Source organism: Roseateles terrae, from assembly GCF_014192155.1.
GTDB lineage: Bacteria > Pseudomonadota > Gammaproteobacteria > Burkholderiales > Burkholderiaceae_C > Roseateles > Roseateles terrae.
In genome coordinates this window covers 1-56,620 of sequence record NZ_JACHXO010000007.1, presented here as the reverse complement: position 1 = coordinate 56,620, position 56,620 = coordinate 1, and the positions used below count along the sequence as shown (strand labels likewise).

The 56,620-nt window shown below is 66.8% G+C and carries 50 protein-coding genes (1 of these 50 cut by a window edge); 29 read left to right on the top strand and 21 right to left on the bottom strand.

The genetic code is table 11. From position 1 onward, the window contains the following. Both FHS28_RS18120 and FHS28_RS18115 read right to left on the bottom strand, forming a co-directional pair. Positions 1-1,206, bottom strand: partial view of a bifunctional diguanylate cyclase/phosphodiesterase gene (locus FHS28_RS18120; RefSeq protein ID WP_088454298.1) — the 5' portion only. Its footprint begins 639 nt before the window's first position; the window shows 1,206 of its 1,845 coding nt (coding positions 1-1,206); the start codon lies at positions 1,204-1,206; its stop codon lies beyond the left edge, outside the window. A 204-nt stretch (positions 1,207-1,410) separates the two neighbouring features. Next, entirely contained in the window at positions 1,411-1,872 is a 462-nt protein-coding gene (locus tag FHS28_RS18115; protein ID WP_088454299.1) for a host attachment protein, read from the bottom strand. A gap of 717 nt (positions 1,873-2,589) precedes the next feature. On the opposite strand from FHS28_RS18115, the gene trxC reads away from it, so the two are divergent. Then, positions 2,590-3,042 (top strand): thioredoxin TrxC, encoded by a 453-nt coding sequence (gene trxC, locus FHS28_RS18110; RefSeq protein WP_088454300.1) that lies wholly within the window; start codon positions 2,590-2,592, stop codon positions 3,040-3,042. Positions 3,043-3,122: 80 nt separating this feature from the next. Here the strand turns inward: trxC and recJ are convergent, their stop codons facing one another. Next, positions 3,123-4,880 (bottom strand): single-stranded-DNA-specific exonuclease RecJ, encoded by a 1,758-nt coding sequence (gene recJ, locus FHS28_RS18105; protein ID WP_088454301.1) that lies wholly within the window; start codon positions 4,878-4,880, stop codon positions 3,123-3,125. Positions 4,881-4,882: 2 nt separating this feature from the next. After that, positions 4,883-5,812, bottom strand: coding sequence for a hypothetical protein (locus tag FHS28_RS18100; RefSeq protein ID WP_088454302.1), 930 nt, complete (start codon positions 5,810-5,812; stop codon positions 4,883-4,885). Positions 5,813-5,876: 64 nt separating this feature from the next. On the opposite strand from FHS28_RS18100, the gene FHS28_RS18095 reads away from it, so the two are divergent. Both FHS28_RS18095 and ppk1 read left to right on the top strand, forming a co-directional pair. Next, complete coding sequence (locus FHS28_RS18095; protein ID WP_088454303.1) at positions 5,877-6,749, top strand: UDP-2,3-diacylglucosamine diphosphatase; 873 nt, start codon at positions 5,877-5,879, stop codon at positions 6,747-6,749. Between the two features lie 175 nt (positions 6,750-6,924). After that, the gene (gene ppk1 / locus FHS28_RS18090; RefSeq protein WP_088454304.1) at positions 6,925-8,982 is read left to right on the top strand and encodes a polyphosphate kinase 1; all 2,058 of its coding nucleotides are present in this window, start codon (positions 6,925-6,927) and stop codon (positions 8,980-8,982) included. A 192-nt stretch (positions 8,983-9,174) separates the two neighbouring features. On the opposite strand, the gene ppx is transcribed toward ppk1, so the two are convergent. Further along, a complete protein-coding gene (gene ppx / locus FHS28_RS18085; protein WP_246410342.1) occupies positions 9,175-10,686 on the bottom strand; it encodes an exopolyphosphatase in 1,512 nt (503 codons plus the stop codon). Between the two features lie 93 nt (positions 10,687-10,779). On the opposite strand from ppx, the gene FHS28_RS18080 reads away from it, so the two are divergent. From FHS28_RS18080 to FHS28_RS18070, 3 genes are all read left to right on the top strand, one after another. Next, positions 10,780-11,649 carry a dienelactone hydrolase family protein gene (locus FHS28_RS18080; protein WP_088454306.1) on the top strand — a complete coding sequence of 290 codons (870 nt, stop codon included), beginning with the start codon at positions 10,780-10,782 and terminating at the stop codon, positions 11,647-11,649. Positions 11,650-11,780: 131 nt separating this feature from the next. Further along, complete coding sequence (locus FHS28_RS18075) at positions 11,781-12,557, top strand: ZIP family metal transporter (protein ID WP_088454307.1); 777 nt, start codon at positions 11,781-11,783, stop codon at positions 12,555-12,557. Positions 12,558-12,699: 142 nt separating this feature from the next. Further along, on the top strand, positions 12,700-13,134 hold the full coding sequence (locus tag FHS28_RS18070) for a universal stress protein (RefSeq protein WP_088454308.1): 435 nt from the start codon (positions 12,700-12,702) through the stop codon (positions 13,132-13,134). Positions 13,135-13,233: 99 nt separating this feature from the next. Here the strand turns inward: FHS28_RS18070 and FHS28_RS18065 are convergent, their stop codons facing one another. The 3 genes from FHS28_RS18065 to FHS28_RS18055 all read right to left on the bottom strand — a co-directional run bounded on the left by FHS28_RS18065 (position 13,234) and on the right by FHS28_RS18055 (position 16,259). Continuing rightward, positions 13,234-14,094 carry a sulfurtransferase gene (locus FHS28_RS18065; protein WP_088454309.1) on the bottom strand — a complete coding sequence of 287 codons (861 nt, stop codon included), beginning with the start codon at positions 14,092-14,094 and terminating at the stop codon, positions 13,234-13,236. A gap of 28 nt (positions 14,095-14,122) precedes the next feature. After that, positions 14,123-15,025, bottom strand: a complete 903-nt coding sequence (locus FHS28_RS18060; RefSeq protein ID WP_184295153.1) for a DMT family transporter — start codon at positions 15,023-15,025, stop codon at positions 14,123-14,125. Between the two features lie 106 nt (positions 15,026-15,131). Then, a complete protein-coding gene (locus FHS28_RS18055; RefSeq protein ID WP_088454310.1) occupies positions 15,132-16,259 on the bottom strand; it encodes an aromatic ring-hydroxylating oxygenase subunit alpha in 1,128 nt (375 codons plus the stop codon). 448 nt (positions 16,260-16,707) lie between these two features. On the opposite strand from FHS28_RS18055, the gene xseB reads away from it, so the two are divergent. From xseB to dxs, 3 genes are read left to right on the top strand one after another with little or no spacing between them, the layout of a single operon-like run. Next, on the top strand, positions 16,708-16,992 hold the full coding sequence (gene xseB / locus FHS28_RS18050; RefSeq protein WP_088454311.1) for an exodeoxyribonuclease VII small subunit: 285 nt from the start codon (positions 16,708-16,710) through the stop codon (positions 16,990-16,992). A gap of 27 nt (positions 16,993-17,019) precedes the next feature. Continuing rightward, entirely contained in the window at positions 17,020-17,880 is an 861-nt protein-coding gene (locus FHS28_RS18045; RefSeq protein ID WP_375140775.1) for a polyprenyl synthetase family protein, read from the top strand. A gap of 12 nt (positions 17,881-17,892) precedes the next feature. Continuing rightward, positions 17,893-19,830, top strand: a complete 1,938-nt coding sequence (dxs, locus tag FHS28_RS18040; protein WP_088454313.1) for a 1-deoxy-D-xylulose-5-phosphate synthase — start codon at positions 17,893-17,895, stop codon at positions 19,828-19,830. Between the two features lie 87 nt (positions 19,831-19,917). Here dxs and FHS28_RS18035 read toward each other — a convergent pair whose 3' ends face one another. Beyond that, complete coding sequence (locus tag FHS28_RS18035) at positions 19,918-20,241, bottom strand: YlcI/YnfO family protein (RefSeq protein ID WP_246410340.1); 324 nt, start codon at positions 20,239-20,241, stop codon at positions 19,918-19,920. Between the two features lie 80 nt (positions 20,242-20,321). Then, complete coding sequence (locus tag FHS28_RS24680; protein WP_310736812.1) at positions 20,322-21,491, bottom strand: LysR substrate-binding domain-containing protein; 1,170 nt, start codon at positions 21,489-21,491, stop codon at positions 20,322-20,324. A 145-nt stretch (positions 21,492-21,636) separates the two neighbouring features. Here FHS28_RS24680 and lysA point away from each other — a divergent pair, with 145 nt between their 5' ends. The 4 genes from lysA to FHS28_RS18010 all read left to right on the top strand — a co-directional run bounded on the left by lysA (position 21,637) and on the right by FHS28_RS18010 (position 26,924). Continuing rightward, positions 21,637-22,899, top strand: a complete 1,263-nt coding sequence (gene lysA / locus FHS28_RS18025) for a diaminopimelate decarboxylase (RefSeq protein ID WP_088454314.1) — start codon at positions 21,637-21,639, stop codon at positions 22,897-22,899. Between the two features lie 224 nt (positions 22,900-23,123). Next, a complete protein-coding gene (gene ahpC, locus FHS28_RS18020; RefSeq protein WP_058934474.1) occupies positions 23,124-23,687 on the top strand; it encodes an alkyl hydroperoxide reductase subunit C in 564 nt (187 codons plus the stop codon). A gap of 211 nt (positions 23,688-23,898) precedes the next feature. Continuing rightward, positions 23,899-25,452: an alkyl hydroperoxide reductase subunit F gene (gene ahpF, locus FHS28_RS18015; protein ID WP_088454315.1), complete on the top strand. Its 1,554-nt coding sequence runs from the start codon at positions 23,899-23,901 to the stop codon at positions 25,450-25,452. A gap of 245 nt (positions 25,453-25,697) precedes the next feature. Continuing rightward, the gene (locus tag FHS28_RS18010) at positions 25,698-26,924 is read left to right on the top strand and encodes a TAXI family TRAP transporter solute-binding subunit (RefSeq protein WP_184295150.1); all 1,227 of its coding nucleotides are present in this window, start codon (positions 25,698-25,700) and stop codon (positions 26,922-26,924) included. Positions 26,925-27,092: 168 nt separating this feature from the next. Here FHS28_RS18010 and FHS28_RS18005 read toward each other — a convergent pair whose 3' ends face one another. The 6 genes from FHS28_RS18005 to rarD all read right to left on the bottom strand — a co-directional run bounded on the left by FHS28_RS18005 (position 27,093) and on the right by rarD (position 32,245). Further along, positions 27,093-27,746, bottom strand: coding sequence for a hypothetical protein (locus FHS28_RS18005; RefSeq protein WP_088454317.1), 654 nt, complete (start codon positions 27,744-27,746; stop codon positions 27,093-27,095). Between the two features lie 97 nt (positions 27,747-27,843). Further along, positions 27,844-29,472, bottom strand: a complete 1,629-nt coding sequence (locus FHS28_RS18000) for a transporter substrate-binding domain-containing protein (protein WP_184295146.1) — start codon at positions 29,470-29,472, stop codon at positions 27,844-27,846. 119 nt (positions 29,473-29,591) lie between these two features. Next, complete coding sequence (locus FHS28_RS17995; RefSeq protein WP_184295143.1) at positions 29,592-30,263, bottom strand: HemK2/MTQ2 family protein methyltransferase; 672 nt, start codon at positions 30,261-30,263, stop codon at positions 29,592-29,594. Between the two features lie 101 nt (positions 30,264-30,364). Further along, a complete protein-coding gene (locus FHS28_RS17990; RefSeq protein ID WP_088454320.1) occupies positions 30,365-30,727 on the bottom strand; it encodes a DUF805 domain-containing protein in 363 nt (120 codons plus the stop codon). Between the two features lie 229 nt (positions 30,728-30,956). Then, entirely contained in the window at positions 30,957-31,139 is a 183-nt protein-coding gene (locus tag FHS28_RS17985) for a CsbD family protein (protein ID WP_088454321.1), read from the bottom strand. Positions 31,140-31,366: 227 nt separating this feature from the next. Beyond that, positions 31,367-32,245, bottom strand: a complete 879-nt coding sequence (gene rarD, locus FHS28_RS17980) for an EamA family transporter RarD (protein WP_088454322.1) — start codon at positions 32,243-32,245, stop codon at positions 31,367-31,369. Between the two features lie 376 nt (positions 32,246-32,621). Between rarD and FHS28_RS17975 the strand changes: the two genes are divergently transcribed. After that, positions 32,622-32,891: a MoaD/ThiS family protein gene (locus FHS28_RS17975; protein ID WP_088454323.1), complete on the top strand. Its 270-nt coding sequence runs from the start codon at positions 32,622-32,624 to the stop codon at positions 32,889-32,891. A gap of 24 nt (positions 32,892-32,915) precedes the next feature. Further along, on the top strand, positions 32,916-33,995 hold the full coding sequence (locus FHS28_RS17970) for a WD40/YVTN/BNR-like repeat-containing protein (protein ID WP_088454324.1): 1,080 nt from the start codon (positions 32,916-32,918) through the stop codon (positions 33,993-33,995). Between the two features lie 66 nt (positions 33,996-34,061). On the opposite strand, the gene FHS28_RS17965 is transcribed toward FHS28_RS17970, so the two are convergent. Next, the gene (locus FHS28_RS17965) at positions 34,062-34,772 is read right to left on the bottom strand and encodes a pseudouridine synthase (RefSeq protein ID WP_310736811.1); all 711 of its coding nucleotides are present in this window, start codon (positions 34,770-34,772) and stop codon (positions 34,062-34,064) included. 369 nt (positions 34,773-35,141) lie between these two features. On the opposite strand from FHS28_RS17965, the gene FHS28_RS17960 reads away from it, so the two are divergent. Next, positions 35,142-35,516, top strand: a complete 375-nt coding sequence (locus FHS28_RS17960; protein ID WP_088454326.1) for a hypothetical protein — start codon at positions 35,142-35,144, stop codon at positions 35,514-35,516. A gap of 62 nt (positions 35,517-35,578) precedes the next feature. On the opposite strand, the gene FHS28_RS17955 is transcribed toward FHS28_RS17960, so the two are convergent. Then, positions 35,579-35,992: a YchJ family protein gene (locus FHS28_RS17955; protein WP_088454327.1), complete on the bottom strand. Its 414-nt coding sequence runs from the start codon at positions 35,990-35,992 to the stop codon at positions 35,579-35,581. A gap of 33 nt (positions 35,993-36,025) precedes the next feature. Between FHS28_RS17955 and FHS28_RS17950 the strand changes: the two genes are divergently transcribed. The 3 genes from FHS28_RS17950 (at position 36,026) to FHS28_RS17940 (ending at position 40,466) form a co-directional block, all read left to right on the top strand. Then, positions 36,026-38,506: a UvrD-helicase domain-containing protein gene (locus FHS28_RS17950; RefSeq protein WP_088454328.1), complete on the top strand. Its 2,481-nt coding sequence runs from the start codon at positions 36,026-36,028 to the stop codon at positions 38,504-38,506. 108 nt (positions 38,507-38,614) lie between these two features. Beyond that, entirely contained in the window at positions 38,615-38,911 is a 297-nt protein-coding gene (locus FHS28_RS17945; RefSeq protein WP_184295140.1) for a helix-turn-helix transcriptional regulator, read from the top strand. Positions 38,912-38,915: 4 nt separating this feature from the next. Further along, complete coding sequence (locus FHS28_RS17940; protein ID WP_088454330.1) at positions 38,916-40,466, top strand: HipA domain-containing protein; 1,551 nt, start codon at positions 38,916-38,918, stop codon at positions 40,464-40,466. A gap of 124 nt (positions 40,467-40,590) precedes the next feature. Here the strand turns inward: FHS28_RS17940 and FHS28_RS17935 are convergent, their stop codons facing one another. From FHS28_RS17935 to FHS28_RS17925, 3 genes are all read right to left on the bottom strand, one after another. After that, positions 40,591-41,772 carry a BPSS1780 family membrane protein gene (locus FHS28_RS17935; RefSeq protein ID WP_088454331.1) on the bottom strand — a complete coding sequence of 394 codons (1,182 nt, stop codon included), beginning with the start codon at positions 41,770-41,772 and terminating at the stop codon, positions 40,591-40,593. Then, a complete protein-coding gene (locus FHS28_RS17930) occupies positions 41,769-42,740 on the bottom strand; it encodes a homoserine kinase (protein WP_088454332.1) in 972 nt (323 codons plus the stop codon). Before FHS28_RS17930 ends, FHS28_RS17935 begins: the two co-directional genes overlap by 4 nt. Before the next feature lie 132 nt (positions 42,741-42,872). Then, on the bottom strand, positions 42,873-43,457 hold the full coding sequence (locus FHS28_RS17925) for a hypothetical protein (RefSeq protein WP_088454333.1): 585 nt from the start codon (positions 43,455-43,457) through the stop codon (positions 42,873-42,875). Between the two features lie 450 nt (positions 43,458-43,907). Between FHS28_RS17925 and polA the strand changes: the two genes are divergently transcribed. The 10 genes from polA to FHS28_RS17875 all read left to right on the top strand — a co-directional run bounded on the left by polA (position 43,908) and on the right by FHS28_RS17875 (position 55,952). After that, entirely contained in the window at positions 43,908-46,685 is a 2,778-nt protein-coding gene (gene polA, locus FHS28_RS17920) for a DNA polymerase I (protein WP_088454334.1), read from the top strand. A gap of 23 nt (positions 46,686-46,708) precedes the next feature. Next, positions 46,709-47,968, top strand: coding sequence for a lipoprotein-releasing ABC transporter permease subunit (locus FHS28_RS17915; RefSeq protein ID WP_088454335.1), 1,260 nt, complete (start codon positions 46,709-46,711; stop codon positions 47,966-47,968). A 7-nt stretch (positions 47,969-47,975) separates the two neighbouring features. Next, entirely contained in the window at positions 47,976-48,677 is a 702-nt protein-coding gene (locus tag FHS28_RS17910; protein WP_088454336.1) for an ABC transporter ATP-binding protein, read from the top strand. Positions 48,678-48,794: 117 nt separating this feature from the next. Then, positions 48,795-49,682 carry a formyltetrahydrofolate deformylase gene (gene purU / locus FHS28_RS17905; RefSeq protein ID WP_088454366.1) on the top strand — a complete coding sequence of 296 codons (888 nt, stop codon included), beginning with the start codon at positions 48,795-48,797 and terminating at the stop codon, positions 49,680-49,682. A 12-nt stretch (positions 49,683-49,694) separates the two neighbouring features. Then, a complete protein-coding gene (locus FHS28_RS17900; protein WP_088454337.1) occupies positions 49,695-50,618 on the top strand; it encodes a TatD family hydrolase in 924 nt (307 codons plus the stop codon). Then, a complete protein-coding gene (locus FHS28_RS17895; RefSeq protein WP_088454338.1) occupies positions 50,618-51,130 on the top strand; it encodes a DNA-deoxyinosine glycosylase in 513 nt (170 codons plus the stop codon). Before FHS28_RS17900 ends, FHS28_RS17895 begins: the two co-directional genes overlap by 1 nt. Before the next feature lie 45 nt (positions 51,131-51,175). Continuing rightward, complete coding sequence (locus tag FHS28_RS17890; RefSeq protein WP_088454339.1) at positions 51,176-51,967, top strand: spermine/spermidine synthase domain-containing protein; 792 nt, start codon at positions 51,176-51,178, stop codon at positions 51,965-51,967. A 3-nt stretch (positions 51,968-51,970) separates the two neighbouring features. Continuing rightward, entirely contained in the window at positions 51,971-53,767 is a 1,797-nt protein-coding gene (tfpB, locus tag FHS28_RS17885) for a type IV pilus assembly ATPase TfpB (protein ID WP_088454340.1), read from the top strand. A 201-nt stretch (positions 53,768-53,968) separates the two neighbouring features. Then, positions 53,969-54,436 (top strand): tripartite tricarboxylate transporter TctB family protein, encoded by a 468-nt coding sequence (locus FHS28_RS17880; protein WP_088454341.1) that lies wholly within the window; start codon positions 53,969-53,971, stop codon positions 54,434-54,436. Positions 54,437-54,446: 10 nt separating this feature from the next. Then, a complete protein-coding gene (locus tag FHS28_RS17875) occupies positions 54,447-55,952 on the top strand; it encodes a tripartite tricarboxylate transporter permease (RefSeq protein WP_088454342.1) in 1,506 nt (501 codons plus the stop codon). Positions 55,953-56,620: the final 668 nt, after the last annotated feature.

The window sequence follows — 56,620 nt, the reverse complement described above, 5'->3', positions numbered from 1 at the left end:
GGTGCTGCGGCCGGTGCCGAAGTATTCGCCGTCGCGGGTGACGATGAAGCCGTCCACCATCAGCCGGTCGTCCAGGCTGGCGATGGCTTCGCTCATGTCACGCAGGGAGGTGCTGGCGTCGAAGATGAGCGGCTGGGCATCCATCAGGGCGGTGCAGCTGCGTTTTTCGTGGATGTCCATGAAGTACCGCTCCGCGCTGCGTTTGAGCACCTGCAGGGAGCGCAACAGGCCGATGGGACGGTTGGCGGCATCAAGCACCGGCATGGAGAAGAGCTGCTCATCGCGCTGGAACATGTCCACCACCGCCTGGCAGGAGAGCTTGGGCGTCACGGTGTGACTCCGGCGCGCCAGCTGCGCGGCGGTGGTGATGGCATCGGGCGGCAGGCGGCGCCAGTCGGCGGAGCGGCGGCGGTGTTCCGGGGCCAGCAGGGCATCGACTTCGGCCCGCAAGGCGTTGCGCGGTGAGGCGCAGGGGCGGGCCAACAGGTAGCCCTGACACACCGGAACACCGAGGCGGCGCAGCACCGTGAGGTCACTGAGCTGTTCCAGGCCTTCCGCGACGACGGTGCAGCCGCTGGTGGCCGCCATCTCCAGGATGGAGCGGACAAACTGCTGCTTGAGCGGGTCCTGGGCAATGCCGTCGATGAAGTGCCGGTCGATCTTGACGAAGTCCGGGCGGATGTCCATCCAGCGCTTGAGGCTGGCGAAGCCTTCGCCGAGGTCGTCCAGGGCCACGACGAATCCCAGTTCACGCAGGCTGCGCATGCTGTCCTGCAGACGCTCAGGCTCAAGGATGGGGCGGGTTTCGGTGAGCTCGATGACGACGCGGGAGGCGGGAATGTCGAGCTGGGCAAATTCGCGGGCGATGAGGGCGCCTTGTTCGCCGGTGGCGAGCAGGGTGTCGGCGGTGAGGTTCAGGAAGAGCTGGCCGGGGAGGTTGAGTTCCTTGAAGCGCCGCAGGGCGCGGCGGACGACCAGCCGCTCGAGCTCGACCAGGCGGCCGAGGCGGGCGGCGGTTTCAAAGAGAACCAGCGGGGAATGGAGGGGACTGTCGGCGGGGCCGCGGGTGAGGGCCTCGAAGCCTAGGATCTGGGCGCGATCGACTTCGACCAGAGGCTGAAAATGGATGTCGAGGCGCGCGTCACGGATGACGGACGACAGGACCACGGCCAGCGGGTCGGGCGGGAGGAGATGGGTGGGCGGCATGACGGTCCAGGCGAGGGGCTGTCCCCATTTTTGGGGAGGCCTGTGTCATGCTGTTGACAAGTCGTTACCTGATGCGTGGGAGTGACATCGAGGTGTCATGGGGCGCCCTCAGACGGGGCTGAGGGGTTTGGGAAGGGCGCTGGCAAGCGCCGCTTCAAGGTGGATCCGTGAGGATCAGCGACGATCAGGTCGGCTTCGCGAGGTTCAGGCCTTGCGCTGGCTGAAGTCGCGCTCCGGGAAGAGGCGGGAGGTCAGGGCGCCCAGGCTTTCGTGCACGACGTCGACATTGGTCTCGTCGATGACGAGCTTGGTGACATTGGGACTCAGCGACTTGCGCAGCAGGCCCAGGAAGCGGGGGGCGGCCACGATGCGAAGCTGGGTGAAGTCGCCGTTGTTGTAGCCGTCATCCAGGGTGCGGGCAACGCGGGTCGAGAAGTCCATCGCTTCCTTGTGAAGCTCATCCACACCGGCGGACGAGGTGGTGCTGGTGCCCCGGCGGCCCTCGGCATCACGGCGCAGGTCGGCCTTGTCCGCGTGGGCGGCGGCGTCGGTCAGGGTGGTGACGTCCTCCAGGTCACCACCTTCTTCCGGCAGGCGCAACAGGCGGGCCACGCCTTCGTCAGCCACGAGCACCCAGAGTTTTCCGTCGTCTTTGTAGTTAGGCATGAGGGAGTCCTTTCCAAGGATTCAGAGATCGAGGGCTTGACGCTCCCCGCGTGCGGGTCGCCGTTGGGGTCTGCGTGCAAGGAGGGGTCAAGTGCTTGCTAACCTTGTGGGCGGCAAGTTGCATTCCTAGTCGGGCTCGGATCGGTGGAGGGAAGACATCGAAGGATTCTGATGGGGGTGGGTGGGCGCGGTGCAGCCGGAAAGCGCCAACCGGGCACCCTTTTCCTCCATGCCAGGGCCAGAGGCCCTGGCCCTCGCTAGGCACAAACAGTCCACTGGACTGTTTGTGTCCGAGCTCAGTCCTCCGTCCCCTTCGGGTCCTCCCCCTTGTATCTTCCCTCAAAACGGCTGGTCAGCTGTTGGTCAGTCTGGGCAGGCAGCCGCAGAATTGCAGGCAGGCTCATCAAGCCCGATTCCTCCTTGAGTTCGCAAGCTAATACTTACGGAAAAGGGCACCCGGTCGGCGCTTTCCTCCGACCGCGGACGTGGTGAAGGTGGGTGGTGTGCGGAGAGCGTGGCGTATCCATGCGGTGGTTCCGGGCACGGTCGTTGAAAGCTGCCTCCACCATCAAGACCGTTTTCGGGGTGGGCGACGGGCACCGCCCTTCTTCAAGGTGAGACCTTTCGGGGGATTCAGCCAAGGCAAACTTTGGGCATCATGGAGGGAATCTGGATTGCTGTGAGGGAGCCCCGCCTTCCCCGCGTGAGGACTTCAATATGGACACCGCCACCGAACCCCTGAGCCTTCATATCGTGTGCCCCGCCTGCGGCGCGAAGAACCGCGTGCCGCGCGACCGGCTGGCAGACGACCCCGATTGCGGCAAATGCAGCACACCATTGATGGCCCAGCGCCCCATGGACGTGTCCGCAGAAGTGTTCGACCGCTATGTGGCCGGCACGGAGCTGCCGGTGGTGGTGGACTGCTGGGCCGCCTGGTGTGGCCCCTGCAAGAGCATGGCGCCCCACTTCGAAAAGGCCGCAGAGATGCTGCCCGAACTGCGCTTCATCAAGCTGGACACCGACCTCGCACCCCGTCAGAGCAGTCAGTACAACATCCGCAGCATTCCCACACTGCTGCTGTTCCTGGACGGCAAGGAAATCGCGCGCCACGCCGGCGCCATTCCCTCCCAGGCCATCGTGGACTGGGTGCGCAGGTCGCTGGGCGCCTGAGCCTCCGCGGCCGGTACGTTCAAGCAGCGTCGAATGCTTATCTCCGCGGCTGCCCTCAGTCCGACAACCTCATGGGAGTGTCAATCGGCCATGGCCTCGACCACCATCTGGACGTTCTGCTGTCCCTGGTATTCATTGAGCGTCAGACGGTAGGCCAAGGTCACCCGCTCGGGCAGGGATTCAGTGCGGCCGAACCAGATGGCGTCACGCAACAGCGCGCCCTGGCGCAAGCGCAGCTTGAGGTGGCGCTCGCCGACAATGCGCTGATGCACCACCTGCACGCTGTCGCAGAACAGCGGTGCCTCAAAGGCTTGACCCCAGACCTGCGCTTCAAGCTCCTGAACGGTCTCGACGCAGAAAGCTTCTGCCGGCAAAGGTCCGTCCGTCCGCAAGGTGCGGGTGAGCGCGGCTTCATCCAGCCATTCAGCGGCCACCTGCTCGAAAGCAGTGCCAAACGCCTCAACGCCGCCCGGCGCCAGCGTGCAGCCCGCCGCCATCGCGTGGCCGCCGAACTTGCGCAGCAGGTCCGGGTGACGCTTGGAGACGAGGTCGAGCGCATCCCGCAGGTGGAATCCCGGAATGGATCGGCCCGAACCCTTGAGCTGGCCGTCCGCACCCCGCGCAAAGACAAACACCGGCCGGTGCAGCCGGTCCTTGATGCGCGACGCGACGATGCCCACCACGCCTTCGTGGAAGTCCTCGTCAAACAGCGCCAGCGCGGGCGGCGGCGCACCGTTCAGGCGCGGATCGTCCATCAGACGGTCCAGCAGCGCCAGCGCCTGCTCCTGCATGCCAGCTTCAATGTCGCGCCGCTCGCGATTGATGCGATCCAGTTCCTTGGCCAGCTCCAGCGCCTGCGCGCTATCTTCCGTCGTCAGGCAGGTGATGCCCATGGTCATGTCAGCCAGGCGACCCGCGGCATTGATGCGGGGCCCCAGCGCGAAGCCAAGGTCAAAGCTGTTGGCCCGCAGCGGGTCGCGTGCCGCCGCAGTGAACAGCGCCGCCACACCCGGCTGCATGCGGCCCGCGCGCATGCGGCGCAGACCCTGCGCCACCAGGCGACGATTGTTGGCGTCCAGCTTGACGACGTCTGCCACGGTGCCCAGCGCCACCAGGTCCAGCAGGCCATCCAGGCGCGGCTGCGCCCCATCCGGATAAGCACCCCGGCGACGCATCTCGCCGCGCAGGGCCAGCAGCACGTAGAAGGCCACGCCCACGCCCGCCATGTTCTTGCTCGGAAAGGTGCAGCCCGGCTGGTTCGGATTGACCAGCGCATCCGCCTCCGGCACCGTTGCCACCCCGTCCGCATCCACCGCCGGCAGGTGGTGGTCGGTGACCAGGACCTTCAAACCCATGGCGCGCGCATGCGCCACGCCAGCATGGCTCGCAATGCCGTTGTCCACCGTGACCAGCAGCTGCGGCTGGTGCTGCAGGGCCAGGTCCACGATGGTCGGCGTCAGGCCATAGCCGTGCACCGCGCGGTCCGGCACCACATAACCAACCGAGCCCGGACGCGCACCCAGCATCGCCAGCCCACGCAGCATGACCGCACAGGCCGTCGCGCCGTCACAGTCATAGTCGGCCACGATGCAGATGCGGTCCCCGGCCAGCAAGGCGTCCGCCAGCAGCGTCGCCGCAGCCTCGATGCCCAGCAGGCCGTCCGGCGGCAGCAGGTGCTTGAGATCAGCGTCCAGCTCGACGGCAGAGACCACCCCCCGCGCCGCCAGCAGCCTTGCCAGCAGCGGCGAGAGACCCGCCTGTTGAAGGGCGAACACCGGGTCGGGCGGCACATCCCGCGTGAGGATGCGAGGGCCAGAGGGGCTGCGTGGTGCATTCATGGTCACAGCCCTTCCATCGCGTCGGACACTCGCACCGTCGGCGGTGTGAAGCGTTCTTTCAGGCGCTGCCAGCCGCCCACTTGTCGGCGCTCCCAGCGTCGCGACGAGCGCTCGCCGCAGAGGGTGAGCTTCAGCTCGCCACCGCCCCTGACGTGATGCAGCGCTTCCGACAGCAGGCCGCTGTCCAGCGCCTTCCAGGCTTCGCTCCAGGCATAGAGATCGCCCGTCATCATCGGCACGCGCAGACGATCATCCACGAGCAGATCCTCCGGCAGCGCATGACCGCGGTCCCGGCCGCAGCCGCTGATCCATGCCGCGTTGACCGGCCGCAGACCGCGCGCTTCCCGCTCGGCATTCAGCGGCAGGCCATGCAGCACCATCTGCAGTTCATTCATGAGGGTGCGCAGTCGCCGACCGCGCGGCATCCAGGTCTCCACCCCGCGGTTCAGGATGCGGTCCGGGCTGGCGGCTTCCTGGCCGTCCAGCGAGGGATGCGACACCGCCCAGGCATCCGCCGCGAGCCAATGGGTCGCCCAACCCTCGTCCGCCGGAAACACCGACGGCGTCAGCGCGGTGAGAAAGGCGCGGGATTCGTTGTCCGTCAGCTGCAGGGTGTCCGCCCCCAGGGCCGTGACCTGATCCGTGCCCACCGCCAGATGCAGCGGCGTGATCAGGGCCCAGACCGCGTCCCCCGGCACCACGCCCGCCGCCTTCAGACGCCAGGCCGCCGTCGGGGGCAGGTCGTCGTCCACCCCCCGCAGGCGGGTCAGCACCCGCTCATGCGGAGGAAGCAAGGCGAGCTCATCGCCCTCCAGCGTGTCGGTGGCGGTCAGCAGACCCAGCAGGGCGCTCAGGGCCGGCAGCTCCAGCTCCCGCAGGGCCGCCTCCACGTGCGGTTCCTGGGCGCTGGCGTAGGGAATCAACAGATGCATGGGCGTGATTATCGGTCTCTGACGGTCATCAAGGTTTCACGCGACCTCTTCAAGCTATGGGGCCATGCTGACCGACACGCTTTTGGCCGCCGCTGTGTCCACCGAGCCGCCCCCTCCGGAGGCGGAAGAGGGCGGTTCCATCCGCGTGCGGACCGTGTGGATTTCCGACCTGCACCTGGGGACCCCCGGCTGCCAGGCCCGCGCCCTGCTCGAATTCCTCCGGGAGGTGGAATGCGAGCAACTGTTCCTGGTGGGCGACATCGTCGACGGCTGGCAGCTGCGCCGCAGCTGGTATTGGCCGCAGGCCCACAACGACGTGGTGCAGAAGCTGCTGCGCAAAGCGCGCAAAGGCTGCCGGGTGATTTATGTGCCGGGCAATCACGACGAATTCGCCCGCAAATACCTGAATCACAGCTTCGGCGGCATTGAGGTGGCCCATGAATGGATTCACGAAACCGCCGACGGCCGCAAGCTGTGGGTCACCCATGGCGACCTGTTCGACGGCGTGATCCAGTGCGCCAAATGGCTGGCCCATGTGGGCGACAGCGCCTATGAGTTCACCCTCAAGCTCAACCGCCATCTCAATTCCTTGCGGGCCCGCATGGGGCTGCCGTACTGGAGCCTGAGCAAATATCTGAAGCTCAAGGTCAAACGGGCGGTGTCCTACCTGAATGACTTCGAGGAAGCGCTCGCCAAGGAGGCCCGCAAGCGCGGTGTGCAGGGCGTTGTCTGCGGTCATATCCACCACGCCGAGCTGCGGGACATCGACGGCATCCTCTACGCCAATGACGGGGACTGGGTGGAGAGTCTCACCGCCCTGGTGGAGCACGCCGACGGCCATCTGGAAATCCTGGACTGGAGCGCGCGGCAGCGGGAGCGGGCCGACGCCGCCCTGAAAGCCGTCGCAGCCGTCGAAGCCCTGCGCACGCCGGCCTGAAGTCACTCTGGAGATTCCGGTCCGGCGCGAGATGGCGAGGCCGATGGCCGGAGTGCCAGGGACGTCGAGGGCGTCGATGGACGTTGAGAGACGTTAAGACACGCCGGGGGGTCGTCGCAGACAGGGGGTTCTTTCGGGTCATCGGGCTGTCACGATAGCTTCATAGAATGAGTTCATGACCTCGTCTGCCGTTTCCTTGCTTAACCGCGAACAAGCCATCCTCGAGTTCAACCGTCGTGTCCTGGCCCAGGCCCAGCGCCGGGACGTTCCGCTCCTGGAGCGGCTGCGCTACATCTGCATCGTGTCGTCCAACCTGGACGAGTTCTTCGAGGTCCGCTTCGCCGACATGCTCGATGCGCAGCGCGACGGTAGCGGTCTGGTCACCTCGCGGGACGTGGAACGCGTCGCCCGCGCCGCCCATGAGCTGATCGATCAGCAGTACGGCATCTTCAATGACCAGGTGATGCCGGAGCTGCGCGAGCACAGCATCCAGATCCTCAACCACGCCGACCGCACGACCGAGCAGCGCGCCTGGGTCGCCCGGTTCTTCGAGCGGGAAGTGCGGCCACTGCTGGTGCCGGTGGGCCTGGACCCGGCGCATCCGTTTCCGCAGGTGGCCAACAAGTCGCTGCACTTTGTGGCGCGGCTGTCGGGCAAGGATGCGCTGGGCCGCGACACCCGCATCGCCATCGTCAAGGTGCCGCGGGTCTTGCCCCGGGTCATCAAGCTGCCGCCGGAGATCAGCAGCGGCCGCCAGAGTTTTGTGCTGCTCACCAGCGTCATCCGCGCCCATCTGGAAGAACTGTTCCCGGGTCGGCAGGTGGAAGCGTTTTCGCAGTTCCGCGTCACCCGCGATTCGGACCTGGAGGTGGACGAGGAAGAAATCGCCAACCTGCGCCACGCGCTGCGCTCGGGACTCACCACCCGTCACTTCGGACGCGCGGTGCGTCTGGAAGTGGTGAACACCTGCCCGGAAGAGCTGTCGCGTTTCCTGCTGGAACAGTTTGCGCTGCCAGAGGCGGCGCTGTATCGCGTCAACGGACCGGTGAATCTGGTGCGGCTCAATGAGCTGATCGACCAGACCGATGCCGACGACCTGCGCTTCCAGCCCTACGAACCCAGCTGGCCCACTCGCCGCCTGCCGCGCGGCAAGTCGATTCTGGACAAGCTGCGCAGCAAGGGCGACATCCTGCTGCACCATCCCTTCGAGAGCTTCGACCCGGTGGTGCAACTGCTGCGCGAGGCGGTGGAAGACCCGGATGTGCTGGCCATCCAGCAGACGATCTACCGCACCGGCAGCCAGTCGGTGTTGGCCGATTTGCTGATCGAAGCGGCCCGCCGCGGCAAGGAAGTGCTGGCCGTGGTGGAGCTGAAGGCCCGCTTCGATGAAGAAGCCAACATCAACTGGGCCGAGCGGCTGGAGGCCGTGGGCGCACAGGTGGTGTATGGCATCGTGGGGCTCAAGACCCATGCGAAGCTGATGCTGATCACCCGGCGCGAAGGCGGGCGACTGCGCCGCTATGGGCATCTGTCCACCGGTAACTACAACCCCAAGACCGCGCGCTTCTACACCGACCTGGGTTACCTGACGGCGGACACCGATCTGACCGCCGACATGGACCTCGTCTTCCGCCAGTTGGCGTCACTGTCGAAGTTCAAGGCGCCGCGCAAACTGCTGCTGGCGCCGTTCAATCTGCATCGCACCATGTGCGAGACGCTGGCCCTGGTGGAGGCCGCTGCACGGCGCGGCGAGCCGGCGCGGGTGGTGCTCAAGATCAATGCGCTGACGGATGCGGAGCTGATCCAGTCCCTGATCAGCGCGGGCCAGGCGGGCGCGCGCATCGACCTGATCGTGCGGGGCGCCTGCATGCTGCCGCCGGGGTTGCCCGGCATCACGGACAACATCCTGGTGCGGTCGGTGGTGGGGCGCTTCCTGGAGCATTCGCGGATCTTCTATTTCCGCTGGGGCAAGACGGAGGCGGAAGAATCGCTATACCTCTCCAGCGCCGACTGGATGAGCCGCAACATGCTGCGCCGCATCGAGGTGGCATGGCCGGTGCTCGATCCCAAGCTGCGGCAGCGGGTGATCGATGAAGGGCTGGTGCCTTACCTGCACGACACGCGGGATGCGTGGCAGCTGCGCTCCGATGGCACCTCGCAGCGCGTCAATGGCGTGGACGGGATCAGTGCGCAGCAGGCACTGATGCAGCTGTTCCACGTCGAAGAGGAATGAGCGGCTGATCTGCGCAGCAGGCGCCGCTCTCCGTGGCCTTCGGTGTCGCGGTTGCATGCCTTGATGCAATCGGGGCGGCTGCTGCGGAGCCGGAGGGGGTGACCGCACCGCGCGCGGGTGGCGCCGAGAGAGTCCGAAGCACCCCGGCCGCGGCAAACAGCACCAGCACCGCCAAGGCGCGAAGCGCGGCGCTCAGCCGACCAGCTCCAGCTGCACCCGCCCGAGCTTCGCCCAGGCTTCCTGCTCCTCACGCAGCAGGTAGTGCGCCCGGGGATGGGCATCCGCCCAGCCCTTGGCCATCCGGATGGTGACGAGCGGCCCCTGCCGGCTCACATGCATCGCCGAGGCATCCACCTGTCCGCGTGCGTGGCACTTGATCGCCGCCAGCCGCAGGGCCAGCAGTTGCCAGGTCAGGCTGTCGTCCCGCAATTGATCGTCCAGCTTGCGCAGGCCGCCGCGCTGGCCCAGCGCCAGATCGCCCAGGCGCCGCAACTGGCTTTGCGAGAACCCCGGCGCATCCACATGGGACAGCAGATAGGCACTGTGCCGGTGAAAGTCATGGTGCGAGACCATCATGCCGATTTCGTGCAGCGCCGCGGCCCAGCCCAGCTCGCGACGCTGTTCTTCATCCGCCTTCGGCAGCAGCTGCTGATGCAGCTTCAAGGCCACCTCCTGCACCCGCTGCGCCTGAGACCGGTCCACCGCAAACCGGCGCTGCAGCTCGGCCACCGACTGATCCCGCATGTCGCGGCCGGTGCCAAGCAGCGCCGGGTCCAGGCGGGCTGCCAGATCGAAGACCACGCCCTGGCGCAGCGCTCCCTTGGCGGGCGCCAGCCGGTCGATGTCGAAGTGGGTCAGCAGGGTGTAGAGGATGCAGAGCCCGCCCGCCACCACCGCGCGGCGGTCGTCCTTGAGGCCGGCCAGCTTGAGCGCGTCGACATGACCCGCCGCCAGGCATTGCTGGATGCACCAGCGCAGGCCGTCCAGCGTGATCGTGCCGTCCGACACCTGATTCGCCGCCAGGATCTGCGCCACCGCCCCCACCGTGCCGGAAGAGCCCAGTGCGGCACGCCAGCGCGGCTGCGCCGTATGGCGCGCAAACTCGGTCAGCGCTTCCTCCAGCTCGGCCCCGGCCGCGACCTGCGCAGCGCGGAAGGCCTCCGCGGTGAAGCGGCCATCCGGGAAAAATCGCATCGACAGGCTGACACTGCCCACCTGGAAGGACTCCGCCTTCAGCGGCTGGGTGCCGCGGCCCAGGATCATCTCGGTGGATCGCCCGCCGATGTCGATCACCAGACGCGGATCTTCCGACGCCTGCAGCCGGCACACGCCCGCATAGATCAGCCGGGCCTCCTCACGGCCGGAGATGACTTCAATGGGGTGTCCCAGCACCTCCTGCGCCCGCTCCAGAAAGGCATTGCGGTTGCGCGCCTCGCGCAGGGTCTGGGTGGCCACCGCCCGGACCTGCCTGGCCGGTACGCCGTCCAGCCGCGCGGCAAAACGCCGCAGGCAGGCCAGGCCCCGTTCGGTGGCCTCTTCGGTCAGCATGCTCTGCGCGTCCAGGCCCGCGCCCAGGCGCACGGTTTCCTTCAGATAGTCCTGGCGCCGGTACTGGCCATGCTGCAGGTGGGCGATCTCCAGTCGGAAACTGTTGGAGCCCATGTCGATGGCGGCCAGGGTGGGGGGGACTTGCGCTTGATTCATGCGGCGCATTGTCGCGAAGAAACGGGATGTTTTCGTGGCAAGCGCATTTGGACACGCCCCCCTAGAATCGCCCAGCCCTTCAAGGAGACCTGCATGACGACCGAAGACTTCGACAGCCTGGTACCCAAGCGTTCTTTCAACCGTCGCGACTTTGTCGGGACGGCCGTGGGCAGCGGCTTTGCTGCCGCCGTGCTGCCGGTGAGCGCGCAGACCATCACCACCGACACACAAGGCCTGGAGGCCGGTCCGGTGACTGTGCCGGTAGGCGACTTTCAGATGCCCGCTTACGCTGCGTGGCCGGCCGGCAAGAAGAATGCGCCGGTGGTGCTGGTCATCAGCGAGATCTTCGGCGTGCATGAACATATTGCGGATGTCGCCCGGCGTTTTGCCAAGCAGGGCTACTTCGCCGTCGCGCCCGACCTGTTCGTGCGGCAGGGCGATGCCAAGGCAGTGACGGACATCGCCCGCCTGATGTCCGAGATCATCAGCAAGGTGCCCGACGAACAGGTCATGCGCGACCTCGACGCCACCGTCGCCTGGGCCAAATCCAAAGGTGGCAACACCGGACACCTGGGCATCACCGGTTTCTGCTGGGGCGGCCGCATCACCTGGCTGTTTGCCGCCCACAATCCCGCCGTCAAAGCCGGCGTGGCCTGGTATGGACGGCTGCAGGGCAGCTCCACGCCGCTGACGCCCAAACATCCGATCGACGTGGTGGGGCAGCTCAAGGCGCCGGTGCTGGGCCTGTATGGCGGGCAGGACGGCGGCATCCCGGTGGCCAGCGTCGCCGCGATGCAGGAAGCGTTGCAGCAAGGCAGCAAGGCGGCCAAGGCCAGTGAATTTGTCGTCTACAAGGACGCCGGCCACGCCTTCCATGCCGACTACCGCCCCAGCTACCGCGCCGACGCAGCCAAGGACGGCTGGGCGAAGTGCCTGGCCTGGTTCAAGCAGCACGGCGTCTGAGGCCTGGCCGTTCCGGCTTTTGACCGTATGGGCGAGGCTCGCACCGCCCGGCAGCGGGAGGGGCTTGACGAGTCTGAGACAATTTTGAGATCCCATACCGGCGCACCCTCCGTGGTGCGCCTTTTTTATCCATGACCCTGTTCTATATCCTGCTGGTCACCCTGGCCGGCGGCGTAGCGTCCGTCTCGATCGCGGCGATGCTGACGGTCGGCCTGCTGAGCCGCATCGTCAAGCACCTGGTGAGCCTGTCCACCGGGGTGCTGCTCTCCACCGCGCTGCTGCATGTGCTGCCGGAGGCCTTCGAGAGCGGTGCGGACCCGCACACCCTGTTCCTGGTGCTGCTGGGCGGGTTGATGTTCTTCTTCCTGCTGGAAAAAGCCGAGCTGTACCGGCATACCCACCACCATGAAGGCGACGGTCACCACCATCACCATCATTTCGACCAGGAGCAGGCCGGGCGGGGGGGACTGTCGGTGCTGGTGGGGGACAGCATCCACAATTTCTGCGACGGCATCATCATCGCGGCCGCCTTCCTCGCCGACCACCATCTGGGTTGGGTCACCGCCATGGCGATCGTGGCCCACGAGATCCCGCAGGAAGTCGGGGACTACATCGTCTTGCTGAATGCCGGCTTCTCGCGACGCAAGGCGCTGCTGTTCAATGCGATCTCGGGCTTGGCCGCGGTGGCCGGTGGCTTGCTGGGCTATTTCATCGTCGGCCCGTGGCAGGCGATGTTCCCCTATCTGCTCGTGGCAGCGTCCAGCAGCTTTGTGTATGTGTCGGTCGCCGATCTGATTCCGCAACTGCAGCGCCGGCTGCCGATGAAGGACACCGCTCTGCAACTGTTCTGGCTGGGCGTGGGGATTGCCTTTGTGGTCATCGTGGTGGGGGGCAAGCACAGCCACTGAGCGTCGCAGCCTCGGAGCCAGGGTCTGCGCGATTGACATTCGTCACCACGGGCGCACCATGACGGCGCCAGACTGGTGGGGTGGTCATGCCTTGACCCCGCCATTCGACTGACCCTGCAGACCCTGTATCAGGAGGCTCGCCATGTTCCAACGCATCCTCGTTCCGACCGATGGTTCCGACATCACCACCAAGGCCGTCGAGACCGCCGTGCAACTGGCCCGCTTTCATGGCGCCCGGCTGTTTGCCGTGAGCGTGAAGGAACCGTTCCCCTACAGCGCGGTGTCGGAAATGCAGCCGACGCCGCCCCAGGAATTCTTCGACGCGCAGGAGCGCATCGCCCAGGAGCGCCTGAGTCAGGTGGCTGCGGCTGCGCAGGCGGCGGGAGTGGAAGTGACGACGGAAAGCGTCGAGGCGCTGCACGCCTGGGAAGCCATCATTGAACATGCCGGCAAGGTCCAGGCGGACCTGCTGGTGATGGGCTCCCATGGCCGCAAGGGCTTCACCGCCTTGCTGCTGGGCAGCGAGACCCAGAAGGTGCTCAGCCACTGCCAGTTTCCGGTGCTGGTGGTGCGGTAAAGACGTCGGCGGAGCCTCAGGGCTGCGCCGCCACCGCATGAAGGGCCGCGACGGCGACGTGGCGTGTGGGTACCCCCGCAGGCGACACCTGCGCCGGCGTCAGCCGCGCGCCAGCGGCAGGCGTGGATCGGCGCTCCACTCGCTCCAGGAGCCGGGGTAGAGGCGACTGCCCGTCAGGCCAGCATGGTGCATCGCCAGCAGGTTGTGGCAGGCCGTCACGCCGGAGCCGCACTGGTGCACCGTCTGGGCGGCCGGGAAAGCGCCCAGCACCTGCTCGAACTCCGCTTTCAGTTCTGCGGCAGGTCGGAAGCGGCCACTGGCATCGAGATTGGTCTTGAAGAAGCGGTGGCTGGCGCCCGGAATGTGGCCGGCCTGCCGGTCCAGCGGCTCGACCTCCCCACGGAAGCGCTCCCCCGCACGGGCGTCGATGAGCCGCACCCGGCCGAGACCGGCCAGCAGTTCCTGTTTGGACCAGGGCTGCTCCAGCGGCGTCCCCGCGGCGAAGCTGCCCGGCCGAGCCGTGGGCATCTCGCGGCTGACACTGCCGCCAGCCGCCTGCCAGGCGGCGAAACCGCCATCCAGTACCGCCACGGCTTCATGGCCCAGCCAGCGCAGCATCCACCACAAGCGCGCGGCATACATGCCGTCCGCCGCGTCATAGGCCACCACCTGCTGGCCGGCTTGCAGCCCCAGGCGACGCATCTGGTTGGCAAAGGCCTCGCGCTCCGGCAACGGATGGCGGCCGAAGAACGTGTCACCCACTTGCCTGGGACCGCTCAGATCCCGGTCCAGATGCAGATAAAACGCCCCGGGAATGTGACCCACCGCATGCAAAGCCTCACCCTGATCGGTGTTGGCCAGGTCGAACCGCACGTCGATCACCAGCGGTGGCGTCGGGCTGTTCAACAGCGCTTGCAAGGCGGGCACATCAATCAGGCTGGTAGAGGCGGCGTGCGTCATGGTCGCAAAGACGTTGAGGGTCCGAGGGTCAGGATTCACTCACGGAGTGTTGCTCATCCTGCGGCGTATTGCGAGCCCGCAGCAGCGTCGCGCCCAGACCGGCCAGCACAATCAGTCCGATGCCGATCCAGGCCGACAGCGGGAGCAGGTCATTGAACAGCAGGACGCTGTAGAGCGCTGAGAACACGATGCCCAGATACTGCAGCGAGGCATTCACCAGGGGTTTGCCGATGCTGTAGGCGCGCGTCATCAGCAACTGCGCACCCGTGGCGAGCACGCCCACGGCCAGCAGCAGGGCGGCGCCCTTCCAGGTATGGCCATGCCAGCCGCCGGGGGTGCTCAGGCTGACCAGCGCCCCGGCCACCGCGCCGCCCATCGAGAAATAAAACACCACCCGGTATTCCGGCTCGCCGACGCGGCCCAGCGCCGTCACCTGCAGGTAGGCCATGGCGGACAACATGCCAGAGGCCAGGCCCGCCAGACCATGCCAGAACTGCTCTTCGCTCATGCTGGGGCGCAGCACCAGCGCGACACCGGCAAAGCCGATCAGCACCGTGGTGATCAGTCGGGGATCCACCCGCGCGCCGCCCATCATGACGGCACCACCGATCAGAAAGAGTGCCATCCAGATGGACGACATGTAGTTCAGCGTCATGGCGGTGGCCAGCGGCAGCTTGCTGATGGCATAGAACCAAAGCGACAGCGCGATCACCCCGGACAGGCTCCGCCAGAAGTGCATCGCCGGCACCTTCGTCCTGAGGCTCAGCCCCTGGGTGCGGGCCAGGGTGAACAGCACCAGCGTGCCAACGAGGCCGCGATACATCACGATCTCACCGGCGCTGTAGTGGAACTCGAGCGACGCCACCTTGACGCAGACGCCCATCGTGGCGAACAGCAGGGTCGCCAGCACCATCAGGAGGGAAGCAGACATGGCGCTGATTCTCTGCCCAAAGTGAAACGCCCCGCGAGGGCGGGGCGTGGTGGGCCTGCCGAAAGCCGGGCAGGGCGGGGCGGTCTGCGGACCGTGCGTTGGGCGCTCAGCGCTTCATCAAACCCCGATACCACTCATGGAAATGCTTCATGCCATCTTCCATGGGGGACTGGTAGGGACCGACTTCGTTGTCGCCGCGCTCCATCAGGGCCCGGCGCCCGGCGTCCATCCGCAGCGCGATCTCGTCGTCTTCCACGCAGGTTTCCATATAGGCGGCCTGCTGGGCCTCGACGAAGTCACGCTCGAAGGCGACGATTTCTTCGGGGTAATAGAACTCGACGATGTTGGTCGTCTTCTGCGGGCCACGCGGGAAGAGGGTGGAGATCACCAGCACGTTCGGATACCACTCCACCATGATGTGAGGGTAGTAGGTCAGCCAGATTGCGCCTTGGGCCGGTGCCTGGCCCTGGTTGAAGCCCAGCACCTGCTGATGCCACTTCTCATACACGGCCGAGCCGGGCTTGGTCAGTGCCTTGTTGACCCCGACGGTCTGCACCGAATAGTCGCGCGTGAATTCCCAGGCGAGGTCTTCGCAGGTCACGAACTGGCCCAGGCCCGGATGGAACGGACCGACGTGGTAGTCCTCCAGGTAGACCTCGATGAAGGTCTTCCAGTTGTAGTCGCACTCATGCACATGAATGCGGTCCAGCTGGTAGCCGGTGAAGTCCAGTGCGCCGCGCGGCCCCAGGCGGGACAGTTCGGCGGCGATGTCCCGGCCGTTGTCCTCGAACAGCAGACCGTTCCATTCCCGCACCCCATAACGGTTCAGATGCAGGCAAGGGTCCTGTTTGAAATGGGGCGCTCCCACCAGCTCACCCTTGAGGTCGTAGGTCCAGCGGTGCAGCGGGCAGACGATGTTGCTGCGGGTATTGCCGCGCCCACGCAGCATCACCGCCTGGCGGTGGCGGCAGATGTTGGAGATGAGTTCCACCCCCTGCGGGCCCTCCGCACGGCGGACGAGGGCACGGCCTTCACCCTCCTGCGGGAGGGCGTAGTAGTCGCCGACCTCGGGCACCGCAAGCGCGTGCCCCAGGTAGCGGGGACCGTGCTGGAAGATCAGTTCCTGTTCCCGGCGGAACAGGTCCTCATCGAAGTAGGAAGTGACAGGCAGCTGGGTGACTGTGGGGGCCGTGCTGCGTTCAAGGGCGCTGAGAGGGATGCTCAGGTCGGACATGATCCAAGAGGGTCTCCAAGAAACCAATGTCAACCGTGACCGGCCACCCCCCAGATCGGGTAAGCCGGAATGTTGGACGTAAAGGACAGAATTCACGGCGCCTGGCCCGAACCGGCTCTTCGAGCGGTGTCAGGCCGTGCGCTGCCCTCAGGGAGGACCACAAAAAATGCGGTCAAGCCAGGGCAACCACGGCCTGAAAAGGCCGCAGATCGAAGGGAGGTGGGCAACGCGCCGCAAGGGGAATCGATCATTGTACCCGGCCCCGTCCGCCCCGTCCCTTCGGTACGGGCTTTGCGCGTCCTTCCGTGATCAGGCGCGGTATTTGCCCTCTCTCGCCCCTTTCGTCCCACCTTTCAGAGTGGGACACAATCCAGTTGCCTATCCCCCACAGGTCTGACGCAGGACCCCCAGGGTGGGATGCTTACAATCGGTTTTTTCGCGTTTTGAAATGAGCAAGCCTTCCGCAAGCGACCAGATCCATGCCTCGTCGGCATCGCAGCCCGAGCAAGGCCCGCCGGTCGGCCCGGAACCGGTCAGTTATGAACTGGCGGTGGACGAGCTCGAGCGGCTCATCCAGTCGATGGAGGCGGGCCAGCTTCCGCTCGACCAGCTGCTGGCCAGTTATCAGCGGGGCGCAGAGTTGCTGAAATTCTGCCGGTCCCGCCTGCAGGTCGTTGAACAACAAGTACAAGCGCTGGAAGGTGGCGAGATGCGGCCTTGGGGAGAAGCATAAGTGGATGCAGGTGTGTTCGATCATTGGGTGAAGCGGTCTCTGCTGGACGTCGAATCGGCGCTGGAAGTCTGGGTGCCTGAAAGTGCGCCGGCCGGTCTGGGCGAAGCCATGCGCTATGCGGTGCTGGGCGCCGGCAAGCGGCTGCGTCCGCTGCTGGTGCTGGCAGCGGCCGAGGCGGTCAACGGCCAGCGTGAAGCGGCCTTGCGGGCGGCCTGCGCGGTGGAATTGATCCACGCCTATTCGCTGGCCCATGACGACATGCCCTGCATGGACAACGACGTGCTGCGCCGGGGCAAACCCACGCTGCATGTGAAGTATGGTGAGGCGCAGGCCATGCTGGCGGGTGACGCCATGCAGGCGCTGGCCTTTGATGTGCTGACGCCTGACACCGGCGTGGCGCCGGCCCTGCAGGCGCGGCTGTGCCGTCTGCTGGCCCGCGCCAGCGGCTACGACGGCATGGCCGGCGGTCAGGCCATCGACCTGGCCAGCGTCGGCAAGCCGCTCGACGAAGCCCAGCTGCGTGACATGCACCGCCGCAAGACCGGCGTGCTGCTGCAAGCCAGCGTGCTGATGGGCGCTGCCTGTGGCGATGTCTCCGACGTGGCCTGGCAGTCGCTGAGCGATTACGGCGCGGCCATTGGCCTGGCCTTCCAGGTGGTGGACGACATCCTGGACGTGACGCAAGATTCTGAGGTGCTGGGCAAGACAGCCGGCAAGGATCAGGACAGCAACAAACCCACCTACGTGAGCGTGCTCGGCCTGGAGGCCGCCCGCGCTTACGCGCTCCAGCTGCGCGATCAGGCCCACAAGGCCCTGGCTGCAAGCGGCCTGGCCGACACCGCCTGGCTCAGCCTGCTGGCTGACAAGGTCGTTGAACGAGACAACTGAAAAGGTCCGGTCATGAGTGACTCCCCTGCAAATCCGCTGCCGCTGCTGAGCAGCATCGACAGCCCGGCCGACGTGCGCCGCCTCTCCCGCAGCCAGCTGCCTCAGCTGGCGGACGAAGTGCGCAGCCATGTGCTGGACAGCGTGTCCAAGACGGGCGGCCATCTGTCGTCCAACCTGGGCACGGTGGAGCTGACCATTGCGCTGCATTACGTCTACGACACACCGCGCGACCGCCTGGTGTGGGACGTGGGTCACCAGACCTACCCGCACAAGATCCTGACCGGCCGCCGGGATGCGATGTCCACACTGCGCCAGCAGGGCGGCATCTCCGGCTTCCCGCGCCGCGACGAGAGCGAATACGACACCTTCGGCACCGCCCACTCCAGCACCTCGATCTCCGCCGCGCACGGCATGGCGATGGCGGCACGGATCAAGGGCGAGAGCCGGCGTGCGGTGGCCATCATCGGTGACGGCGCGATGACGGCCGGCATGGCCTTTGAAGCCCTGAACAACGCCGGTGTGGCCCATGGCGGCCTGCTGGGCGACGTGCTGGTGATCCTGAACGACAACGACATGTCGATCAGCCCGCCGGTGGGGGCGCTGAACAAGTATTTCACCCGCCTGATGAGCGGCAAGTTTTACGCGGCGGCGCGCGAAGGCGCGAAATCGGTGCTCAAGCACACGCCGCTGTATGAGTTTGCACGGCGTTTTGAAGAGCACACCAAGGGCATGTTCGTGCCCGGGACGATCTTCGAGGAATTCGGCTTCAACTATGTTGGCCCGATCGATGGGCACGACCTGGATTCCCTGGTCCCCACGCTGGAAAACCTGCGCGACAAAAAGGGCCCGCAGTTCCTGCACGTGGTCACCCGCAAGGGGCAGGGCTACAAGCTGGCGGAGGCGGATCCGGTCAAGTATCACGGCCCGACCCCGTTCAATCCCGCGGAAGGCATCAAGCCGGCGACCACGCCGCCCAAGAAGACCTTCACCCAGGTGTTCGGTGACTGGCTGTGCGACATGGCCGAAGCCGATCCAAAGCTGGTGGCGATCACCCCGGCCATGCGTGAAGGCTCGGGCATGGTGGAGTTCCACAAGCGATTCCCGACCCGTTATTACGACGTCGGCATTGCGGAGCAGCATGCGGTGACCTTTGCGGCCGGTCTGGCCTGTGAAGGCCTCAAGCCGGTGGTGGCGATCTATTCGACCTTCCTGCAGCGCGGCTACGACCAACTGATCCACGACGTGGCGCTGCAGAACCTGCCAGTGCTGTTTGCGCTGGACCGGGCGGGCCTGGTCGGCGCGGACGGTGCGACGCATGCGGGCAATTACGACATCGCCTTCACCCGCTGCATTCCCAACATGAGCGTGCTGACGCCGGCGGATGAGAACGAATGCCGCCGCGCGCTGTATACCGGCCACCTGCACAACGGCCCGGTGACGGTGCGTTATCCCCGCGGCGCGGGCGCCGGTGAGGCGATCGCCAAGGAGATGGTGGCATTGCCCTGGGGCAAGGGCGAGATGCGCCGCCATTCGGCACAGCCGCAGACCCATGGCCGCGGTGCGCCGCGCGTCGCCATCCTGGCATTTGGCACGCTGCTGTATCCGGCACTGAAGGCAGCCGAAGCGCTGGACGCCAGTGTGGCCAACATGCGTTTTGCCAAGCCGCTGGACACCGAGCTGGTGGCCGAGCTGGCCCGCACGCATGATGCGCTGGTGACGATTGAAGACGGCTGCATCATGGGCGGCGCGGGCAGCGCCGTCATGGAATCTCTGCAGGCGCAGGGCTTCAACCTGCCGGTGCTGCAACTGGGCCTGCCGGACACGTATGTCGAGCACGGCGAACCGGGCAAGCTGATGTCGCAGATCGGCCTGGATGCTGCCGGCATCGAGCGCTCGGTGCGTCAGCGCTTCCTGAATGTGGCGGAAGTGCGGGCGGTCGCGAACAAGTAAGGCTCGCAGTGTGCCAGGGGAAGGACGGATGTCCGTCTCGTGGCGCACCGCTGATCCGGCCTCGTCAGCTGAACACTCACCCAAACGTCATGCTTGGCGCGGTTGACGCTGCTTCCGCGCTGCCGCCAACCGGTCCTTCAAGGCGGTGACGACCTTGTCGGCCGGCACGGCGTCACCCTGTCGCTCTGACCGCTCGATGGCAAGGAGCCCCCGTTGAATAAACGCCTCCTGGTTTCGGCGTCGCTCCACCTCGGTTCGGACCGCCTCCTCGACAAGACTGGCCATGGTCTCGCCTGGTTTGAGCGCCTGCTCGATCTCTTCGCGGAACAGTTGCCCGACACGAATGGGGGGGATGGTTGCGCTTTTCATCCCTTCAATGTCTCGCGTTTGCGATACGACTTCAAAACTCATGATGACCTCCAGCGCGGCGGGTTGCGACTGCCCACTCTGTACGTCGCCATGCAACGCAGGTTCCCGCGGCGGCGATGTTTTCAGGTCGCTGTCTCCGACGGTTCAGATGAGCTCGCGACCTCATCCAGCACCTCCCTGACTGCCGCGATGAAATCGTCCGCCAGGGCCTGCCTGGGGCGGTGCAGAGGGCGCAAGACCTGGATCCGGAACGGCACCGGGATCGAGAAGCGGCGCACCACCAGACCGGCCGCGCCGGTGAGCGCCGCACCGGCGCTGTGACGACCTGAGGCTGGAGACGGAGTGCCCGCCTCCGTCGCCTGCGACGCACACGCCCAGGCCGTCAGCGGATTGACCAGCGCAATACCCAGCCCCTGCTGCACCAGCGCGCAGACCGCCATCGCGCTGTGGGTCTCGATCTGCATCCGGCGCTCCACATTCGCTTCGCTGAAGATCGCATCGAACTGTCGGCGGTAGGGGTCGGCGGCGGCCAGGCTCACAAAGGCCTGCCCCTCAAAATCCCGCGGCTCCAGCACAGGCCTGGCGGCCAGCGGATGGTGTGCGGGCAGCACGGCCACTTCGTCCAGCTCGGCGAGGATCTCGCTGGTGGTGCCCGGGGCGCTCTGGCTGGCGGAACCGCCGCCGCTCCCGGCGGCGCCACGGCTGCGGCCGCTCCCTCCAGTACCGCGGCCGTCGCCGCTTCCTTCGGTACCTCTGTCGTCGCCAGCATCGCCGCTCCCGCTTCGGTTCCCGCCCCGGCGCTCGCCGTGTGCCCCGCCGGCAGCGTCTCGCCAGTCCCCGGCGCTTTCACTCAAGCCCACGTCAAAACGCTGGGCGCTCATCCATTCTTCCAGCAGCGGGGACTCCTGCGGGGTCAGCGAAAGGGACGCCTGGGGGTGTCGCTGCAACCATCGCGCGCTCGCAGCTGGCAGCAGGGCCTGCGCCAGTGCGGGCAGAGTGAGCACTTCCAGCCGCTCGGTTTCGGCCCGGCCGAGCGCCTGAGCCCGTGCGATGACCTGGTCCAGGCCCTGATAGACCCGTTGCACCTCCTCGAACAGCGCCAGGGCCCGCGACGTGGGGCGCACTCGCCCCGGGCCGCGGTCGAACAGCGGATACCCCAGCAAACTCTCCATCCGCGCCACCTCCCGGCTGATGGTCGGCTGCGAGGTGAACAACAGCTCGGCGGCGCCTGTGACGCTGCCAGCGGTCATCACCGCGCGGAAGACTTCAACGTGTCGATGAGAGAGGGGCATGGCGTGGATAGGGCGTGCGGACGGATTGAGTGGCCCACCATATCAGAAGCGAATGGCGTATCAAAAACAAAGCATTTGAATGAATGATGCCGATGCCCGATGCTTATCGGCATTCCCCTGCCAGCCGATCGCCTGATCCCACGCCATGCCGCAAGCCCTCACCCCCGACCGCGCCCAGTTCTTCCAGCAGCTCACCCAGCGCTTCGGCACCCCCTTGTGGGTGTACGACGCCCAGGTGATCCGCGACCGCGCCAGCGCGCTGAAGCAGTTCGATGTCGTCCGCTTCGCCCAGAAGGCCTGTTCCAACACCCACGTCCTGCGCCTGATGCGCAGCCTCGGAGTGAAGGTGGACGCCGTCTCCCGCGGTGAGGTGCTGCGCGCCCTGGCGGCCGGCTACACCGTGGGGCAGGGTGACGACGCCGTCCACTCCGACATCGTCTTCACCGCCGACCTGCTGGACCGTGAGACGCTGCGTACCGTCGCGGAGCACCGGGTGCCGGTGAATGCAGGCTCGATCGACATGCTGGGCCAGCTCGCGGCGGTGTCGCCCGGCCATCCGGTCTGGCTGCGCCTGAATCCCGGCTTCGGCCACGGTCACAGCAACAAGACCAACACCGGCGGCGAGCACAGCAAGCACGGCATCTGGCATGAGCAGCTGCCGCAGGCCCTCGCGGCCATCCGCACGCACGGCCTGCGCCTGATCGGCCTGCACATGCACATCGGCTCCGGGGTGGACTACGGCCACCTGGCGCAGGTCTGCGGCGCGATGGTGGACCTCGTGCGCCAGGTGCGGGACGCCGGCATGGACCTGAGCGCCATCTCCGCCGGTGGGGGCCTGTCGATTCCCTACAAGGTGGGGGAAGACCGCATCGATCCGGCCCACTACTTCAGTCTGTGGGACACCGCCCGGCAGCAGGCACAGGAGGTGGTCGGCCATGCACTGTCATTGGAACTGGAACCCGGCCGCTATCTGGTCGCCGAATCGGGTGTCCTGCTGGCTGAAGTGCGCGCCATCAAGCAGCAGGGCCGCCAGCACTTCCTGATGGTGGACGCCGGCTTCAACGAACTGATGCGCCCGGCGATGTACGGCAGTTTCCATGCGATGGACCTGATCCCCGCCGACGGCAGCCAGCGGCCAGCACGCCCCACCGTCGTCGCCGGTCCGCTGTGCGAAAGCGGCGACGTCTTCACCCAGGGGGACGGCGGCGTGGTGCTGACCCGCGATCTGCCCGAAGCCCAGGTGGGCGACCTGCTGGTCATTCATGACACCGGCGCGTACGGTGCCTCCATGTCCAGCAACTACAACAGCCGCCCGCTGATCGCGGAAGTGCTGGTGGAGGGCCGGGAGGCCCGCCTGATCCGCCGCCGGCAGACGGTCGAAGAACTGCTGGCGCTGGAAGATCTCTGAGCCCAGCGGGAGGGGCGATCGGGCCGGCCCCGGGTGAACCCCACCCCGGCCTGCGCTTGCACTTTCGCGTCGGCTGACCTATGAATGATGACTATGGGATGACGAAAACCAATGGTCATCCTCAATAGCCTACGGCAATAAGCCTCATTGGGGAATTCAACTCCACCAATGGGGATGCGCCCCTATGATCTCTCCATCCCATCAACCCAACAGCGAGACGAGAGATGTCCCTGATCAATACCCAAGTTCAGCCCTTCAAGGCACAAGCCTTCCACAACGGCAAGTTCATTGAAGTGACGGAAGAGTCGCTCAAGGGCAAGTGGTCTGTGCTGATCTTCATGCCGGCCGCCTTCACCTTCAACTGCCCGACCGAAGTGGAAGACGCTGCTGACAACTACGCAGAATTCCAGAAGCTGGGTGCCGAGGTCTACATCGTGACCACCGACACGCACTTCTCGCACAAGGTGTGGCACGAAACCTCGCCGGCCGTCGGCAAGGCCAAGTTCCCGCTGATCGGCGACCCGACCCACGCCCTGACCAACGCTTTCGGCGTGCACATCCCTGAAGAAGGTCTGGCCCTGCGCGGCACGTTCGTGATCAACCCGGAAGGCGTGATCAAGACCGCTGAAGTGCACGACAACGCCATCGCCCGCGACGTCAAGGAAACCCTGCGCAAGGTCAAGGCTGCCAAGTACGTGGCCGAGCACCCGGGCCAGGTCTGCCCCGCCAAGTGGAACGACGGCGAGAAGACCCTGACCCCGTCGCTGGACCTGGTCGGCAAGATCTAAGTTCTGCCCCCACACCCGGATTCGGTTGAGGATGGTCCTCACCCAATCTTTGCCAATGCAACACTCGTGGGCCCTTGCGGCCTGCGGGTGGGTGGCTGGCCGCCCTGAGATCATTCAATCGGATCGGAATGATCCAGGGAGGCCGGTTCTCAAAGTCGCTTAGCAGTTGATATCGCTTGAACTGAACAAGCAAGCAAGAAAGGACAAAACGATGTTGGACGACAACCTGAAGGCGCAGCTCAAGGCCTACCTGGAGCGGGTCACGCTGCCGTTCGAGATCGAGGCCTCGCTGAACGACTCTGAGAGCTCCGCGCAGCTCAAGCAGCTGCTGCAGGACATCGACGCGATGTCCGACAAGATCACCCTGAAGCTGGATGGCAACGACGCCCGTCGTCCCTCCTTCAGCCTCAAGCGTACCGGCTCCGAGCAGAGCCTGCGCTTTGCCGGCATCCCGCTGGGCCATGAGTTCACCTCGCTGGTGCTGGCCCTGCTGTGGACCGGCGGTCACCCGCCCAAGGTGGAGCAGGCCACGATCGACCAGGTCAAGGGCCTGGACGGCGACTACGCCTTCGAGGTGTACATGTCCCTGTCCTGCCACAACTGCCCGGACGTGGTGCAGGCGCTGTCCCTGATGGCGGTGCTGAACCCCCGCGTCAAGACGGTGATCATCGACGGCGGCCTGTTCCAGGACGAAGTCAATGCCCGCGAGATCATGGCGGTGCCGGCCGTCTACCTGAACGGCTCGCACTTCGGCTCGGGCCGCATGACGGTGGAAGAGATCGTCGCGAAGCTGGACACCAATGCCGGTGCCAAGGACGCAGCCAAGCTGTCCACCAAGGAAGCCTATGACGTGCTGGTGGTCGGCGGTGGCCCCGCTGGCGCCGCGGCCGCGGTGTATGCCGCTCGCAAGGGCATCCGTACCGGCGTGGCGGCCGAGCGTTTCGGCGGTCAGGTGAATGACACGCTGGCCATCGAGAACTACATCTCGGTGCTGTCCACCGACGGCCCGAAGTTTGCGATGGCGCTGGAGTCCCATGTGAAGGACTATGGCGTGGACGTGATGAACCTGCAGCGCGCCGACAAGCTGGTGCCGGCCACGACGCCGGGCGGCCTGATCGAAGTGCAGCTGGCCAATGGCGCCACGCTCAAGAGCAAGACGGTCATCCTCTCCACCGGCGCCCGCTGGCGCAATGTGAATGTGCCCGGTGAAGAGGAGTACAAGAACAAGGGCGTCGCCTACTGCCCGCACTGCGACGGTCCGCTGTTCAAGGGCAAGCGCGTGGCGGTGATCGGCGGCGGCAACTCCGGTGTGGAAGCGGCCATCGACCTGGCCGGCCTGGTGGCCCATGTCACCCTGCTGGAGTTCGGTGACCAGCTGCGGGCGGATGCGGTGCTGGTGAAGAAGCTGGAGAGCCTCTCCAACGTCACCATCATCAAGCAGGCCCAGACCACCGAATTCACCGGTGCCAACGGCAAGCTCAACGGTCTGAACTACACCGACCGTGCTTCCGGCGAAGCGCGCCGCGTGGAGCTGGAAGGCGTGTTTGTGCAGATCGGTCTGGTGCCCAACACCGAATGGCTGCGCGGCGTGGTGGAGCTGTCCAAGCACGGCGAAATCATCGTCGATGCCAAGGGCCAGACCTCGGTGCCGGGCGTGTTCGCCGCGGGTGACGCAACGACCGTGCCGTACAAGCAGATCATCATCGCCGCGGGCGATGGCGCGAAGGCGGCCCTGTCGGCCTTCGACCACATCATCCGCAACTGATGGACTGATGATGCGCTGTTGATGGGCAGCCGCGCCCAGCGGCTGTGGCCCGGATCCGCTGTTGTCCTTGGGACGACTCGGGCGCCGCCGCCTTCGGGCCGCGGCGCCTTTTGACGTCTGCAGCTCAGATGCGGACGGATATTGCGCTTCCAAAACCCCGCGACTCACGCCCCGGCCCTTCCATTGCGCCTGCGGCTCGCCATGATCGTCCGACGCCGATCGGGCGGGGTGGCCAGGAGCCAGGAATGTCTCGCATGAGTGGGGTGGTGCTGCTGATGTTGGCGGCGATTTGGTGGCTGTGGGCCGGAAACATCGAGCAGGTGATGCCGCCCGCTCGGGTGGTCATTCAGGCAGGTCCGACCGGCGGCTCCTTCGACACCCATGCCCGGGCTTACGCCCGCATGCTGGAGGCCCGCGGTTTTCAGGTGGAGGTGCGCAACCAGGAGGACAGCCTGCGCATCATCGACCGGCTGGAAGCGCCGGACGGCCAGGTGCAGATTGGCTTCACCGCGCAGCGGCTGAGGGCGGTGGACCATCCGCAGGTGTTTTCGGTCGGCGCCGTGGAGATGCAGCCGCTGTTCCTGTTCATGCGTCGCAGCCTGCCGGAGCCGGCCACGCTGGCGCAGTTGGCGGGCTTGCGGCTGGTCATGCCGCAACGCAACAGTGCCACTGCCCAGGCCACGACCGACGTGCTCCAGCGCTACGGTGTGACGCCGGAGAACACGAGCTTCACGCACAGCTCGCTCCGGCAGGCCGGAGATCAGCTGTGGGCCGGACAATTTGATGCGGGCTTCTTCATGGTGGCGCCCAACAACCCGCTGGTGGCGCGCCTGGCCGCCCACCCAGACCTTCGCATGGTCGCCTTCCCCGACCATCTGAGCATCGCGCGCAACCTCGATTACCTCAAGCCGGCCACTCTCATCAGAGGGGCGCTGGACCTGCGCGCGCCGCTGCCCGCCCGGGACGTGCCGCTGGTGGCCGCCACCGTCAATGTGGTGGTGCGGCAGGACATCCACCCCGCCGTGCTCTATGCCTTGCTGCAGGCGATGGAAGAAGTGCACAAGGGACAGACCCTGGTGTCAGACGCGGGCGATTTCCCACGGCGCAGCGGGACCGATCTGCCGGTGCATACGCTGGCGGTGGAGTGGAGCAAAAGCGGCACGCCCTGGCTCTACAGCCATCTGCCGGCGACGCTGGCCGGCATTGTCGATGCCTACTGGGCCCCGGCGCTGTTTGTGCTGGCGTCCGTGTCTGCCGTCGGCACCTTGCAGTCCCTCACCGGATTCATCGACGGCGTGGTGCTGGGCATTGCACTGCACTGGCTGGGCTGGCTGGAGCGGGGCGTCGCCCGGGGCCGCAAACCGGGATGGTGGGGACGCCACCTGTTCAGGATGGTGGAGTCGGTCTTCAACCGCAAGGGCCGCGAGCAGATAGCCCGGGACCGGCTGGAGCATCTCAGGCCGCACATGTGACGCGGGGCCAATGATGGGGAGTCGTGACGCAGAGGTGTGGCGCAGAGGTGTGACGAAAAGGTGTGACGCAGAGGTGTGACACAGCGGCCGCGCCAGGGGTTGGGTTGCGGCCGCTGCCCCTATCGCTGGGGCCGATCCATGCCGCCTTGCTGCCGTCGCCACAGCCCGTCAGCGCCGGTCCCGCTGCGCACCCGGTGCACGGGCTGGAATCAGCCGACGCAGGGCCGATACCGCCAGGGTGACCGTCTGGCGCATCGCGATGAACACCAGCACCACGCCACCCATCAGCCCGAGCCGGTCTGCGGTGGTGGGCAACTGCTCCAGCGCACGCAGGGTGACCGCAGTGGCCTCGACCACGCCGACCGCCGCGCCGAAGCCACTCGACAGCACCATCACGAAGAAGCATCGCACCAGCCCCGTCAGAAAGAGCTGCGCGCCGGCCGTGCCGCCGAGGCGCCAGTCCAGGACGGCCGGCTGCAACGTGTCCGCCACATACGCCGCGGCATAAAACGCGAGGGCCAGCGCCACCGCGGATTCCGGGCCGATGCCCCAGCGCAAAGGCGTTGCATGCAGCAGCACATACATCACCACAAACGCGGGTGCGGCGCGCAGCAGCGCAGTCACCGCGCCGGCGAGACCCGCGGCGGCCTGCCGCATCCATCGGCGTGAGGGCGCGGGGCTCGGCAGGTGGATCATGCCCAGCAGCACACCCATCGGAAGTCCGACGGTCATCGCATGCGCGGCCACGCTGAGGTTCACGCCCAGCGCCTGGACAAACTCCGGCGCAAACCGGGGCAGGACCTGCAGCAGTGTTGATTCCATGCGGATCCTCCTGATCCAGGCGCCATGACGGCATTCATGACGCGCCTGTTGTTGATGACGCTCCCGGCGCTCACGTCGCTCACGAGGCGCATCCGGCTCACGGCGGCACCGGCTGAAGACGCCGCTGCAGCCGATCCAGGGCCATCACCACCAGCGACACCAGCGCCATGTAGAACACCAGCAGCAGGCCAAAGGTGGTGGTCGATTCCGCCGAGAAGGACGCGATGTCGGTCTGCGCGGCCAGCAGCTCCGGCACGCCGATCAGCGAAGCCACCGGGCTGCCGCGTGTGGCGTTGGCCGCAAAGGACGCGAGCTGCGCCCGCGCCTGCAGGGCCGCCGCCAGGAGACCGGCCGGGCGCCCCGCCTGTCGCAGGTCGCGGCGGGCCTCCGCCACGGCCTGCCCCGCATTGCTGCCGTTGAACAGCCCGAGCACCACCACCGCCACACACCAGGCCTTGAAGGGCGTGACCAGGCCCAGGCTGCTGAGCAGCATGCCCGCGGCGGACATGAACAGCACCATCGGCGTGGACTGCATCACCAGCAATGCGGCGCCCAGCGGCCATCGCAGCCCTGCCCACCGGGCGGAGAGGCCGGCGCCAAAGCCCAGGGCGATCAGCACCGTCGCCAGCACCGCCCCCGCCACCAGGGCCAGCGAGTAACCGACCCCGCCGAGGAACAGCTGCATCGCGACCTGCGTCTTGAGCATCGCCAGCGTGATCTCGAGGCCCAGATGCTTGTGCAGCCAGGTTTCCACCTCCTGCGCCGCGCCCGCCAGGCCTGTGGGGGCCAGGCGGTTGTCCCGCGGTGGATCGATGCAGGCGGGGGTGTCCGGCGCCGACGCGGTATTGCAGGGCGGGGCGGACCAGCGCACCTGCTGGGCTGCCAGCCAGGGTGTGGCCACGCCATAGGTGCGGGCCAGGCGCAGCAAGGTGCCGTCACGGTGCAGCCAGCGCAGCTCCCGGGCCAGCCACTGTGCCAGCGATGCGCTGCGGCGATTCACCACGATGCCCCAGGGCAGCGGTGCAAACGACAGCTTCACCTCATGGCCCCTGGGAAGCACCGGCAGCAGCAGACTGTCGTCATGCGCCGCCAGGGGACAGGTGCCATTGCGGATCTTCTCGACCAGCCGTCCGGCGCTGGGGAAGAGCATCAGCCGGGCGCCATGCACCGCCAGTTCGGCGTTGGTCGAATTGCCGATGGTGACGCAGACCGTGCGCCCGGCCAGTGCATCCAGAGTTCGCACCTCATGCAGCTCCGACTGTTTGGGACCGATCACGACGGTGGACGACTCAAAGTAATGCGGCCGCACGAAGAGCGCCTGTTCATCGCGCTGCACCGTGTGGCCGGTGGTGGCGATCAGCGCATCCACGCGGTCTTCGCCGAGCACCACCATCCGGTCGGCGGCGCTGACAGCGACGAAGCGCACCTCCACCCCCATGCGCTCGGCGAGCAGCCGGGCCAGCGCCGGTTCGAACCCTTGGGGTCCGTCCTGGGTGCTCTGACCGAAGGGCGGATAGTCGGCCCGCACACCGATGCGAATTTCCTTGCGGCAGCGGATGCGCGCCAGGCTGTCGAGGTCCGGCGCACAGGCGTCCGTCGTCGCGGTGATGCGCAGCGGGTCCAGGTGAGGCGTGCGGTCGATGGCAGCGGCCGCCCAGGTCGATGAGGTCCAGGGCACAGCGAACACCATCAGCAGCGGCAGTCGCTGGACCATGGCGAGCGCCATGGACGCCATGGACGCCGTGGACGCCGCGGACGACCTTAACGCAATGAACGCCCTGAACGCCCTGAACGCCTTGAACGCGCAGAAATGGCTGCGTGCGCCGATGAAGCCGCTCATCGCGCTCACCCTGACTGCGCGTGACGGATCTCCAGCACGTCGAAGTCGGAGAAGACATAAGGCCCGAGGCGTCGCAGGCCCTGGCCTTCCCGCTGCTCGGCCCATCCGGTCGGCAGCACCTTGAGCTTGCTGGGCGGCATCAGCACGGTGACCGTCTGGCAGACCTGGGCCGTCAGACCGCAGCGGGCCAGTTGCTGGCGGGTGAGATCACCATCCAGGAAACGGCTGTGGGTGATCAGGGCCCGGCCCTGTGCGGTGAGCCGCTGCGGCAGTCCTTCCAGGAAGCGGTCGAGCACGCCGCGTCCGTCTGGACCGCCATTGCTCCAGCTGCGCAGCCGCAGCAGTGACGGCACATCGTCCACCACCGGCAGTTGCGGCGGATTGAAGACCACCAGATCGAAGGACTGCGCGCCCACCGGCTCCCACAGGTCGCCGCACAGCACCGATGCCACCGGCACACCCGCCGAAGTCAGCAGCGCGCGGGTGCGCTCCACTGCATCGGTTTCGATGTCCACGCCGACCACCTCACTTGCACCGGCCTGCGCCAGCGCGGTGAGCACCACGCCGCTGCCGGTGCCCAGCTCCAGCACACGACCGGTGCAGGGCGGTCGGGTCCAGAGCTGGCGCAAAAGCGCTGCGGTGTATTCCGAGGGGCGGAAGAGATCGTCGTGACACATGGATGGCAGCTCCGGCATGGGCTGTCATCCTGGCGCCCAAGGCCTGGAGCGGCCATCGGCAATTCGCTGAGATTGATGGGCAGGGCGTCGGAATCGCCCCCTCAGGGCATGTGGGGCAGCACGCTGAGGTAGTCGACGGCGCGCGTGGGCTGGAAGCGTGCCGAGGCGAAGGAGCTGCCGCGCAGGCCGCATTCCACCAGCAGAATCAGCAGGCCCAGGCCCGGGACCAGCGCCACCAGCAGCCACCAGGCGGAATGGCCGCGATCATGCAGCCGACGTCCCCAGCTGGAGATCAGCAGCACGGCGGCCACCATCGTGGCGGGCCACATCATCACCGTCTTGATGCCCATCATCACGATCCACGCGACGAAGGGAATGAGCACGCACTGGCGCGCCCAGAAGCCGGCACGCGTCAGGGTGCCGGTTGTTTTGATTTCACTGCACGCCGCATCAATCAGGCGCATGGCTCGTCCTCCCGGGCGACATCATGCCTGAAGGGGCCGCCCCAGCCAGATTCGGCCTGGGCGCGGTTTGCAACGACGTGTTGGCTTCGTGGGGTCGACGTCACACAAGACCTGGAGAGTTCGTCCAGCGCCCCTCGCATCGGCCCTCGCCAAGACGACAAAGCGCGGCAGAGCCGCGCTTTGTGTGTCAGTGGGAAGCGTCAGTGTGAGACCCACTGACCGGCCAGGCTCAGCGCTTGGTGGCGTCCTTGACGGCTTCCTTGGCGTCGCCGTAGCCCTTTTGCACCTTGCCTTCGGCCTGCTTGGCCAGGCCCTTGGCCTGTTGCTCATCGCTGCCAATGACCTCACCGGTCTTCTCTTGCACCTTACCGGCGGCGTCCTTGACGGCGCCCTTCACTTGATCCTTGTTCATGGCATGACTCCAATCGTTGGTTGAAGATCCCGCGGTTCCGGCCCTTGGCTGGATTTGCGGGAGACAGGTTCATGTTAGGCAGGGCAGCGTGAGCGCTGTGCAGGTCTTGCAGCGGTTCTCCTGTCAGTCAGGACCTACGCGGTACGGACAGCGGACGTCTGAGACCGGGTGGCCACCAGCGCGATCCGCCGATTGGCGATGACCGCGCCCGCAACTGCTGCTTGCGATCACCGTGCCCGCATCTGCCGCGCCCGCCACAGGCCTTCCATCGAATAGACCGCCAGCGCCGCCCAGATGAATGCAAAGCCGGCCAGCCGCGCCGCGCTGAGCGGCTCGTGGTAGAGCCACACACCGAGCGCAAACTGCAGCGTGGGCGCGATGTACTGCATCAGGCCCAGCAAGGTCATCGTGATACGACGCGCACCGATGGCGAAGAGCAGCAGTGGGGCGGCCGTCATCGGACCGGCCAGCAGCAGCCAGCCCCATTGCGACGGCGTGCCGGTCACCAGCGCGCTGTGGCCTTGCGAGGTCCACACGGCCAGCGCAATGGCGGCCACCGGGGCCAGCAGCAGGGTCTCAAGCGTCAGCCCTTCGAGGGCGCCCAGCGGTGCCGTCTTGCGCATCAGCCCGTAAAAGCCGAAGCTCAGCGCCAGCACGAGGGCGATCCAGGGCAGCTGTCCCGCGTTGATCGTCAGCCACAGCACCCCCGCCGCGGCCAGGGCCACCGCCACCCACTGGCCCGGTCGCAGCCGCTCCCGCAGCACCAGAAAGCCCAGCGCCACATTCACCAGCGGGTTGATGAAGTAGCCCAGGCTCGCGTCCACCACATGCCCGTTCTGCACCGCCCAGACATAGGTGAGCCAGTTCACCGAGAGCAGCAGCGCGGACAGCGCGAAGGTGCCGACCAGACGTGGCGCGCGTAGCACCGGCCCGAGCCAGGCCCAGCGCCGCAGCACGGTGAGTACCACCGCGACCACCACCAGCGACCAGACGGTGCGATGCGCCACCACCTCCATCGCATTCACCCCGACCAGCTGCTTGAAATAGAGCGGGAACAGACCCCACGCGGTGTAGGCCAGGGCAGCGCAGATCATGCCGGTGCGCATGTCGCGGGCGGCGGAGGCGGTCGATGACGCGATGTCGGGTGCCGTCGAGGCGGCAGCCGGGGATGCGGCCGATGGGGCGGCGGACTGGGGGGAAGCGGTAGAGGTCACAGGTCGGGGCCGGCAGTCCCAAGGACGATCGGCGATCAGAGAAGTGGGACATCGCCGCGGGTGCTGGGGAGCGCCCTGCAGCGCCGTGCGGTGGCGGATTGTCCCCAAGAACACGGACGCGCGCCGGGGCAGGCGAGGAAGCCCTTGTCCGTGAGCGCCCTTGGGCGCCGCCTGTGAAGATCGCTCATGGTGGCCGAACCTGGAGGCCCCAATGCCTGGGGGGAGACGAGCTTTTCATTGATCGCCAATCGGCGCAGCATGTGCGCCCATGGCACATGTCGAATTCACCGCGCAGCTCCACCGGTACGTGGAAACCCCCGTGCTGGACTGCGAAGCCGCCCGGCTTGGGGAGGCGCTGGCGCATGCCTTCCGGGTGAATCCGCGTCTGCGGGGCTACATCCTGGATGAGCAGGGCCACCTGCGCACCCATGTGGCCGTGTTCATCGACGGCCACAAGGCGCGCGATCGGCAGGGACTGAGTGATGCCCTGTCGCCCGCGTCCCGGGTCTATGTGCTGCAGGCGCTGTCGGGCGGCTGACCCGATGCAGCGAAGGAGACACCCATGACGACGACCGCCTGGATCGGAACCCGCAAAGGCTTGTTTGAACTGCAGCAGCGGGATGGCGACGGCTGGTCGGTGGCACGTCACCATTTCGCAGGCGATCCGGTCAGCATGGTGCTGCCGCCGGCCGTTCCGGGCGGACGGGTGATTGCGGCGCTCAACCTGGGCCACTTTGGCTGCAAGTTGCAGGCGTCGGATGACGGTGGGGCGACCTGGCACGAGCTGCCGGCTCCGGCCTTTCCCGGGCAGCCGGAGGGCGCGGAGGGGCCGGCGTGGAAGCTGCAGCAGATCTGGTCGCTGGAGCGCGGCAGCGATGGACGGCTGTGGGCCGGGACCATCCCAGGCGGCCTGTTTGTGAGCGAGGACGACGGCGAACGGTGGTCGCTCGTGGAGTCCTTGTGGCATCAGCCGGCCCGGCTGGGGTGGTTCGGCGGCGGCTATGACGCACCGGGCATCCACTCGATCTGCATCCATCCGAAGCAGCCGTCGCAGGTGCTGCTGGGGATCTCCTGCGGCGGCGCCTGGCGCACCGAGGACGGCGGCCAGCACTGGCAGATCAGCGCCAAAGGCATGCGCGCCGACTTCATGCCACCGGAGCAGGCGGGCGAGGAGAACACGCAGGACCCGCATCGCATCGTCGCCTGTGAGGCGGACCCGCGGGTGCTCTGGTGCCAGCATCACAACGGGGTCTGGCGCAGTGAAGACGGCGGCGCGTTCTGGCGGGAGATCAAGCCGCCGGTCTCCGGCTTCGGCTTCGCCGTGGCCGCCCATGCCGCCGATCCCTTGACGGCGTGGTTCGTGCCGGCGGTCAAGGATGAGCGCCGGCTTCCAGTGGACGGCGCGCTGGCCGTTAACCGCACGCGGGATGGGGGCGAGACCTTTGAAACGTTGCGATCGGGCCTGCCGCAGCAGCACTGTTACGACCTTGTGTATCGCCACGGTCTGGCGGCCCATGCGGATGGGCGTCGGCTGATGATGGGCAGCACCACCGGCAACGTCTGGGCCAGCGGCGATGCCGGCGATCACTGGCGCAATGTCTCGCACACCTTGCCGCCGGTCTACTGCGTGCGCTTTGGTTGAGATGGCGGCGTCACCGCAAAGCCGCTGACCGCGGCTGTGCCGGGGCGCTGACGGCCGCAGCGGGCGTCAAGCCTGGGGCGCCAGCCAGCGCGCCCACTCGGGCCCCGGGGGGGCTTCCAGCGTGAGCGGGGCGTTGGTCACCGGATGCTGCAACTGCATCCGCTCGGCATGCAGCCAGAGCCGCTGCTGGCCGAGAAAAGCCGCCAGCGCGCGGTTCAGCGGTCCCTTGCCGTGATTGGCATCCCCGATGATCGGATGCGCCAGATGCTTGAGATGCCGACGGATCTGATGCCGTCGGCCCTGGACCGGCTCGCAGGCCAGCAGGCTCAGCCGGGTGTCCGGGAACTGCGGATGGGTGGGCACCGGCACGGTGAAGCGCTGCAGGCACCGCCAGTGGGTTTGCGCGTCCAGCATCGGCTGACCGGCCGACGGCAGTTCCGGGTCGCGCGCCAGGGGATGATCCACGGTGCCCTGATCGTCCGCAGGCCAGCCTCGCACCAGTGCCAGATAACGCTTGTGGGTGAGCCGCTCCGCCAGCGCCACGCCCAGGGCGCTGGCAGTCTCCGCCTGCAGCGCAAACACCAGCACGCCCGAGGTGCCGCGATCCAGCCGATGCACCGGCCAGACCGGTTGCCCGAGCTGGTCCCGCAGGCGCTGGACGGCAGCGTCGTCTTCATGGGCGTCGAGTGCGGTGCGATGCACCAGCAGGCCGGCGGGTTTGTCGATGACGGCGAGGTACTCGTCCAGATGCAGCAGTCGAAGCGGCGACAGCGGCACGGGCCCCGCCACCCGGAGCCCTGCGTGTTGTGTACCGGCGGCCACCGTGGATGCGTGCTCCGGCGCCCGCGCCTGCAGCGGCTCGGATGCGTCTTGAAACGATGGAGAGGGCGATGTCATGGGTTGAGGGGACGGTGCGGCCGGGAAGGCGGTTCGCCCCACGGAAAGTGATGGTTTTTTGCTTCGTTCTCACGCGCTCACCCCGCTTTGGGGGTGTGACGCCACCCAGGGGTGGTCGCCAAAATCCTGTCATCGGAGCGGCCCATCATCATCGCAGCGGATGGGCCTTCCAGCATCGGTTGTTCGGACAGCATCCCAGGGTCCCGTCGGACCTCGCCGCCAAGCGGATGCTGTTCTCAGGAGTGGGTCATGCCTCAGGAGTTGCGCGTCGGTCATCGTTCCAGTCTGGTCTCCCTGTTGGGGTGGGGACTGGTGTTCCTCGGTCTGCTGGGGCTGCTGTTGTCGGCCTGGCGGATGGAGCCGTGGCTGGCGGTGGCGCTGGGCGGCTGGTCGGTGCTGGCCCTGGTGACCGGCCACGCGCTGTGGCGCCGCCTGCAATGGGCGCTGCGCGCCAGCAACTGGCTGCTGGCGAGTCTGGTGCCGGTGGTGATGGTGGCCGTGGGCGCGCTGGTGCAGGAACTGCCGATGCTGGCCCTCGTGCCGCTGGGCGGGCTGATGGCGCTGGCCCTGTCCTGGGCGCTGAGCCGGCTCAACTCGCGGGGCGTGCGCCAGGAATTTGCCTGATCGCGTCACGGGGCCGGACACCGCCCCCCGCTGGGAAGACCGCCGAACCGTCTCGTAACGGCTCAGTTCAGATCGCCATCCCTGTAGAGCCAGGCGCCGTCCACCTTCTCGAAGCGGCTGATCTCATGCAGCCGGTAGGCGCGGCCACCGAGCTTGCTCCGTGCAACGAACTCGACGGTCGCGTGGGTCTCGTCCTGCACCGCATGCCGCTTCACCTCCAGCCCCAGCCATCGCAGCCCCGGCTCATTCGGCGCCACCGCGTCCGGACGCGTCAGCGGATGCCAGGTGGCCCGCAGATAGCTGGTCAGGTCCAGCACAAAGGCGCTGTAGCGGGAGCGCATGAGCGCCTCGGCATCCGGCGCGGTCAGGGCGCCCTCCGCCTCAAAGGCGCCATGCAGCGGCCCGCAGCAGCGGCCGTACAGGGCGTTTCGGCCGCAAGGGCAGGGGGCGTCTGGACTGAAATGCATGGTCTTCATCGGGCCGGCATCATGCCATCCTAGAATGGCTGGATGAATTCCCAGGATTTTGGCGCGGCCGGCGCCCCTCATGCCCGCAACGGCCAGGACTCGCAGGACGCCCACGACACGCCGGACGAGGGTCAGCACGACCTGTTCCGTCCGCGCGCGCCGCGCGGCCTGCTGGACAATCTCAATCCCGAGCAATATGCGGCGGTGACGCTGGGCCAGGAGCCGGCGCTCATTCTGGCCGGCGCCGGCTCGGGCAAGACGCGGGTGCTGACCACCCGCATCGCCTGGCTGATGAGCCAGGGCCTGGCCACGCCCGCGGGCGTGATGGCGGTGACCTTCACCAACAAGGCTGCCAAGGAGATGGTCACCCGTCTCTCGGCGATGCTGCCGGTGAATGTACGGGGCATGTGGATCGGCACCTTCCACGGCCTGTGCAACCGTTTCCTGCGGGCGCACTGGAAACTCGCCGGCCTGCCGCAGGGCTTCCAGATCCTGGATGCGGGCGACACCGTCTCCGCCGTCAAGCGCGTCATCAAGGCGATGAAGCTGGACGAAGAGCGGTTCGTGCCCAAGCAGGTCTCGTGGTTCATCGCTGGCGCGAAGGAAGACGGCCTGCGGCCCAAGGACATCGACCTGCGGGACGAGCAGACCCGCAAGCTGGTGGAGATCTATCAGAACTACGAAGACCAGTGCACCCGCGAAGGCGTGGTGGACTTCGCCGAACTGATGCTGCGCTCCTATGAGCTGATGCGTGACAACGCCGCCGTGCGTGAGCACTACCAGCGGCGCTTCCAGTACGTGCTGGTGGACGAATTCCAGGACACCAACAAGCTGCAATACGCCTGGCTGAAGATGTTCGCGCCACCGGGGCGCGGCCAGGGCGTTTTTGCGGTGGGCGATGACGACCAGAGCATCTATGCCTTCCGTGGCGCCCGTGTCGGCAACATGAGCGACTTCGAACGCGAGTACCGGGTGCGCCATGTGGTGAAGCTGGAGCAAAACTACCGCAGCTTCGGCAACATCCTGGACGCGGCCAATGCGCTGATCAGCAACAACACCCGGCGCCTGGGCAAAAACCTGCGCACCGACGCGGGCGCGGGCGAGCCGGTGCGCATCAACGAAGCCAGCAGCGATTTCGCGGAAGCGCAGTGGCTGCTGGAAGAGGCGCAGGCCTTGCATCGCCAGGGGCTGCCGCGCAGCGAGATTGCGGTGCTCTACCGCAGCAATGCGCAGTCGCGGGTGATTGAATCGGCACTCTTCAATGCGGGCATTCCGTACCGGGTGTATGGCGGCCTGCGCTTCTTCGAACGCGCCGAAATCAAACACGCCCTGGCCTACCTGCGGCTGATCGAGAACCCGAACGACGACACCAGCTTCCTGCGCGTCGTCAACTTCCCGGCGCGGGGCATTGGCGCCCGCACCGTCGAGCTGGTGCAGGATGCGGCGCGGCAGAGCGGCCGGTCGCTCTACCAGAGCGTGGCGGCGGTGTCGGGTCGCGGCGGTGCGAGCCTGGGCGGGTTCGTCGGCATGATCGAAGCGATGCGGGAGGCGACCACCGGCCTGACGCTGCGCGAAATCATTGAACACGTCATTGAAGCCTCGGGTCTGGCGGACTTCTATCGCAACGAAAAAGAAGGCGAAGAGCGGCTGGAAAACCTGGGGGAACTGGTCAACGCGGCAGAGGCGTTTGTCACCCAGGAAGGCTTCGGCAAGGACGCGGTGGCCCTGCCGGTGGACGAGCACTCGCCCGGCCAGATTGCCGACGGCTTCCCGTCCGCGGTGGCGGCCGCTGCGCCGGCCACGCCCGATGCGGAGACCGGCGAAATCATGTCGCCGCTGGCCGCTTTCCTGACCCATGCCTCACTCGAAGCTGGCGACAACCAGGCACAGGCCGGTCAGGACGCGATCCAGCTGATGACGGTGCATTCGGCCAAGGGGCTGGAGTTCGACGCGGTGTTCATCACCGGGCTGGAGGAAGGCCTCTTCCCGCATGAGAACTCGATGTCCGATGCCGACGGGCTGGAGGAAGAGCGCCGGCTGATGTATGTGGCCATCACCCGCGCCCGGCAGCGGCTCTACATCAGCTTCTGCCAGACGCGCATGCTGCATGGGCAGACGCGCTACAACATCAAGAGCCGCTTCCTGGAAGAGCTGCCGGAAGAAACGCTCAAGTGGCTGACGCCGCGCAACCAGGGCTTCGGCTCCGGCTTTGCAAAAGATTACCAGCAGGCCTGGCAGCGCGGATCGGGGCTGAAGTCCATGGTCGGCGCGGGTCGTGTGGAGCCGCCGAGCTTTGCGTCGGCGCCGGTGCCCAGTTCGATGAAACAGTCGGCCGCGCAGAAGACGGGCGACGAACATGGCGGTCTGCGGGTGGGCAAGGGCGTCTTCCACAACAAATTCGGGGAAGGCGTGCTGGTGACGCTCGAGGGCAGCGGACCGGATGCACGCGCGCAGGTCAACTTCGGTCGGCATGGGGTGAAGTGGCTGGCGCTGAGCGTGGCCAAGCTGACCCCGATCGATTGAGTCGGTTCAAGAAGCGTTAGAGTCGGGGCGGGGCGCCAGAGAGTCCGGATGTCCGGACCCACCGCGCGGGGAGGGAGGGGAAAAACTTTCTCTGCAGTCTGGAGACCCATGCGTACCGTCGTTCCTGTTGATCCTCCTCACGATCCCACCGTGCTGGACGCTGCTTCCCTGGGCGCGGCCATTCGTTCCGCCCGCACGAGGTCCCGTATTCCGCTGGTGGAAGCCGCCGATGCCATTGGCGTGTCGCGGCAGACCATGATCAATATCGAAAAGGGTGGGGCCGGTGTGGGCCTGCCCACCGTGCTCAAGGCCGCGCGTGAACTGGGTGTCACGCTGTTTGCGGTCGCGGCCACCGAACGCGAGGTGGTGCGCCGCGCCATCCTGGCGACCCGCGACGAGGCTTGAGACCATGACCGTGCAGGTGTGGCTGGACGACCAGCCCGCCGCAGAGGTGACCGTCGCACTTGACGGCGCTCCTGCGGGCCTGCGGTATTGGCCGGAATGGTCCGCTGGGCTGAGAGCGTATCCGCTCAGTCCGGGGCTGCCGCTGCATCTGGCGGCGCCTCATGCCGCGTTTCCTGTCGCGTCTCCTGTCGCGTCTGTTGCCGCGCCTCGTGCGGCGCCGGTGGGGGATCTGGCGAAGGCCTCGGCGCTTGCGGAGCCCGCACACGCCGCCCCTTCACCGCAAGGACGCAGGTCCTCCGCGACCTCCGGCCTTGCTGCGCAAGCCGATCCCGGTTCCGGCGAGTTGGCGGCCTACCTGAATGCATTGCGCCCGGGAGGTCTTGCGGAAGCCGGACTTCGGCGGGTCTTGGGTCGAGTAGCCGGCGACGCCCTGCTGCCGGTGCTGACCGCTGCGGGTGACGATCTGCCTGGCGCCGTCAGCCTGCGGGACACCCAGGCGCCGCGCCGCGCCGGGCCGCAACTGCGCGTGATCCCCGTCACCGAGATGGCGGAGCGTCTGCGGGGACCGGTGGAAGAGTCGCTGCTGCTTCCGTCCAACGATGCGCCGCAGGTGATGCCCTGGTGGCCATCGGGATCGGCGGGTCGCCCGCGCGTGGGCGTGTACCTGGATCAGGGCCAGTGGTGGTGGACCCGCACGCCGCAGTTGGCCTCCACCCATCTGCTGGAGGCACCAAGCCATGGCGCGGGCGAGGGTGAAGGCGAAGGCGAAGGCGAAGGCGACGGGGGTGAGCACCGGCTCTTCAACCGCTTCTTCTGTCTCCGCCTGGCCGCTCGCCTGGGCCTGGACGTGGCCCCCGTTGAACTGCTGAGACTCCCGATGCCGGTGTTGCAGTTCCAGCGATGGGACCGGCTGCGCCTGGACGACGGCCGGGTGCGACGCTTTCATGCGGTCTCTGTGGCGCAGGCGCTTGGGCTGCGGCCGCATGCGCATGCTTGCGGTGACATCGCCGACCGTGAGTGTCACGCTTCCAGCGCGTCCGCCGAGGCGGTACCGACCGCATCAGCCGCCGAGCGATGGAAGCAACTGGGTAAGCTGCTGGACCTCAGTCCACAACCGCTGGTGGATCGGCGGGCGCTGATCCGCTGGTGGATCTTCCAGACGCTGACCGGGCATTGGGCCGCGAGGCCGGATGAGCTTTGGTGCTACCTCGATCACGCAGGGCTGCGATGGGCCCCCGTGATGGATCTGATCTGCCCGCCCGCGCTCAACGCGAGACCGCGTTTGACGCCTGAGTCATCCATGGTCCCGCCATCCGGAAGCGCCCATGACTGGGCGGTGGCCGCAAAATCCTGCGGCGCACCGCCGAGGATCCTGGCCCACGAACTGCGACGGATGTGCGAAGCCGCCCCGCAGGAAGCGCATGCGCTGGCAGAGACCTTGGCGGATGAGATGCCCCAGGACGTGATGCAAGGCATCGTGACAGTGGTGAGCGCGAACGCCACCCGTCATCTGGCCTGGGTGGACGACCTGCTGCACACGGATCATCGCGACTGAGTGCCGGTCAGAACTCAAGACTGACGATGGACTTGGGGGCGACGGGCGCGCGGATGGAGGCCCGCAGCCGAACGCTCCGGATCGAGCGCGGCTCGACCGAACGTGCCGGCAGAGCGGTCCGGTCTCAGTGAGGCTTCTGGTCCTCGCCGTTGTCGGGCTTTGGCGCTTCGCTGGCGGAACGACCGGCAGCGACTGTTGCGGTCGCGGGTGCGGATGATTCAACCGGCGTCTCCACAGGTGCAGCGGAATGTGCAGCTGCAGGTTCAGAGGACGGTGCAGATGCCGGTGCCGGTGCCGGTGGTGGTGCCGGTGCCGCCGCAACCGATGGTGCATCTGAAGGTGCCGGTGCGGATGCCTCGCCTGCGGGCCGTTCAGACGTCTGCGAAACGACGGGCCAGGCGGCGTCCGTCGATCCGTTTCCGGCGCCCGCGCTGAACTGGCTGCCCGCGCCCCCCGCATCACCGTCGGTGCCGCCCTTGCCGCCCTTTCGTGTGGGCGGCACCGGCAGGTCCTTGGGGGCACCGAACATGAAGCAGTCGATGAAGGTGAAATACAGGGAGCAGAGGAAGGCGGTGGACAGCACGAAGAACACCGGCACCTGCAGCAGGGTGGCCAGCGTGCGCGACCCGAGCAGGGCCGCCACCAGGCTCACGACGATGGAGCAGGTGAAGGTCAGCACGGTCCAGACGATGCCGGAGACCAGAAACGCGCCCTTGTTGCGCCACACGCCCAGGGTGCTGGAGAACAGCGACTGGATCACGCCCTGGCCGCCCCAGTGGATCAGCGCCGGCGCGTGCCACAGCGGCACGCTGACCAGCGTCAACAAGCCGAAGAAGGTGAAGGTGGCCTGGATCATGCGCGGATCGGTCATCACCGCCACCACCGCGGCCGGGTCCGGTTGCGTGCCCGACTTGGCCATGTCGGCGAGCTGGTCCATCGCACCGCCGGCCACCCAGATGGCGATCTGGCTGATCACCACACTCAGCACCACGCTCAGCAGTCCGAGCAGGAGCTGCGCCTTGCGGCGCTCCGGTGTCAGCTGCAGCGGCTGCGCAAACACCGACACCGTGGGGGTGTGGGACTGCAGCACCTGGTGCGAGGCCAGCATGAAGCCCAGGCAGACCAGCGGCACCGAGGCCACGGTCACCAGCGAGCCGACGACGGTCAGGCTCAGCAGCGTCCAGACCAGCATGGTCAGGGAGAACAGGCCGACCAGCGCAAACGGCTGGCGCTGCACCACTTTCAGGCCGTGCCGCACCCAGATCAGCCCATTGCGGGCGGGGACGGACTGCAGGTGCAACATCATGGCAAGGACTCCAGCGCGTGCCACGGACGGGCGATGCGCTCGCGCAGAACGCGCTCGAAATGGGTGGGATCGTGGGGTTTGAGCAGGCTGGCTTCGCGGGGCAGGTGGAAGTCCCACAGCCGCGAGATCCAGAACCGCAGGGCGGCGGCCCGCAGCATGCCGGGCAGCAGCCGGTGTTCCGCGCCGGTCAGCGGTCGCACCGTCTCATAGGCCCGCACAAAGGCGCTGGCGCGCTGCTCATCCAGGCGGCCGCTGGCCAGGTCAATGCACCAGTCGTTCAGGCAGACGCACAGGTCGAACAGGAAGGTGTCCACCCCGGCGAAATAGAAATCGAAGAAGCCGCTCAGCCGCTCCCGGCCTGGCAGTCCTTCGAACATCACATTGTCCCGGAACAGATCCGCATGGATCGGCCCGCGGGGCAACTGCGCGGTGCCGGGCGCCAATTGTTCCTGGAAGGCCAGTTCCTCCTGCAGCAGCGTGGCCTGCTCCGGGCTCACATGCGGCAGCACCACTGGCACCGTCTCGCGCCACCAGGGCAGGCCGCGCAGATTGTCCTGATGCATCGGGAAATCTGCGCCGGCCAGATGCATCCGGGCCAGCCCCGCGCCGACCTGCTCGCAATGGAACTCATCCGGCGCCAGCTGATGTCCGCCGCGCAGCTTCTCCACCACCGCGGCCGGTTTGCCGGCGACGGTGTGGAGGATGCGGTCCTGCGCGTCCGGCTGAGGGGCGGGCACGGGAACGCCGCGACGGGCCAGATGGCGCATCAGCTCCAGATAGAAGGGGAGTTGCTCGAAGCTCAGACGCTCGAACAGCGTCAGCACGAACTCACCCTTGGTGCTGGTCAGAAAGTAATTGGTGTTCTCGATACCGGCGGAGATGCCCTTGAGCGACTGGAGTTCGCCCAGCTGGAGGGTGTCGAGGAGCGTCTGGGCCGCTTCGGGCGTGACGTCGGTGAATACGGCCATGAAGAAATGGGGGTGGTGATCGGAGCGTTGTCGGGCGTGGGTCTGCGGCGGCCTCGGCTGATCGGGCTGACGGCTGGGTCAGTGGTCAGCGGACGTTGAGCATACCGGGGGCGACCGGGGCAGGGCTCCTGATCAGAAGCTCAGCACGCGCCAGACGCGTTGACCGGCGCCACCGCGGTCAGCGCCCTGGCGGACGGGAATATCTTTGCCGGTATCGCCGAGCAGGATCTCGTACTCGGGCGTGCCGTCCTTGCGCTTGATCACAAGCTTTTGGGTCAGGCCTCGGACCCGCGTCTCCTCGATGCGGACCTTGTCATCTTCCTGCACGATCTGCTCGACCTTGGCATCCGGCACGTCGTGGAACTCGACGCCATTGCCGGCGTTGGCCGGGGCGGAGGCAACGGCTGGCGTGGCCTGAGCGCTTGCAGCCCCCTCCGCCGACGGCTTGGCCGCCTGAGCGGACGTGCCTGCAGCAGCAGCGGAAGCCGCCCACTCCTTTGCCGAAACGGAGTACGTACCCGCCTTGGCGGTGCCGGGCGCAGCGGCTCCGGTCGTACCACCCGCTCCGGCGCCCGCCTGAGCGGTCGCGGAACCCGTGGCGACTGGCGCAGCGGGCGCCTCTGCCGCGTGCGCGGCCGAAGCGGCGCCCAGGGCGACAGCGCAGACGACCGCCAGCCGATGGAGGCTGGGCAACGGGGCAAAGCGGGTGATGATCATGATGGGTGAATTCTATGGCTTTACGCCTCACCTTTTTCGCCGGGCGGGGTGCGGCCCGCCCGAGCTCCCCTGCGCTCGAAACGCGCGGTGTTCCGTCTCACGCAGGCCTCCGCGATGAACGGCGAAGGCCAGGGGGGCCCTGTTTCCGTAAGTATCAGGAATGAATGACCAGCGGAGCTGGGCAGAAGGGACTGAGCTCGGACACAGACAGTCCGGGGGACTGTCTGTGCCTAGCGAAGGCCAGCGCCGCTGGCGCTGGCATGGAGGAAACAGGGCCCCCTGGTCTTTGTGGCCGCTCGGTCGCTGCACGCCGATCGCTGCACGCCGGTCGCACTGCCCAACCATCGCACAGTGCCTCTCTCAAATCCCCCGCAGACACCCCCTCAAGAGCCTCCTTCCTGCCTCCCGCTGACAGGATCCCCCCCGACCCCCAAGGCACAATACGCCCCCATGAATAAGCCCCTGATGTTGCTGGTTGACGGTTCCAGCTATCTCTATCGCGCCTATCACGCGATGCCGGACCTGCGCGGCCCGAACGGCCAGCCCACGGGCGCCATCCATGGCATGGTGGCCATGCTCAAGCGCCTGCGCGATGACGCCGGTGCCGAACACGCCGCCTGCGTCTTCGACGCTTCCGGCCCCACCTTCCGCGACGAGTGGTACCCCGAATACAAAGCCCAGCGCGCCCCCATGCCCGATGCGCTGCGCGAACAGATCGAGCCCATCCATGAGGTCGTGCGCCTGCTCGGGTGGCCGGTCCTCACCGTCCCCGGCGTCGAGGCCGACGACTGCATCGGCACCCTGTCCCGCGTGGCGGCGCAGGCCGGCCACCAGGTGCTGATTTCCACCGGCGACAAGGACCTGGCCCAGCTCGTCACCCCTGACGTCCAGCTCATCAACACCATGAGCAACGAACGCCTCGACGAAGCCGGCGTGCTGGCCAAGTTTGGCGTCTCCCCCGACCGCATCATCGACTATCTCACCCTCATGGGCGACACCGTCGACAACGTCCCGGGCGTTGAAAAAGTCGGCCCCAAAACGGCGGCCAAATGGATTGCGGAACATGGCTCGCTCGACGGCGTCATTGCCGCCGCCGACAAGATCAAGGGCGTGGCCGGCGAGAACCTGCGCAAGGCTCTCGACTGGCTCCCCATGGGACGCAAGCTGGTCACCGTCAAGGTCGACTGTGACCTCTGCGAGCATGTGGCCGGCTGGCCCGCACTCGAAGCCCTGGCCTTCAAGCCGGTGGACGAGGCCGGCCTGCTCGATTTCTACAACCGCAACGGCTTCAAAACCTGGAAGCGCGAACTCGAAGGGCGCCTGGGCGGCAGCAAGCCCAGCCACGGCGCGACCGTCCCACCGGACCTGCCCGCCGGCCAGTCCGACCTCTTCGCCGATCCGCCCGTAGCCCCCGCGCCGGCCGAAACGCACTACGAAACCGTCACCGACTGGCCCCGCTTCGACGACTGGCTCCAGCGCCTGCAGTCGGCCCCGCTGGCCGCCCTGGACACCGAAACCGACTCCCTCGACGCGATGCAGGCCCGCATCGTCGGCATCAGCTTCAGCGTCAAGCCGGGCGAAGCCGCTTATGTGCCGCTGCGCCACGAAGGCCCGGATGCGCCGGTGCAGCTGCCGATGGACGAGGTGCTCACCCGCCTCAAGCCCTGGCTGGAGGATGCCACCCGTCCCAAGGTCGGGCAGAACATCAAATACGACACCCACGTCCTGGCCAATCATGGCATCCAGGTGGCGGGTTATGTCTTCGACACGATGCTGGAAAGCTATGTGCTCGAAGCGCACCGCAGTCACAGCCTGGAAGCCCTGGCCGACCGCGTCCTCGGCCGCAAGGGCCTGAGCTACGAAGATCTCTGCGGCAAGGGTGCCCATCAGATTCCCTTTGCCCAGGTCGAGGTGACCAAGGCGGCGCAGTATTCCTGCGAAGACTCTGACATGTGCCTGCAGGTCCACCTCGCGCTCATGCCGCGCCTGGAGGCCGAGGAAAAGCTCAAGTTCGTCTACGAGCAGCTGGAAATGCCGGTGTCGCAGCTGCTGGCGCGCATTGAGCGCACCGGCGTGCTGATCGACGCCGTCCGTCTGCAGGCGCAGAGTGCCGAACTCGGCCAGCGCATGGTCGCCGCCGAGCAGGCGGCCCATGAAATGGCCGGCCAGCCCTTCAACATGGGATCACCCAAGCAGATCGGCGAGATCCTCTTCAACCGCCTCGGTCTGCCGGTGGTCAAGCGCACCGCGACCGGCGCCCCGTCCACCGACGAAGAGGTGCTGGAGAAACTCTCCGCCGACTTCCCCCTGCCGGCCAAGATCCTGGAATACCGGGCGCTGTCCAAGCTCAAGAGCACCTACACCGACAAGCTGCCGCTGATGGTCAATCCGCAGACCGGCCGCGTGCACACCACCTACGCCCAGGCGGTGGCGGTGACGGGGCGCCTCTCGAGCAACGAGCCCAACCTCCAGAACATTCCCATCCGCACGGCGGAGGGCCGCCGGGTGCGCGAAGCCTTCATCGCCCCGCCGGGCCACCGCATCGTGAGTGCCGACTATTCGCAGATCGAGCTGCGCATCATGGCCCACATCAGCGAAGACCCCGGCCTGCTGCGTGCCTTCCAGGAAGGCCAGGACGTGCACCGCGCCACGGCGGCGGAAGTCTTTGGCGGCGGCGTGGAGGCGGTGACGCCGGAGCAGCGCCGCTACGCCAAAACGATCAACTTCGGCCTGATCTACGGCATGGGCGCCTTTGGCCTGGCCCAGTCGCTGGGCATCGAGCAGAAGGCGGCCAAGGACTACATCGACCGCTACTTCACCCGCTTTGCCGGTGTCCGCACCTACATGGACGACACCAAGCAGTTTGCCAAGGCCAAGGGATATGTCGAAACCGTCTTCGGTCGGCGCCTCTGGCTGCCCGAGATCAACTCCGGCAACGGTCCGCGCCGCAGTGGCGCCGAGCGTCAGGCGATCAACGCACCGATGCAGGGCACGGCGGCCGACCTGATCAAGCTGGCGATGATCGCGGTGCAACAGGCGCTGGATGAGCAGAAAAAGCGCACCCGCATCGTCATGCAGGTGCACGACGAACTGGTCTTCGAAGTGCCGGAGGACGAGCTGAACTGGGTCAAGTCCGAGGTCCCGACGCTGATGGCCGGTGTGGCCGCCCTCAAGGTGCCCCTGCTCGCCGAGGTCGGCGTGGGCAACAACTGGGACGAAGCGCATTGACCCACTGTTAGCATCCACGCCCTATGAATTGGCCTTATGAATTGCAGGTCGGCTGGCGCTACACGCGCGCCGGCCGCGGGGGGCGGCGCAATCGCTTCATCTCTTTCATCTCCGGGGTGTCGATGTTCGGCATCGCCCTGGGGGTGGCGGCGCTGATCATCGTGCTGTCGGTGATGAACGGCTTCCAGAAGGAGGTGCGCGACCGCATGCTGTCGGTCGTGGCCCATGTGGAACTGCTGAACTACACCGGCGAAGCACTGCCCGACTGGCAGGCGGTGGCCGCCAAGGCCAAGGAGAATCCGGCGGTGGTGGGCGCGGCGCCATTCGTCAGCTCGCAGGCGCTGATCGCCCGCGGCGAGGACATGCGCGGCGCCATCGTGCGCGGCATCGACCCGACGCTGGAGCCGGCGGTGACGCCGGTGGCCGCTTCGCTGGCCAAGGACGGCCTGCTGCAGCGGCTCAAGGCCGGTGAATGGAACATGATCCTGGGCGTGGAGCTGGCCCGCCAGCTGGGCGTGCAGGCCGGGGACAAGATCACCATCGTGGCGCCCAGCGGTCAGCTGACGCCCGCCGGCGTGGTGCCCCGCTACAAGCAGTTCAATGTGGTGGGCGTGTTTTCCGCCGGTCACTATGAATACGACAGCGGCCTCGCCCTGGTGCACGTGGACGACGCCGCCAAGCTCTTCCGCACCGGCGGCCCCAGCGGTGTGCAGCTCAAGCTGACTGATGTGCAACAGGCCCGCGCCGTCGGCCAGGACCTGCAGCAGCGCTTCTCCCGCGACATCCTGGTCCGCGACTGGACCCGCACCAATGCCAACTGGTTCGATGCGGTGCAGGTGGAGAAGCGCCTCATGGGCATCATCCTCACCCTGATCGTGGCGGTGGCCGCCTTCAATCTGGTCTCCACCCTGGTGATGACGGTGACCGACAAGCAGGCCGACATCGCCATCCTCCGCACCCTGGGCGCCAGCCCCAAGTCGGTGATGGGCGTCTTCATGATCCAGGGCGCACTCGCCGGGGTGATGGGCACCTTGTCCGGCCTGGGCCTGGGCCTGCTGGTGGCACACAACCTGGACGTGATCGTGCCCTTCATCGAACGGGTGCTGCACACCACCTTCCTGCCGGCCAGCATCTACCTGATCAGCCACATGCCCAGCGACCCGCAGTGGGGCGACATCATCCCCGTGACCGTGACCTCCCTGATCCTGTCCTTTGTGGCGACGTTGTATCCGAGCTGGCGCGCCAGCCGCTTGCAACCGGCGGAGGCGCTGCGTTATGAGTGAGGCCGGCATGAATCCGACGGGCGCGCTTCAGGGCCCCGTGCTGCAGGGCCTCGGCCTGGGCAAGCGTTTTGTGGAGGGCCCGTTGGATGTGCAGGTCTTCAAGGGCGTGGACATCACGGTGCAGGCCGGCGAGACCATGGCCGTGCTGGGCGCCTCCGGCTCGGGCAAGAGCACGCTGCTGCACATCCTGGGCGGACTGGACAAGCCCAGCGCCGGCCGGGTGATGCTGATGGGTCGCGAACTCTCGACACTGGGCGAAGCCGCCCGGGGGCAGTGGCGCAACCAGCATCTGGGCTTCATCTACCAGTTCCACCATCTGCTGCCGGAGTTCAGCGCGCTGGACAACGTGGCTATGCCGCTGCGTATCCGCCGCGTGCCGGTGGAGCAGGCGAGGGCACAGGCCCAGGCGGTGCTGGCGCGGGTGGGATTGGCGTCCCGCGCGGCGCATCGGCCTGGCGAGCTGTCGGGGGGGGAACGGCAACGGGTGGCGATCGCCCGGGCGCTGGTCACGCGCCCGGCCTGCGTGCTGGCGGATGAGCCGACCGGCAACCTCGACCGCACGACGGCCGGCACGGTCTTCGACCTGATGCTGGAACTCGCCCGGGAGCAGGGCACGGCCTTTGTCATGGTCACCCACGATCAGGATCTGGCGGCGCGGTGCCAGCATCAGCGCCGGCTGGTGGGCGGGACGCTGCAGATCCTGGGCTGAGGGCGCCTCCGGCAGCCCGGCGTTCACCATCCTGCCAGTCACGCTTCACCGATGGCGAGGCGGGCGGCAGCCGGCACGGCCGTGGCGCACGCGCCGGTGAATTACCATCGGCGCATCATGACGACCGCCTCCGACGCCTCCGGCGCTTCCCGCCGTTTCATCCTCAAGCTCAGCTGCCCGGATCAGGCCGGGATCGTGCATGCGGTCACCGGTGAACTGCTGGCCCAGGGCGGCAACATCCTGACCTCCGCCCAGCACGGCGATGCGGACCACCACCGCTTCTTCATGCGCATCGAGTTCGAATGCGCCGAGCCGCGGCCGGTGCAGGCCTTGCGGGCGGCCTTCCAGCCGCTGGCCGAGCGCCTGTCGATGGACTGGGAGCTGGTGGACGCCCATCGCAAGACGCGGGTGCTGCTGCTGGTGTCGCGGCTGGGGCATTGCCTGAACGATCTGCTCTTCCGGGTGCAGACCGGCCATCTGGCCATCGAGATTCCGGCGATCGTGTCCAACCACCGGGACTTCTATCAGCTGGCCGCGTCCCACAACATTCCCTTCCATCACTTCCCCCTGCTGCATGCCAGCGAGGAGCAGAAGCTGGCGCAGGAGCGTCGCATCCAGGAAGTGATCGAAGAGCAGCAGATCGACCTGGTGGTGCTGGCGCGTTACATGCAGATCCTGTCGCCGCAGATGTGCCGCTACCTGGAAGGTCGCGCCATCAACATCCATCACAGCTTCCTGCCCAGCTTCAAGGGCGCCAAGCCCTACCACCAGGCGCATGAGCGGGGCGTGAAGCTGATCGGCGCGACCGCCCATTACGTCACCTCTGATCTGGACGAAGGGCCGATCATCGAGCAGGACGTCGCCCGCATCGATCACAGCATGACGCCGGACCAGTTGGTGGCGATCGGCCGCGATGTGGAATGCGTCACCCTGGCCCGGGCAATCCAGTGGCATGCCGAACACCGGGTGCTGCTGAACGGGCATCGCACGGTGGTTTTCCGCTGAGCGGCCTCAGCCATGTGGATCGACACCCACTGCCACCTGGACGCCGGGGAATTTGACATCGACCGGACGGCGGTGGTCGCGCGAGCCCGGGCGGCCGGGGTGCAGCAGATTGTTATTCCGGCGGTCGCGGCGGAGAACTTCGACACCGTCCGGCTGCTGGCCCATGCGCATGGGTTTGCCTATGCGCTGGGCATCCATCCGCTGTACGTGATGCGCGCCACGGAAGCGGACATCGCCGCCCTGGACGAGGCCCTGACCGCGCATCGTGACGACCCCCGGCTGGTGGCCATCGGTGAGATCGGGCTGGACTTCTTCGTCAAGTCGCTCGATGTGCAGCGGCAGCAGTGGTTCTATCTGGAGCAGCTCAAGCTGGCGCGTCGGCACCGGCTGCCGGTGATCCTGCATGTGCGCCGGAGCGCGGACCAGTTGCTGGCGGGCCTGCGCCGCATTGGGCTGGACACTGGTGGCATCGGTCATGCCTTCAATGGCAGCCGGCAGCAGGCGGATGCCTTCCTGGGCCTGGGTTTTTGCCTCGGCTTCGGTGGAACCCTCACCTTCGACCGCTCCCTGCAGATCCGCCGGCTGGCCGCCGAGCTGCCCGCCGAAGCGCTGGTGACGGAAACCGACGCGCCCGACATCCCCCCGCAGTGGCTCTACCGTACCGCCGAAGAGCGGGCGGCCGGTGCGTCGATGCGCAATGAGCCGGGCGAATTGCCCCGCATCGGGGCCGATCTGGCGGCGCTGCGGGGCTGGTCGGTGGACGAGGCGGCCCGCATCACTCGGCACAACGCCCTGCGGGCCTTGCCGCGGCTGGCGGCCCTGGGGGCATCCGCGGCGGTGACCGGGTCCGAGGCTGTGGCCGGGCCTGCACCTGGGCCGGCCCCTGCACCTGGTCCTGTCGTCGGCCCGGCGGCTGCCGCCGCGGCGGGGCGCTGATGCGCTGGTCCGGCCTGGCGCCGGTCATGGGCCCGGATGCCGAATGGCTGCTGCTGGGCAGCTTTCCCGGCGTCGCCTCCCTCAAGGCGCAGCAGTATTACGGCCACCCCCGCAACCAGTTCTGGCGTCTCCTGGGGGATGTGCGCGGCATCGAGCTGGCGACGCTGCCGTATGACGCGCGCCTGGAGGCCTTGAAGGCCCAGCGCATCGCCCTGTGGGATGTCATTGCCGAGACCGAGCGGGAAGGGAGTCTGGACAGTGCCATCCGCAACCCCGCCGTCAGCGACCTGCGACGGCTGCTGCAGGAACTGCCGGCGCTGCGGGTGATCGGCTTCAACGGCGGCACCGCCGGCCGTCTTGGACACCGTCAACTGGGCGACCTTGCAAAGGTTTACCGGGTTGTCGTGCTTCCTTCCTCCAGCCCGGCCCATACGATGCCCTACGATGAGAAGCTGCGGGCCTGGCGGGCGCTGGATGCGACCGGCGACGAGCGCCCGCCACATCAAGGGTGACCCACTCGTGGGGTCGCCTGACAGTCATGAGATCGGGACGGCGCAGTGGGCAACAAGCGGGACAAGAACAAGACAGACTGGGTCGAGGCGACGCTGAGTGAGTTCGACGGCGTGCGGTATCTGCACCTGGACTCCATCTGGGTGCAGGGCGCCATGCGGGTGAAAAAGCCTGACCAGCTGGAGCTGGAGTACGTGCAGCGCATGATGGCCTGGATGCTGTGGCGCGAGGCGCCCGAGATGACCGCCGGCCGCGCGGTGCAGCTGGGCCTGGGGGCCGGCGCGCTGAGCCGCTTCACCCGGCGCCAGCTCAAGATGAAGACCACCGCGGTGGAGATCAATCCGACGGTCATCAGCGCCTGCCGGCACTGGTTTCACCTGCCGGACGATGACGACCGCTTCCAGGTGTTGAACCAGGATGCTGGCGCCTGGGTGGCGGATGCGGCGAACTGGGGGTCGGCGGCGGTGCTCAATGTCGATCTCTACGACCACGAAGCCGCGGCGCCGGTGCTGGACGATCAGCAGTTCTACAGCGACTGCCGCGCCGTCCTGGCTGACGGCGGGGTGATGACGGTGAACCTGTTTGGCCGCAGCGCCAGCTTCTCCCGCAGCGCGGCCCGTATCGCCACCGCATTTGGGTCGGACCAGGTCTGGCACCTGACCCCCACGCGAGAGGGCAACACCATCGTGGTGGCCGCCCGCGGCATCGAGGTGCCGGACCGGGACGAGCTGGAGCGGCGCGCGGCCTTCATCGAAGACCGTTTCGACCTGCCGGCGCGCAAGTGGCTCAAACTGGTGCGCCCGCTGCCGATGAACATCATCAATCAGATCCGCGATTAAGCCATGAAGACGCCCACTGCCGCCAAGGCCCCGGAGACCGCGCCCGCAGGCAAGCTCGACTGGCGAGTGCTGCTGAAATGGCTGGTTGAAGACGGTGTGATCGATGCCGAGAAGGCCCGGCAGACCGAGTCGCGCTTCAATGCCGGCAACAGCGCCCTGCATCCCCTGGTGCGCCTGGGCAATGCGGGGCTGGCCCGCAGTGATACCGGCCGGTTGATGGACGTGGAGGCCATGACCGAATGGCTGGCCGGGCGCCTGAAGATGCCCTACCTGCGCATCGACCCGCTGAAGGTGGACGTCGGCCGGGTGGCGGATGTGATGTCGGCCAACTATGCCGAGGCGCGTCGCTGCCTGCCGGTGTCGGTGGGGCTGACCGACGTGACGGTGGCCACCGCCGAGCCGCTGGATCTGGGCTGGGTGCCGCAGATTGAATCCCACACCCGCAAGCGTCTGAAGCTGGTGCTGGCCAATCCGCAGGAGATCAGCCGCTTCACCACCGAGTTCTTCACCCTGGCCCGTTCGGTGCGGGCGGCGTCCAAGACCGGGGAGACCAGCCAGACCGCCAGCTTTGAGCAGCTGGTGGAGCTGGGACGCAGCAACAAGCAGCTGGACGCCAACGATCAGGGCGTCGTGCAGGTGGTGGACTGGCTCTGGCAGTACGCCTTCGACCAGCGCGCCTCGGACATCCACCTGGAGCCGCGGCGCGACATGGGCGCGATCCGCTTCCGCATCGACGGGGTGCTGCACACGGTCTACCAGCTGCCGCCGTCCGTGATGGCGGCAATGACGGCTCGGATCAAGCTGCTGGGCCGCATGGACGTGGTGGAGAAGCGCCGCCCGCTGGACGGGCGCATCAAGACCCGCAATCCGGCCGGGGACGAGGTGGAAATGCGTCTGTCGACGCTGCCCACCGCCTTCGGTGAAAAGATGGTGATGCGGATCTTCGATCCGGATACCGCCGTCAAGGATCTGTCGCAGCTCGGTTTCACGACCCACGATGCGGAGCGCTGGACCCGGCTGACGTCCAGGCCGCACGGCATCATCCTGGTGACCGGTCCCACCGGTTCGGGCAAGACCTCCACGCTGTATTCCACTCTCAAGCGGCTGGCCACGGATGAGGTGAATGTCTGCACGGTGGAGGATCCGATCGAAATGATCGAACCCTCGTTCAACCAGTCCCAGGTGCTGGCCTCCATCGACTTCGGCTTTGCCGAGGGCCTGCGGGCGCTGATGCGGCAGGATCCGGACATCATCATGGTGGGCGAAATCCGCGACCTGGAAACGGCCGAGATGGCCATCCAGGCGTCGCTGACTGGCCACCTGGTGTTCTCCACGCTGCACACCAACGATTCGGTGTCGGCCATCACCCGCCTGACGGACCTGGGGGTGCCGAACTATCTGATCGACGCCACCGTGATCGGTGTGCTGGCCCAGCGGCTGGTGCGCACGCTGTGCCCGAACTGCAAGGCGCCGGATCCGGACGTGACCCTGGACACACTCAACGACACCCTCAAGCCCTGGCGCCTGAGCGGCGGCGTCAAACCCTACAAGCCGGTGGGCTGCCTGGACTGCCGCAACACCGGCTTCCGTGGCCGAGCGGGCCTGTATGAGCTGCTGATGTTGTCCGACACGGTGCGCCGGCATCTGCACCCCCACACCGACATGACGGCGCTGCGCCGCCAGGCGGTGCAGGAAGGCCTGCGGCCGCTGCGGCTGGGCGGGGCGATGAAGGTCGCTGAAGGGCTGACGACGATGGATGAAGTGCTGCGCAGCACGCCGACGTGGGAACACCAGGGGTGAATCGACGGGACTGAGCCAACAGGACTGAGCCGACAGTACCGAGGCGACAGTACCGAGGCGACAGCGCCGCGCCGGGGCGCTGCACCGTGGGTGTTTTCCCCAGGGCGCCGACCGCTCGCCGTTTTACGTGGAAACCACAGACGGCGGGGCACCGCCGATCCCTAGAATCGCCGCCATTCAAGCCTCTAGAGGGTCCCTCGAATGAAGATCAAGAGTCAGCGCGACTTCTGGTCAGGGCTGTTGTTTGTGATCGTTGGTGTCGCGTTTGCGAGCGGTTCCCTGATCCACTACAGCTTTGGCAGTTCGGCCCGTCCCGGGCCCGGTTATTTCCCCTTCGGTCTGGGCGTGCTGCTGGCACTGCTGGGAGCCGCAGTGCTGTTCAAGGCGCTCACCATCGAATCGGAAGGCGGCCAGCCCATCGGGTCGATCGCCTGGCGTCCGCTGCTGATCGTCGTCGGCGCCATTGCGCTGTTCGGCTTCGCACTGCCCCGTCTGGGTCTGGCGATCACGCTGCCGGTGCTGATCATTGTGTCGTCCATGGCCAGCGATGAATTCCGCTGGCGTGATGCCGTTCTGAGCAGCGTCGTGCTCACCGTGGGCAGCTGGGCGATTTTCGTCAAGGGATTGAGCCTCGTGATCCCGGTGTGGCCAACCTTCCTCGGCGGTTGAGGAGTCGCGCATGGATCTGATCAATAACCTGATGTTGGGCTTTCAGACAGCCCTGACCCTCACCAACCTGCTGTATGCCTTTGGCGGCGCGGTGCTCGGCACCCTGATCGGTGTGCTGCCTGGCCTGGGGCCGGTGGCCACCATCGCGATGCTGCTGCCGTCCATCTATTCGCTGGATGCGACGCCCGCCCTGATCATGCTGGCCGGTATCTATTACGGCGCGCAGTATGGCGGTTCGACGACCGCCATTCTGATCAACGTGCCAGGGGAGTCGTCTTCGGTGGTGACCGCCATCGACGGCTACCAGATGGCCCGTCAAGGGCGCGCCGGCTCGGCGCTGGCGGCGGCCGGCCTGGGCTCCTTCTTCGCGGGCTGTGTGGGCACCGTCATCATCGCGGCCTTTGCGCCGCCGCTGACGGAGCTGGCTTTCAAGTTCGGCCCGGCGGAGTATTTCTCGCTGATGGTGCTGGGGCTGATCGGTGCGGTGGTGCTGGCCTCCGGCTCGCTGCTCAAGGCCATTGCGATGATCGTGCTGGGTCTGCTGCTGGGGCAGATCAACACCGATGTGATCTCCGGCACGCCGCGCTTCTCCTTCGACATTCCTGAACTGACCGATGGCATCAACTTTGTGGTGATCGCCATGGGCATCTTCGGGTTCGGTGAAATCATCGCCAACCTGGGTCAGCCGGCGGAACACCGGGAAGTCTTCACCAAGAGCGTGAAGGGTCTGTGGCCCACCAAGCAGGACTTTCACGACGCCTGGCCGGCCGTGCTGCGCGGTACGGCGCTCGGTTCGCTGCTGGGCGTGCTGCCCGGGGGCGGTGCGCTGCTGGCATCGTTCGCGGCCTATACGCTGGAGAAGAAGGTCGCCAAGGATCCGAGCCGATTCGGCAAGGGCGCCATTCAGGGCGTCGCGGGACCGGAATCCGCCAACAACGCCGGTGCACAGACCTCGTTCATCCCGATGCTGACCCTGGGCATTCCGCCCAATGCGGTGATGGCGCTGATGGTGGGCGCGATGACGATCAAGGGCATCCAGCCCGGTCCGCAGGTGATGACCAGCAATCCGGAACTGTTCTGGGGGCTGATTGCGTCGATGTGGGTGGGCAACCTGATGCTGGTCATTCTGAACCTGCCGCTGATCGGCGTCTGGATCAAGCTGCTGACCGTGCCCTACCGCTTCCTGTTCCCGGCGATCGTGGTGTTCTGCTGTATTGGTACCTACACGCTGAACAACAACAACTTCGACGTGTACATGACCGCCGGCTTCGCGGTGGTGGGCTACCTGTTCTACAAGCTGAGCTGCGAACCTGCGCCGCTGCTGCTGGGCTTCATCCTGGGCCCCATGATGGAAGAGAACCTGCGCCGGGCGCTGTTGCTGTCCCGGGGCGAGTGGAGCACCTTCATGACACGCCCGCTGTCGGCCGGTTTGCTGATCGCTGCGGCGCTGATGGTGGTGGTGGTGATGTTGCCCTCCATCAAGAATAAGCGCGAGGAAGCCTTCCAGGAGGATTGACGGCGCGGCACGCGGCGCCACCTGGTTGCCCGCGTGGATGGACTCACCTGAAAGGGCCCGCCTTGGCGGGCCCTTTCTTTTTGGACAGTGCGGGGGGAGGGCGCTGCATCTCAGGGAGGCGCCCCCGCGGCTCGGGCACCACGCCGGCGGGGGCTGCGGCGGAGGTGGGGTGGGCTTCGGCGGCGACGCATCTCTAGCACTGGGCGAATATCGCCAATATCTCACTGCGGCAGTTGTGTCCGCAGAATTTGCTGTGCTACAGTCTAAGGCTTCGCTGATCAACAAACGTTCTGAACAAGTTCTGAACACAAGTTGACCGGTTGGGTTCAAGCCCCGGCCGAACAGCGACACCCTCAGGTGCGGTTTCCGGTTTGCAATATGCAAGAGTGAAAAAGCGCTTGAAGGTGGTGAGTGATTGATCTTCGTGATGAGTCTCTCGCAGTCAGCGTAAAAAATAATTTGCACTGACTGCTTGACGAAATCAGAAAGAATGATTCATAATCTCGCTTCTGCGCTGCTGACGACGTAAACAAAACGACGACAGCGACGCAACGAAGACGGCCTGGCCGCTTCGATGATCTTTAAAAATTTACAGCCAATAAGCGTGGGCGTCTGAATAGAGGCAACCTGAGAAGGTTAAATCTTTAGACGCTCACGGAAAATGAATG

Coding starts and splice junctions, on each gene's coding strand:
- FHS28_RS17930 (WP_088454332.1), bottom strand. CDS start 42,740: ATGGCCGTATTCACCGACGTCACGCCCGAAGCGGCCCAGACGCTCCTC.
- FHS28_RS18075 (WP_088454307.1), top strand. CDS start 11,781: ATGACCCTGTTCTATATCCTGCTGGTCACCCTGGCCGGCGGCGTAGCG.
- FHS28_RS17990 (WP_088454320.1), bottom strand. CDS start 30,727: ATGCGCCTGATTGATGCGGCGTGCAGTGAAATCAAAACAACCGGCACC.
- FHS28_RS17975 (WP_088454323.1), top strand. CDS start 32,622: ATGGCACATGTCGAATTCACCGCGCAGCTCCACCGGTACGTGGAAACC.
- ppk1 (WP_088454304.1), top strand. CDS start 6,925: ATGACCTCGTCTGCCGTTTCCTTGCTTAACCGCGAACAAGCCATCCTC.
- trxC (WP_088454300.1), top strand. CDS start 2,590: ATGGACACCGCCACCGAACCCCTGAGCCTTCATATCGTGTGCCCCGCC.
- FHS28_RS17985 (WP_088454321.1), bottom strand. CDS start 31,139: ATGAACAAGGATCAAGTGAAGGGCGCCGTCAAGGACGCCGCCGGTAAG.
- FHS28_RS18070 (WP_088454308.1), top strand. CDS start 12,700: ATGTTCCAACGCATCCTCGTTCCGACCGATGGTTCCGACATCACCACC.
- FHS28_RS18080 (WP_088454306.1), top strand. CDS start 10,780: ATGACGACCGAAGACTTCGACAGCCTGGTACCCAAGCGTTCTTTCAAC.
- FHS28_RS17950 (WP_088454328.1), top strand. CDS start 36,026: ATGAATTCCCAGGATTTTGGCGCGGCCGGCGCCCCTCATGCCCGCAAC.
- FHS28_RS18035 (WP_246410340.1), bottom strand. CDS start 20,241: ATGAGTTTTGAAGTCGTATCGCAAACGCGAGACATTGAAGGGATGAAA.
- FHS28_RS18060 (WP_184295153.1), bottom strand. CDS start 15,025: ATGTCTGCTTCCCTCCTGATGGTGCTGGCGACCCTGCTGTTCGCCACG.
- FHS28_RS17880 (WP_088454341.1), top strand. CDS start 53,969: ATGAAGATCAAGAGTCAGCGCGACTTCTGGTCAGGGCTGTTGTTTGTG.
- ppx (WP_246410342.1), bottom strand. CDS start 10,686: ATGAATCAAGCGCAAGTCCCCCCCACCCTGGCCGCCATCGACATGGGC.
- dxs (WP_088454313.1), top strand. CDS start 17,893: ATGAGTGACTCCCCTGCAAATCCGCTGCCGCTGCTGAGCAGCATCGAC.
- FHS28_RS18115 (WP_088454299.1), bottom strand. CDS start 1,872: ATGCCTAACTACAAAGACGACGGAAAACTCTGGGTGCTCGTGGCTGAC.
- ahpF (WP_088454315.1), top strand. CDS start 23,899: ATGTTGGACGACAACCTGAAGGCGCAGCTCAAGGCCTACCTGGAGCGG.
- lysA (WP_088454314.1), top strand. CDS start 21,637: ATGCCGCAAGCCCTCACCCCCGACCGCGCCCAGTTCTTCCAGCAGCTC.
- FHS28_RS17940 (WP_088454330.1), top strand. CDS start 38,916: ATGACCGTGCAGGTGTGGCTGGACGACCAGCCCGCCGCAGAGGTGACC.
- FHS28_RS17945 (WP_184295140.1), top strand. CDS start 38,615: ATGCGTACCGTCGTTCCTGTTGATCCTCCTCACGATCCCACCGTGCTG.
- FHS28_RS18000 (WP_184295146.1), bottom strand. CDS start 29,472: ATGGCGCTCGCCATGGTCCAGCGACTGCCGCTGCTGATGGTGTTCGCT.
- FHS28_RS17970 (WP_088454324.1), top strand. CDS start 32,916: ATGACGACGACCGCCTGGATCGGAACCCGCAAAGGCTTGTTTGAACTG.
- FHS28_RS17925 (WP_088454333.1), bottom strand. CDS start 43,457: ATGATCATCACCCGCTTTGCCCCGTTGCCCAGCCTCCATCGGCTGGCG.
- rarD (WP_088454322.1), bottom strand. CDS start 32,245: ATGCGCACCGGCATGATCTGCGCTGCCCTGGCCTACACCGCGTGGGGT.
- FHS28_RS17900 (WP_088454337.1), top strand. CDS start 49,695: ATGTGGATCGACACCCACTGCCACCTGGACGCCGGGGAATTTGACATC.
- FHS28_RS18100 (WP_088454302.1), bottom strand. CDS start 5,812: ATGCATCTGTTGATTCCCTACGCCAGCGCCCAGGAACCGCACGTGGAG.
- FHS28_RS17875 (WP_088454342.1), top strand. CDS start 54,447: ATGGATCTGATCAATAACCTGATGTTGGGCTTTCAGACAGCCCTGACC.
- FHS28_RS24680 (WP_310736812.1), bottom strand. CDS start 21,491: ATGCCCCTCTCTCATCGACACGTTGAAGTCTTCCGCGCGGTGATGACC.
- FHS28_RS17960 (WP_088454326.1), top strand. CDS start 35,142: ATGCCTCAGGAGTTGCGCGTCGGTCATCGTTCCAGTCTGGTCTCCCTG.
- FHS28_RS17955 (WP_088454327.1), bottom strand. CDS start 35,992: ATGAAGACCATGCATTTCAGTCCAGACGCCCCCTGCCCTTGCGGCCGA.
- purU (WP_088454366.1), top strand. CDS start 48,795: ATGACGACCGCCTCCGACGCCTCCGGCGCTTCCCGCCGTTTCATCCTC.
- recJ (WP_088454301.1), bottom strand. CDS start 4,880: ATGAATGCACCACGCAGCCCCTCTGGCCCTCGCATCCTCACGCGGGAT.
- polA (WP_088454334.1), top strand. CDS start 43,908: ATGAATAAGCCCCTGATGTTGCTGGTTGACGGTTCCAGCTATCTCTAT.
- FHS28_RS18065 (WP_088454309.1), bottom strand. CDS start 14,094: ATGACGCACGCCGCCTCTACCAGCCTGATTGATGTGCCCGCCTTGCAA.
- FHS28_RS17935 (WP_088454331.1), bottom strand. CDS start 41,772: ATGATGTTGCACCTGCAGTCCGTCCCCGCCCGCAATGGGCTGATCTGG.
- FHS28_RS17915 (WP_088454335.1), top strand. CDS start 46,709: ATGAATTGGCCTTATGAATTGCAGGTCGGCTGGCGCTACACGCGCGCC.
- tfpB (WP_088454340.1), top strand. CDS start 51,971: ATGAAGACGCCCACTGCCGCCAAGGCCCCGGAGACCGCGCCCGCAGGC.
- ahpC (WP_058934474.1), top strand. CDS start 23,124: ATGTCCCTGATCAATACCCAAGTTCAGCCCTTCAAGGCACAAGCCTTC.
- FHS28_RS18010 (WP_184295150.1), top strand. CDS start 25,698: ATGTCTCGCATGAGTGGGGTGGTGCTGCTGATGTTGGCGGCGATTTGG.
- FHS28_RS18095 (WP_088454303.1), top strand. CDS start 5,877: ATGCTGACCGACACGCTTTTGGCCGCCGCTGTGTCCACCGAGCCGCCC.
- FHS28_RS17910 (WP_088454336.1), top strand. CDS start 47,976: ATGAATCCGACGGGCGCGCTTCAGGGCCCCGTGCTGCAGGGCCTCGGC.
- FHS28_RS18055 (WP_088454310.1), bottom strand. CDS start 16,259: ATGTCCGACCTGAGCATCCCTCTCAGCGCCCTTGAACGCAGCACGGCC.
- FHS28_RS18005 (WP_088454317.1), bottom strand. CDS start 27,746: ATGGAATCAACACTGCTGCAGGTCCTGCCCCGGTTTGCGCCGGAGTTT.
- FHS28_RS17895 (WP_088454338.1), top strand. CDS start 50,618: ATGCGCTGGTCCGGCCTGGCGCCGGTCATGGGCCCGGATGCCGAATGG.
- FHS28_RS17995 (WP_184295143.1), bottom strand. CDS start 30,263: ATGTGTCACGACGATCTCTTCCGCCCCTCGGAATACACCGCAGCGCTT.
- xseB (WP_088454311.1), top strand. CDS start 16,708: ATGAGCAAGCCTTCCGCAAGCGACCAGATCCATGCCTCGTCGGCATCG.